This is a genomic window from Corynebacterium guaraldiae (genome assembly GCF_053480195.1).
Genome location: NZ_JBRBAU010000011.1, coordinates 1 through 55,509, shown reverse-complemented (window position 1 = coordinate 55,509; position 55,509 = coordinate 1). Strand labels below are relative to the sequence as shown.

55 protein-coding genes and 1 tRNA gene (1 of these 56 only partly in view) are annotated in these 55,509 nt (G+C 63.1%); 33 read left to right on the top strand and 23 right to left on the bottom strand.

Annotation, left to right across the window (positions count from 1 at the left end; all coding sequences use genetic code 11):
- The 3 genes from ACUY3D_RS09605 to ACUY3D_RS09595 form a co-directional block, all read right to left on the bottom strand.
- Positions 1–8: the start of a hypothetical protein gene (locus ACUY3D_RS09605; RefSeq protein WP_101736064.1), read on the bottom strand. Its footprint begins 1,999 nt before the window's first position; the window shows 8 of its 2,007 coding nt (coding positions 1–8); the start codon lies at positions 6–8; its stop codon lies beyond the left edge, outside the window.
- 132 nt (positions 9–140) lie between these two features.
- Positions 141–797 (bottom strand): LuxR C-terminal-related transcriptional regulator, encoded by a 657-nt coding sequence (locus ACUY3D_RS09600; protein ID WP_250224367.1) that lies wholly within the window; start codon positions 795–797, stop codon positions 141–143.
- 3 nt (positions 798–800) lie between these two features.
- Positions 801–1,493 carry a sensor histidine kinase gene (locus ACUY3D_RS09595; protein ID WP_448240982.1) on the bottom strand — a complete coding sequence of 231 codons (693 nt, stop codon included), beginning with the start codon at positions 1,491–1,493 and terminating at the stop codon, positions 801–803.
- A 109-nt stretch (positions 1,494–1,602) separates the two neighbouring features.
- On the opposite strand from ACUY3D_RS09595, the gene ACUY3D_RS09590 reads away from it, so the two are divergent.
- Genes ACUY3D_RS09590 through ACUY3D_RS09580 form a run of 3 tightly spaced genes read left to right on the top strand, consistent with a single transcriptional unit; the run spans position 1,603 to position 4,612 of the window.
- Complete coding sequence (locus tag ACUY3D_RS09590) at positions 1,603–2,289, top strand: ABC transporter ATP-binding protein (protein WP_101736062.1); 687 nt, start codon at positions 1,603–1,605, stop codon at positions 2,287–2,289.
- Positions 2,286–3,686, top strand: coding sequence for an FtsX-like permease family protein (locus ACUY3D_RS09585; RefSeq protein WP_101736061.1), 1,401 nt, complete (start codon positions 2,286–2,288; stop codon positions 3,684–3,686). Before ACUY3D_RS09590 ends, ACUY3D_RS09585 begins: the two co-directional genes overlap by 4 nt.
- A complete protein-coding gene (locus ACUY3D_RS09580; RefSeq protein ID WP_101736060.1) occupies positions 3,683–4,612 on the top strand; it encodes a S41 family peptidase in 930 nt (309 codons plus the stop codon). Before ACUY3D_RS09585 ends, ACUY3D_RS09580 begins: the two co-directional genes overlap by 4 nt.
- Before the next feature lie 78 nt (positions 4,613–4,690).
- On the opposite strand, the gene ACUY3D_RS09575 is transcribed toward ACUY3D_RS09580, so the two are convergent.
- A complete protein-coding gene (locus ACUY3D_RS09575) occupies positions 4,691–5,527 on the bottom strand; it encodes an endonuclease domain-containing protein (protein ID WP_101736059.1) in 837 nt (278 codons plus the stop codon).
- Between the two features lie 196 nt (positions 5,528–5,723).
- A complete protein-coding gene (locus ACUY3D_RS09570; protein WP_070522711.1) occupies positions 5,724–6,197 on the bottom strand; it encodes an inorganic diphosphatase in 474 nt (157 codons plus the stop codon).
- Between the two features lie 69 nt (positions 6,198–6,266).
- Between ACUY3D_RS09570 and dacB the strand changes: the two genes are divergently transcribed.
- The 13 genes from dacB to ACUY3D_RS09505 are packed head-to-tail and all read left to right on the top strand — an operon-like array spanning position 6,267 to position 18,098.
- Entirely contained in the window at positions 6,267–7,553 is a 1,287-nt protein-coding gene (gene dacB / locus ACUY3D_RS09565; protein WP_154762493.1) for a D-alanyl-D-alanine carboxypeptidase/D-alanyl-D-alanine endopeptidase, read from the top strand.
- The gene (gene tilS, locus ACUY3D_RS09560; RefSeq protein ID WP_154762494.1) at positions 7,543–8,502 is read left to right on the top strand and encodes a tRNA lysidine(34) synthetase TilS; all 960 of its coding nucleotides are present in this window, start codon (positions 7,543–7,545) and stop codon (positions 8,500–8,502) included. Before dacB ends, tilS begins: the two co-directional genes overlap by 11 nt.
- On the top strand, positions 8,486–9,073 hold the full coding sequence (hpt, locus tag ACUY3D_RS09555; protein ID WP_070532240.1) for a hypoxanthine phosphoribosyltransferase: 588 nt from the start codon (positions 8,486–8,488) through the stop codon (positions 9,071–9,073). The genes tilS and hpt overlap by 17 nt, the downstream gene beginning before the upstream one ends.
- Before the next feature lie 48 nt (positions 9,074–9,121).
- Entirely contained in the window at positions 9,122–11,647 is a 2,526-nt protein-coding gene (gene ftsH, locus ACUY3D_RS09550; protein WP_448240979.1) for an ATP-dependent zinc metalloprotease FtsH, read from the top strand.
- Positions 11,637–12,227, top strand: coding sequence for a GTP cyclohydrolase I FolE (gene folE / locus ACUY3D_RS09545; protein ID WP_070532246.1), 591 nt, complete (start codon positions 11,637–11,639; stop codon positions 12,225–12,227). The genes ftsH and folE overlap by 11 nt, the downstream gene beginning before the upstream one ends.
- A gap of 5 nt (positions 12,228–12,232) precedes the next feature.
- Complete coding sequence (gene folP, locus ACUY3D_RS09540; RefSeq protein ID WP_070564120.1) at positions 12,233–13,162, top strand: dihydropteroate synthase; 930 nt, start codon at positions 12,233–12,235, stop codon at positions 13,160–13,162.
- Between the two features lie 4 nt (positions 13,163–13,166).
- A complete protein-coding gene (gene folB, locus ACUY3D_RS09535; RefSeq protein WP_070564117.1) occupies positions 13,167–13,538 on the top strand; it encodes a dihydroneopterin aldolase in 372 nt (123 codons plus the stop codon).
- Positions 13,538–14,008 (top strand): 2-amino-4-hydroxy-6-hydroxymethyldihydropteridine diphosphokinase, encoded by a 471-nt coding sequence (gene folK, locus ACUY3D_RS09530; protein ID WP_070532253.1) that lies wholly within the window; start codon positions 13,538–13,540, stop codon positions 14,006–14,008. Before folB ends, folK begins: the two co-directional genes overlap by 1 nt.
- A 3-nt stretch (positions 14,009–14,011) precedes the next feature.
- Positions 14,012–14,485: a DUF3180 domain-containing protein gene (locus ACUY3D_RS09525; protein ID WP_070532256.1), complete on the top strand. Its 474-nt coding sequence runs from the start codon at positions 14,012–14,014 to the stop codon at positions 14,483–14,485.
- A 5-nt stretch (positions 14,486–14,490) separates the two neighbouring features.
- On the top strand, positions 14,491–15,678 hold the full coding sequence (locus ACUY3D_RS09520) for a DUF6779 domain-containing protein (protein WP_448240978.1): 1,188 nt from the start codon (positions 14,491–14,493) through the stop codon (positions 15,676–15,678).
- Positions 15,679–16,356 (top strand): Rossmann-fold NAD(P)-binding domain-containing protein, encoded by a 678-nt coding sequence (locus ACUY3D_RS09515; protein ID WP_101736052.1) that lies wholly within the window; start codon positions 15,679–15,681, stop codon positions 16,354–16,356.
- Positions 16,338–17,111, top strand: coding sequence for a pantoate--beta-alanine ligase (locus ACUY3D_RS09510; RefSeq protein WP_448240976.1), 774 nt, complete (start codon positions 16,338–16,340; stop codon positions 17,109–17,111). The genes ACUY3D_RS09515 and ACUY3D_RS09510 overlap by 19 nt, the downstream gene beginning before the upstream one ends.
- 39 nt (positions 17,112–17,150) lie before the next feature.
- Positions 17,151–18,098 (top strand): 2-dehydropantoate 2-reductase, encoded by a 948-nt coding sequence (locus tag ACUY3D_RS09505; protein WP_448240975.1) that lies wholly within the window; start codon positions 17,151–17,153, stop codon positions 18,096–18,098.
- A gap of 27 nt (positions 18,099–18,125) precedes the next feature.
- Here ACUY3D_RS09505 and ACUY3D_RS09500 read toward each other — a convergent pair whose 3' ends face one another.
- Positions 18,126–20,222 (bottom strand): PhoX family protein, encoded by a 2,097-nt coding sequence (locus ACUY3D_RS09500; protein ID WP_070532262.1) that lies wholly within the window; start codon positions 20,220–20,222, stop codon positions 18,126–18,128.
- 187 nt (positions 20,223–20,409) lie between these two features.
- Between ACUY3D_RS09500 and lysS the strand changes: the two genes are divergently transcribed.
- The 4 genes from lysS (at position 20,410) to ACUY3D_RS09480 (ending at position 25,649) form a co-directional block, all read left to right on the top strand.
- On the top strand, positions 20,410–21,984 hold the full coding sequence (gene lysS, locus ACUY3D_RS09495; protein WP_070532265.1) for a lysine--tRNA ligase: 1,575 nt from the start codon (positions 20,410–20,412) through the stop codon (positions 21,982–21,984).
- Between the two features lie 170 nt (positions 21,985–22,154).
- Complete coding sequence (locus tag ACUY3D_RS09490; RefSeq protein ID WP_070532267.1) at positions 22,155–23,114, top strand: hypothetical protein; 960 nt, start codon at positions 22,155–22,157, stop codon at positions 23,112–23,114.
- 31 nt (positions 23,115–23,145) lie between these two features.
- The gene (locus tag ACUY3D_RS09485) at positions 23,146–24,090 is read left to right on the top strand and encodes a hypothetical protein (protein ID WP_070532269.1); all 945 of its coding nucleotides are present in this window, start codon (positions 23,146–23,148) and stop codon (positions 24,088–24,090) included.
- Between the two features lie 158 nt (positions 24,091–24,248).
- A complete protein-coding gene (locus ACUY3D_RS09480; protein ID WP_070523012.1) occupies positions 24,249–25,649 on the top strand; it encodes an MDR family MFS transporter in 1,401 nt (466 codons plus the stop codon).
- Positions 25,650–25,656: 7 nt separating this feature from the next.
- Here ACUY3D_RS09480 and ACUY3D_RS09475 read toward each other — a convergent pair whose 3' ends face one another.
- The gene (locus tag ACUY3D_RS09475) at positions 25,657–26,916 is read right to left on the bottom strand and encodes a serine/threonine protein kinase (protein ID WP_448241012.1); all 1,260 of its coding nucleotides are present in this window, start codon (positions 26,914–26,916) and stop codon (positions 25,657–25,659) included.
- Between the two features lie 254 nt (positions 26,917–27,170).
- Here ACUY3D_RS09475 and ACUY3D_RS09470 point away from each other — a divergent pair, with 254 nt between their 5' ends.
- Positions 27,171–29,948 (top strand): ATP-dependent Clp protease ATP-binding subunit, encoded by a 2,778-nt coding sequence (locus tag ACUY3D_RS09470; protein ID WP_070522758.1) that lies wholly within the window; start codon positions 27,171–27,173, stop codon positions 29,946–29,948.
- A gap of 143 nt (positions 29,949–30,091) precedes the next feature.
- On the opposite strand, the gene ACUY3D_RS09465 is transcribed toward ACUY3D_RS09470, so the two are convergent.
- The 3 genes from ACUY3D_RS09465 to ACUY3D_RS09455 form a co-directional block, all read right to left on the bottom strand.
- Complete coding sequence (locus ACUY3D_RS09465) at positions 30,092–30,982, bottom strand: cation diffusion facilitator family transporter (protein ID WP_070522760.1); 891 nt, start codon at positions 30,980–30,982, stop codon at positions 30,092–30,094.
- Positions 30,983–31,062: 80 nt separating this feature from the next.
- On the bottom strand, positions 31,063–31,923 hold the full coding sequence (locus ACUY3D_RS09460; RefSeq protein ID WP_070522763.1) for a hypothetical protein: 861 nt from the start codon (positions 31,921–31,923) through the stop codon (positions 31,063–31,065).
- Positions 31,923–32,483, bottom strand: a complete 561-nt coding sequence (locus tag ACUY3D_RS09455) for a hypothetical protein (protein WP_070532271.1) — start codon at positions 32,481–32,483, stop codon at positions 31,923–31,925. The genes ACUY3D_RS09460 and ACUY3D_RS09455 overlap by 1 nt, the downstream gene beginning before the upstream one ends.
- Positions 32,484–32,567: 84 nt before the next feature.
- Between ACUY3D_RS09455 and ACUY3D_RS09450 the strand changes: the two genes are divergently transcribed.
- On the top strand, positions 32,568–33,449 hold the full coding sequence (locus tag ACUY3D_RS09450; RefSeq protein ID WP_448240973.1) for a DUF1266 domain-containing protein: 882 nt from the start codon (positions 32,568–32,570) through the stop codon (positions 33,447–33,449).
- Positions 33,450–33,452: 3 nt separating this feature from the next.
- Here the strand turns inward: ACUY3D_RS09450 and ACUY3D_RS09445 are convergent, their stop codons facing one another.
- A complete protein-coding gene (locus ACUY3D_RS09445) occupies positions 33,453–34,679 on the bottom strand; it encodes a lipase family protein (protein ID WP_070522772.1) in 1,227 nt (408 codons plus the stop codon).
- Between the two features lie 78 nt (positions 34,680–34,757).
- On the opposite strand from ACUY3D_RS09445, the gene ACUY3D_RS09440 reads away from it, so the two are divergent.
- Complete coding sequence (locus tag ACUY3D_RS09440; protein WP_083299135.1) at positions 34,758–34,928, top strand: DUF4236 domain-containing protein; 171 nt, start codon at positions 34,758–34,760, stop codon at positions 34,926–34,928.
- Complete coding sequence (locus ACUY3D_RS09435) at positions 34,928–36,244, top strand: threonine/serine exporter family protein (protein WP_448240972.1); 1,317 nt, start codon at positions 34,928–34,930, stop codon at positions 36,242–36,244. Before ACUY3D_RS09440 ends, ACUY3D_RS09435 begins: the two co-directional genes overlap by 1 nt.
- Here the strand turns inward: ACUY3D_RS09435 and ACUY3D_RS09430 are convergent.
- A complete protein-coding gene (locus tag ACUY3D_RS09430) occupies positions 36,210–37,070 on the bottom strand; it encodes an HhH-GPD family protein (RefSeq protein ID WP_448240970.1) in 861 nt (286 codons plus the stop codon). The genes ACUY3D_RS09435 and ACUY3D_RS09430 overlap by 35 nt on opposite strands.
- A 41-nt stretch (positions 37,071–37,111) precedes the next feature.
- Between ACUY3D_RS09430 and ACUY3D_RS09425 the strand changes: the two genes are divergently transcribed.
- Positions 37,112–37,735, top strand: coding sequence for a carbonic anhydrase (locus tag ACUY3D_RS09425; protein ID WP_070522781.1), 624 nt, complete (start codon positions 37,112–37,114; stop codon positions 37,733–37,735).
- A 102-nt stretch (positions 37,736–37,837) separates the two neighbouring features.
- Complete coding sequence (locus ACUY3D_RS09420; RefSeq protein WP_070522784.1) at positions 37,838–38,590, top strand: hypothetical protein; 753 nt, start codon at positions 37,838–37,840, stop codon at positions 38,588–38,590.
- Here the strand turns inward: ACUY3D_RS09420 and radA are convergent.
- The gene (gene radA, locus ACUY3D_RS09415) at positions 38,577–39,959 is read right to left on the bottom strand and encodes a DNA repair protein RadA (protein WP_448240969.1); all 1,383 of its coding nucleotides are present in this window, start codon (positions 39,957–39,959) and stop codon (positions 38,577–38,579) included. The two genes, ACUY3D_RS09420 and radA, sit on opposite strands and share 14 nt — an antisense overlap.
- A gap of 212 nt (positions 39,960–40,171) precedes the next feature.
- Positions 40,172–40,747, bottom strand: a complete 576-nt coding sequence (locus ACUY3D_RS09410) for a hypothetical protein (protein ID WP_070522795.1) — start codon at positions 40,745–40,747, stop codon at positions 40,172–40,174.
- 288 nt (positions 40,748–41,035) lie between these two features.
- On the opposite strand from ACUY3D_RS09410, the gene ACUY3D_RS09405 reads away from it, so the two are divergent.
- From ACUY3D_RS09405 to rlmB, 5 genes are read left to right on the top strand one after another with little or no spacing between them, the layout of a single operon-like run.
- The gene (locus ACUY3D_RS09405) at positions 41,036–41,620 is read left to right on the top strand and encodes a CarD family transcriptional regulator (protein ID WP_070522798.1); all 585 of its coding nucleotides are present in this window, start codon (positions 41,036–41,038) and stop codon (positions 41,618–41,620) included.
- Positions 41,592–42,353, top strand: coding sequence for a 2-C-methyl-D-erythritol 4-phosphate cytidylyltransferase (gene ispD, locus ACUY3D_RS09400; RefSeq protein WP_448241010.1), 762 nt, complete (start codon positions 41,592–41,594; stop codon positions 42,351–42,353). Before ACUY3D_RS09405 ends, ispD begins: the two co-directional genes overlap by 29 nt.
- Positions 42,346–42,828: a 2-C-methyl-D-erythritol 2,4-cyclodiphosphate synthase gene (ispF, locus tag ACUY3D_RS09395; RefSeq protein ID WP_448240968.1), complete on the top strand. Its 483-nt coding sequence runs from the start codon at positions 42,346–42,348 to the stop codon at positions 42,826–42,828. The genes ispD and ispF overlap by 8 nt, the downstream gene beginning before the upstream one ends.
- A gap of 46 nt (positions 42,829–42,874) precedes the next feature.
- Entirely contained in the window at positions 42,875–44,281 is a 1,407-nt protein-coding gene (gene cysS / locus ACUY3D_RS09390; RefSeq protein WP_448240966.1) for a cysteine--tRNA ligase, read from the top strand.
- 59 nt (positions 44,282–44,340) lie between these two features.
- Positions 44,341–45,291 carry a 23S rRNA (guanosine(2251)-2'-O)-methyltransferase RlmB gene (gene rlmB / locus ACUY3D_RS09385; RefSeq protein WP_448240965.1) on the top strand — a complete coding sequence of 317 codons (951 nt, stop codon included), beginning with the start codon at positions 44,341–44,343 and terminating at the stop codon, positions 45,289–45,291.
- 155 nt (positions 45,292–45,446) lie between these two features.
- On the opposite strand, the gene ACUY3D_RS09380 is transcribed toward rlmB, so the two are convergent.
- The 4 genes from ACUY3D_RS09380 to ACUY3D_RS09365 are packed head-to-tail and all read right to left on the bottom strand — an operon-like array spanning position 45,447 to position 49,004.
- On the bottom strand, positions 45,447–46,265 hold the full coding sequence (locus ACUY3D_RS09380; protein ID WP_448240963.1) for a CE1 family esterase: 819 nt from the start codon (positions 46,263–46,265) through the stop codon (positions 45,447–45,449).
- An 11-nt stretch (positions 46,266–46,276) separates the two neighbouring features.
- Positions 46,277–47,221 carry a metal ABC transporter permease gene (locus ACUY3D_RS09375; RefSeq protein ID WP_448240962.1) on the bottom strand — a complete coding sequence of 315 codons (945 nt, stop codon included), beginning with the start codon at positions 47,219–47,221 and terminating at the stop codon, positions 46,277–46,279.
- The gene (locus ACUY3D_RS09370) at positions 47,199–47,900 is read right to left on the bottom strand and encodes a metal ABC transporter ATP-binding protein (protein ID WP_448240961.1); all 702 of its coding nucleotides are present in this window, start codon (positions 47,898–47,900) and stop codon (positions 47,199–47,201) included. The genes ACUY3D_RS09375 and ACUY3D_RS09370 overlap by 23 nt, the downstream gene beginning before the upstream one ends.
- Entirely contained in the window at positions 47,901–49,004 is a 1,104-nt protein-coding gene (locus ACUY3D_RS09365; RefSeq protein WP_448240959.1) for a metal ABC transporter solute-binding protein, Zn/Mn family, read from the bottom strand.
- Between the two features lie 71 nt (positions 49,005–49,075).
- Here ACUY3D_RS09365 and ACUY3D_RS09360 point away from each other — a divergent pair, with 71 nt between their 5' ends.
- Positions 49,076–50,161 carry a LacI family DNA-binding transcriptional regulator gene (locus ACUY3D_RS09360; protein WP_448240958.1) on the top strand — a complete coding sequence of 362 codons (1,086 nt, stop codon included), beginning with the start codon at positions 49,076–49,078 and terminating at the stop codon, positions 50,159–50,161.
- Here ACUY3D_RS09360 and otsB read toward each other — a convergent pair.
- Genes otsB through thrE form a run of 5 tightly spaced genes read right to left on the bottom strand, consistent with a single transcriptional unit; the run spans position 50,158 to position 54,964 of the window.
- Positions 50,158–50,901 carry a trehalose-phosphatase gene (gene otsB / locus ACUY3D_RS09355; protein ID WP_448240956.1) on the bottom strand — a complete coding sequence of 248 codons (744 nt, stop codon included), beginning with the start codon at positions 50,899–50,901 and terminating at the stop codon, positions 50,158–50,160. The genes ACUY3D_RS09360 and otsB overlap by 4 nt on opposite strands.
- A gap of 31 nt (positions 50,902–50,932) precedes the next feature.
- Complete coding sequence (locus tag ACUY3D_RS09350) at positions 50,933–51,457, bottom strand: hypothetical protein (protein ID WP_070522838.1); 525 nt, start codon at positions 51,455–51,457, stop codon at positions 50,933–50,935.
- Positions 51,454–52,875: an alpha,alpha-trehalose-phosphate synthase (UDP-forming) gene (locus tag ACUY3D_RS09345; protein WP_144676657.1), complete on the bottom strand. Its 1,422-nt coding sequence runs from the start codon at positions 52,873–52,875 to the stop codon at positions 51,454–51,456. The genes ACUY3D_RS09350 and ACUY3D_RS09345 overlap by 4 nt, the downstream gene beginning before the upstream one ends.
- A 2-nt stretch (positions 52,876–52,877) precedes the next feature.
- Positions 52,878–53,237 carry a hypothetical protein gene (locus ACUY3D_RS09340; RefSeq protein WP_070522844.1) on the bottom strand — a complete coding sequence of 120 codons (360 nt, stop codon included), beginning with the start codon at positions 53,235–53,237 and terminating at the stop codon, positions 52,878–52,880.
- A gap of 50 nt (positions 53,238–53,287) precedes the next feature.
- Positions 53,288–54,964, bottom strand: a complete 1,677-nt coding sequence (thrE, locus tag ACUY3D_RS09335) for a threonine/serine exporter ThrE (protein ID WP_070562474.1) — start codon at positions 54,962–54,964, stop codon at positions 53,288–53,290.
- A 186-nt stretch (positions 54,965–55,150) separates the two neighbouring features.
- On the opposite strand from thrE, the gene ACUY3D_RS09330 reads away from it, so the two are divergent.
- A tRNA-Thr gene (locus ACUY3D_RS09330) sits at positions 55,151–55,223 on the top strand.
- Positions 55,224–55,509: the final 286 nt, after the last annotated feature.

Genomic DNA, 55,509 nt, shown 5'->3' with positions numbered 1-55,509 from the left:
ACGTCCATTAAGCGGGGTCCTTCCAGAGTGGGTTGGGTAAGGGCACGGACAAGCTTATGCGTCTTGCGTCACAGTTTCCTTGGGATCCTGTGGATGGTCTCTGTCAGGGTGCTCTTGTGGACGGTGGGCAGGCGCGGGCTTTAGCGGTGCGCTGAGAGGTACTCCAAGATGGCTTTCACGCGGCGGTTGTCCTCGCTGGGGTCCAGCCGCAACTTGGTGAAGATATTGGAAACGTGCTTGGCCACCGCGGCGGAAGAAAGGACGAGCTCGGCGGCGATGTCCTTGTTGGATTTGCCGCGGGACATCAATTCAAGCACCTCGCGCTCGCGCGGGGTGAGCTCGCCCAGGCCGCTGCGCCCGGAGCTCATTAACGCCTGTGCCACGGTGGGGTCGATGACGGTGCCGCCCTGGGCTACCACGTCCAAGCTGGAGAGGAAGTCCCGCACCTCGGAGACGCGGTCCTTCAAAAGATAGCCGGTGCCGGCATCGGGGGAGTCGAAGAGCTCCACCGCGTATGCCGGGGCCACATACTGGGAGAGCACCATGACGGGTAAGCCCGGGTATGCATTTCTCAAGTTCACGGCGGCCTTGAGCCCATCATCGCCCATGCCCGGCGGCATGCGCACGTCCGTGATGACGATGTCCGGAAGCTCATCGCGCAGCTTATCCATCACGGCCTCAAGCTCCGGGGCGGAATCCGCCTGGCCCACAATCTGATGCCCGCGGCGCTCCAGAAGGCCAGCTAAACCTTCGCGCAAAATGGCGGAGTCATCCGCCACGACGATTCTCAAACTCATTTCTTAAACTCCTGACTGTCCGCGATCGAGAAGAAGAGGAATCGAGCACGCCAGCCTCGTCGGCCCGCCCGGGGGAGAGGATAGCGTCATCTCCCCGCCGAAAGCCGCGAGGCGCTCGGCCATCCCCGCCAAGCCGTGGCCCGGCACCACCCGCGCGCCGCCTGGCCCCTCATCTACCACGGCGATTTTCAAGGAGGCATCCGCGGTCACTAAAACAGACACCGGCGCGCCGGGCGCGTGCTTGGCCGCATTGGTCAAAGCCTCCGTGCCGAAGAAGTAGCCGCAGGCCAGCACGGAGGCGGAGAGCTTGGGCAAAGGATGCGGGGCGAAGACGCTGACGTGGGGGCCGTGGGAGGAAGCAACGTCGGCAAGCGCGGTCACCAAACCGTGATCCTGCAGCACCTGCGGGTGGATGCCGTGCACCGTGGCGCGCAAGGATTTGAGGCCGCGGTCCACGTCCTGTTTGGCGGCGGTAAGCAGCTCGGTGAGGTCAGAGGGGGCGTCGAGAAGAGCCTCCCCCAACTTCATGCTCGCGGCCACGAGGTATTGCTGCGCGCCGTCGTGTAAGTCGCGCTCGATGCGGGCGCGCTCCACCTCATAGGCATCCGCGATGGCGCGGCGCGAGGCCGTGAGCTGCGCAATCTTCTCCGCTTGCTGCTGCTCATGGTTGGTGGGCTGGGGCTTTCTTCGGAACACAGGCCCAGCATAGTGGTCCGCCCCTGCGGCAGGGGTAGTGCTGGCACTACCTTAAAGAGCAACGCTAGGGCTGTTCTTTAAGCGGGCCTGAGACGGTGAAATGAGAGACATGGCACAGATACTTTCCCTGACAGACATCACCAAGGATTTCGGCGGCGGCCCGGTGCTCGCTGGAATCTCCCTCGACATTGAACCGGGCGAGCTCGTGGCCGTCATGGGGCCGTCCGGCTCCGGCAAGTCCACGCTGTTGCACTGCATGTCCGGCGTGCTCACCCCCACGCACGGCAGTGTGCGCTACGGGGATGAGGAGCTCTCCGCGCTTGGCGACGCCCCCCGCTCCCGCACCCGCCTGCGCAATTTCGGCTTCGTCTTCCAAGACGGCCAGCTGCTGCCGGAGCTGAGCAACGTGGACAACGTGGCGTTGCCCGCGATGCTTAACGGTATGGGGCGGGGTGCAGCCCGCAAGCGCGCGATGGAACTGCTGGACCAACTGGGCCTGGGCGGTTTGGCGGAGCGCCGCCCAGCGCAGGTTTCTGGCGGCCAGGCGCAGCGCGTGACTATTGCGCGTGCGCTGGTGGCTAACCCGGGCGTGGTCTTCGCCGACGAGCCGACCGGTGCGCTGGATCAGTCCACGGGCCACGAAGTCATGCAGATGCTCACCACCATCGTGCGCCAGTCGGGTGCCAGCCTGGTCATGGTCACGCACGACCCGAAGGTGGCCGACTGGATGCAGCGTCGCGTGGAGATTCGCGATGGCATCATCCACGACGACCGCCGCCTCGAGGTGATTCGATGAACACCGCGACTTTGGTCTTTGACCTGCAGCGCGAATCCATTCGCGCGCGATCCGGAACAGGAATTGTCTCGGTGCTGGCGATTGTGAGCCTGACCATTGGCTCCGCCATCGCCTTCCTGGTCGCGGGCGGCACCTGGATGTTTTGGGAGCGCGCCCAGCACGTCGAGGATGCCGCCCCGGCACTCAAGGAGGCCTTCGGCAATGAGATGGAGGCCTTCCTCTATCCCTGGTTTGCCCTAGCCCTTTTTGCTTGTGCGTTCATCCTTCCGGCGCTGTTTAACCTCACTGCCCAAGCCGCCGTCCTGGGGGCGTCCGGCAGGGAGCAGCGCCTGGCCACCCTGCGCCTGTTGGGATTGAGCTCCCGCCAGGTGGAGCGCATGGTCATCGTGGAGACGGGCCTGCAGGCGGTGATCGGCATCGTGCTCGGCGGGCTGATCAGCCTGCTCGTCGCGCCGGTCTTCACCCAGCTGGATTTCCAGATGCGTTTCATTGCTCTGTCCGAGCTTCTCCTCCCGTGGTGGGGCTACCTCGCCGTGGCGGGTGTGCTTTTCCTGCTGGCCATCGGCGCAGCACTCGTCGGCATGCGCCGGGTGCGGGTGAGCCCGCTGGGCGTGGCCAAGCGTCAGATGCCCGCGGCTTATCGCTGGTGGCGCGCCATCGTCTTCCTCATCATCGTGGCGGTCGGTGGGGTTTTCCTCTCCGGCAAGGCGGGCCCGCCGACCGCCATGGTCATCGTGGTCATGTTCGGCATGCTGATGAGCATCAACCTCATCGCTCCCTTCATCCTGCAGCTCGGCGCGCACATCTTGTCCCTCTTCCCGGGCACCGCGCACTTCGTGGCCTGCCAGCGAGTGGCAGGTAATGCGCGCCCCGCCTGGCGGCGGAGTGCGGCCATCGGCTTCTTCGGCTACTTGGCGGGATTCCTCGTTGCCGCACCCCTGGGCGCAGACGCTTTGGCCCTGGTGTTGAAGGAAGACCCGGGGATGAACGTGGTGTTCAAGGACATCTCCACCGGTGTTCTATTAACCCTCATTTTTGGCTTCACGCTGACCACCATGTCCATCATCCTGGGACAGGTCTCCGGCATCTTTGAGGATAAGGAGCTCATCCGCTCCCTGGATCTCATGGGCGTGCCGCGCGGCTTCCAGTTCCGCTCCGGTGCCTGGACCGTCATGGGGCCGGTCGTGGGCTTGAGCTTCTTCGGCTTCCTCTTCGGCGGTGGCATCGCCTCGCTGATGTTCTTCTCCAGTGTCGATTCAAGCGACGTCGATGTTCTCGGCCGCATGCTCATGGCCTTCGGATTCCTGGCCATAGGTTGGTTGGTCACGCTGCTAGCCATTGTCATTGTTGAACCCCTGCGCGGCTACGTGCTGCGCACGGGAGGAAGGAAAGAATGAAAACTGTACTGAAAATCTTCGGCGGACTGTTCCTTGTTGCCCTCATCGCCGTGGTCGCGGCCGTGTACTTCTTCGGCCCCTCCTATGGTGGGGCGCTGTTGGGCAAGCCCTACTTCCTCTTCAACGCCAGCGAGAAGCGCATCAATACAGCGATGGTGGATACTGCAGCGATCTCCGGAATCTATGGCGAGAGCGAGGAATTCCAGCGCGCCCGCGAGGCTTTCAAAGAGGACCCCACGAACGCTGAGCTCCTCGATGCTGCCATCGATGCCGCCGGCGGCAAGCACTCCAACATCTTTAGCGCCGAGAAGGAAAAGGCCATCGAAAACACTGAACCCTCGGTTTCCTTCGAGGACGGCGTTCTGCGCGCCACCGTCCCGTCCATCGGCCGCCACGATGATGGCCAGGCCTACGCCGACACGCTCGCTCAAGGTCTGACCGCCCATCCGGAGGCCTGCGCTGCCGTGGTGGATCTGCGCGGCAATGGCGGCGGCGACATGGGCCCGATGTACGCGGGACTCAGTCCGTTGCTGCCGGATGGCACCGTGCTCTCCTTCGTCAGCCGGATGGGGACTACTGACGTCACCATCGACGGCAACTCCGTCACCGGCGGTGGCACGCCCACCACCACGTCGGGCGGCAAGCTTGAGGTCCCCGTCGCCGTGCTCACCGACGACGAAACCGCGTCCTCCGGCGAGGCCACCCTCCTGGCCTTCCGCGGCCTGGATAACGTGCGCACCTTCGGCGAGCCGACCGCCGGCTACGCCTCTGCGAACGTGGTTCTGGATTATCCGGACGGCCGCTCGCTCATGCTCACCACGGCCAAGGACAAGGCGCGCACGGGCGAGGAGTTCGCCGAGGATCCCATTGCCCCCGATGCCCCGGAATCGGAGCTCGATGGCTGGCTCGCGTCCCACTGCAGTTAGTTAGCTGCAGTGTTAGTAAGCCGCAGCGTTAGTCAGCCCAGTTCGTTGTCGGCACGTTGCGGCTGAACAGCTGCAACGCTAGCCTGCCCAACGCTCGCCTTCCCACCGCCAGTAATGATGCCACTTCCACGGCGGAGGAACGAGCTCGCCTCGCCCTTTGATGACCGCGAGAACCTGGTGAACCGCGACGTCAAGGTGATGCTCAATTGTGGCGGCGGTGAAGTGGAGGGGCCGGTAGCCGCGCTGGATGGCGTCGTTAAGCTTCTGGCGGTCGATCTCGAAACGCTGCCGGTTCTCGCCTTTGTGGTAGGCGTATCCGTCCACCTCGATGGCCACCTTGTGTTCCTCTAGGAGCAAGTCCCAGCGGTAGGGGCCAATCCGCACGTTGTTGCGGACTTTGACGTGGGGATCGAGACCCCGGGTGAGGTCGCGCTCCGGCTTGCTATCCGCCCCGACGATGGCCTTTTCCAACACCTCACGCGTGTGCTTGGGCAGGCGGCGAAAGTCCAGCTGTTCCGTCTCGATGCGCGAGCGCCCATGCGGCCCGGCGAAGAAGGCCTCGATGAAGGCCACGGCATCCTCGTGCTCCATCGCCTCAACGCATTGCAGCGGGCTACACACGTTTACCCCATTCATGCTGCCCAGCGCTTTGGGCCGCGCCCGTCGGCTCCGGAAGTACGTGCTCGGTGCCATCGTTCCTGCGCGCAGGAAGTGAAGCGGAAAAGTTAGTTCTTGGCCAAGATACTGCTGGGCGGCGGAATAGCCATCCAAGGCTGAGTCTGGCCAGCGTCTTGAGACGATTTCAGCGAGCTCGCGCGGCGTTGGCACCGCAGATAAATACAGACCGCGACAAATCTTGATTGCCTGGCCGTTAGCCGCGCGGCGAGTGCCCGCGCGTCCCTCGAAAATTTCCATGTGCCCCCGATGAGTACGTTTCTAACAAATAAGCCCCCAGAAACCGCTGTTTTCGGCCCCCTATTTGATCGAATCGTACGTCACGAACGAGGAGTTGTCGCGGTGACAAAGAAAAAGGACGTTTCGATCAAATAAGGCCTCTCAAACCCCCGGGTCTGGGGCCCTATTTGATCGAAACGTCCCTTAGAAGTGCGAATTATTTGAAGCGAGCCTTAGCCTCTTCGAGGATCTTCTCTGCCTCAGCCTTGTCGCCCCAGCCGGAGCCGGTAACTTCCTTGTTCGGCTCCAGGTCCTTGTAGTGGACGAAGAAGTGCTCGATCTCGTCCTTGATGTGCTGCTCCACATCGTTGATGTCCTGGTAGCGCTCCCAGCGCGGGTCATCGATGACGGCGAGCAGCTTGTCGTCGCCGCCGGCCTCGTCGGTCATCTTGAATACGCCGAGAATGCGGGCCTCCACGACAACGCCCGGGAAGACCGGCTCCGGGAGGATCACTAGTGCGTCGAGCGGGTCGCCGTCCTCACCCAGGGTGTGGTCGATGAAGCCGTAGTCAGCCGGGTAGGCCATCGGGGTGAACAGGTAACGGTCGAGGTGGACCTTGCCGGTCTCGTGGTCGATCTCGTACTTGTTGCGGGAGCCCTTAGGGATCTCGATGGTTACTTCAACGCTCACGGCTGAATCCTCCATAACTAATAGGTTGGCATGTGCTCCGCATAGTCTACCGCGCTAGTCTAAAGGGCGATGAAAGCTAAGCATGTCTGGTGGAGTACTGCGGCCCTCGTCACGGCCGGCGTCGTGGCGGCGACGGCCGCAGTGGGCGTAGAAGTCCAGCGCACCTACGATCAACTGGACCACGGCCAACCCTATAAGCAGGCAGAACCCGAAACGCTGCTCCAACCCGTCGAGCCTGGTGAGATAGACACCGCCGCGCTTAAAGCGAAGTTGGATGAGCTGGGCAAAGACAAGGCTCTCGCCACTTTCGGCGGTCAGGTCATCGACACCACCACCCACGAGGTGCTGTGGGAGCGCGAACCCGCAAAGCCGCTCACGCCTGCCTCCTCGACCAAGGTCCTCACCCTCGCCGCAGCAACGCTCGCGCTCGATGAAGAAGAACGCCTCACCACGGAAGTGGTCAAAGGCGATAACGATGGCGACGTGGTCATCAAAGCCTCCGGCGATGTGTGGCTGACGGACGAGCGCCTCGATGAGCTCGCGGAGCAGATCAAGAAGCACATGAGCACCGTCAACCGAGTATCCATTGATACCTCCGTCTGGGCCGGCCCCGACCAGGCTCCCGGCTGGGACGATGACAATATCGACGGTGGCTATGTCGCACCCATCCAGCCAGCCATGCTCTACGGCGGGCGCATCGGGGAGAAGACCGGGGACGTCCCGCGCTCCCATGAGCCGGCACTCGACGTCGCCCGCGCGCTCGCCAAACGCCTGGGTACCGATAAAGTCGACATGGCCCCCGCACCCGACAACGCGGAGGCCATCGCCTCCAGCGAGTCCGAGCCGCTGGCCTTGCGCGCGCAGCAAGCGGCGAAGGACTCCGACAACGTCATGGCAGAGGCCATCGCCCGCGAGCTGGCCATCAGCCAAGACGCGGAGGCAAGCTTCGACGGCGCCGCGCAGGCCACCCTCGACGTGCTCAGCGGCGCCGGCATCGACGTCAACGGCGTCACCTTAAAGGACGGTTCCGGTCTCTCCCGCGATAATCGCATCCCGGCAAGCCTCCTCGCCCACATCGCGGATCAAGCCGTAGCCGCCGAAGAGCTACGCCCACTGTTGGGCTACCTCCCCCTCGCCGGCGGCGAAGGAACCCTCTATGAGCGCTATTCCGATTCTCCCGCCCGCGGCTTCGTGCGCGCCAAGACCGGCACACTCACCGGAACCTCCGCGCTGACCGGCACCGCCCAAGGCCAGTCGGGCCGGGTTTATGCCTTCGCCTTCCTGGTCAACGACGGCGAAGTCACCTCCGCCCGCCAGGCCCAAGACGCCCTCGCCGCCGCACTCCATGACTTCTAAGAAACCTTTTTGGCCACGTAAAAGCCCCAACTTCTTGGCCTGCCGGGTGGCCGCCCGCGCCGTGGTGGGGCAGCACCCCCGCGCCATCGCGGTGGGTTTGTCCGGCGGGGCCGACTCGCTGGCGCTGACCGCGGCCCTCGTCGCAGAAGGTCATGAGGTCACAGCGCTCTGCGTCGACCACGGCCTACAGGAAGGCTCGGCCGCACAGGCGCGCCGGGCTGCCGACCAGGCTCGTGGATTGGGAGCCGGGGCGGAGGTGTTGCCGGTGGACGTCGCCAAGCACGGCTCCGTTGAGGCCGAAGCCCGCGCCGCCCGATACCGTGCCTTCGCACCCTGGGGCGAGGTGGCGGTGGCTCATACCGCCGATGACCAGGCCGAAACCCTGCTGCTGAGCGCCCTGCGGGGGAAGGTGGCGGGCATGTGCGAGCGCTCCGAGGTGGAGGGCGTGCGCGTGCTGCGCCCCCTTTTGCGCGTGCGCCGTGCGCAGACCGAGGGCGCCTGCGCGGAGCTGGGACTGGAGGTCTGGCAGGACCCGCAGAACCAGGACCCGGCCTTCCGCCGCGTGGCGCTGCGCCGCGAGATCCTCCCGCGCCTGCAGGAGATCCTAGGCGGTGACCCCGTGCCGGCTTTGGCCCAGGCAGCCTATGACGCCGCGCTTGACGACGCCTTCCTCACCACCCACCCCACCCCCGACTGCGCCGAGCTGGCCGCCCTTCCCGAGCCGAAGCGCCGCCGGGCGATTGCCGCGTGGCTGCGCGAGGAAGGGGTAGAGGTTACGCGCGAGGCGGTGCGCGGCATCGATGCCCTGTGCGTGCAGTGGCATGGGCAGGGGCCAGTCGCCGTCCGTGGTGAAAAGAGAGGTACAAGGTTGGAAGTCGCACGCGTTGGTGGCAAACTGTCACTATTGCCTCGGTCAGCAAAGGAGCGCTCACGTGCACGACACCCATGATTCAGCCGTCCCCGCCAATCCTTATGGAGAGGACATTAGAAACGTACTCGTCGCCGAAGACGATCTTCAGGCGCGCATCCAAGAGATGGCGGACCGCGTTTCCGAGAAATACAGCAACGCCGATGATGACCTCATCCTGGTGTGCGTGCTCAAGGGTGCGGTCTTCTTCTTGACGGACTTTGCCCGCAAGCTCACCATTCCGTCCCAACTGGAGTTCATGGCGGTGTCCTCCTATGGCAACTCGGCCTCCTCCTCGGGCGTGGTGCGTATTTTGAAGGACCTGGACCGCGATATCGAGGGCCGTGATGTGGTCATCGTGGAAGATATCATCGACTCCGGCCTGACCTTGTCCTGGCTCATCCGCAACCTGCAGGGCCGCCACCCCCGTTCACTGGAAGTGGTCACGCTGCTGCGCAAGCCTGAGGTAGTCAAGGCGGAGCTGGATCTCTTCGACGTGGGCTTTGATATCCCCAACGAGTTTGTCGTGGGCTATGGTCTGGATTTTGCGGAGCGCTACCGTGACCTGCCCTATGTGGGCACGCTGGAGCCTGCGGTATACAGCAACGACTAGTTTTTCTTGCCCTCTGTTGCATGAGGCCTCGAATTCGCAAGGTAATTAATGAAAAATAAGAACATCATCCGCTATGGCTCGATCGCGGGCCTAGTTCTCATCCTGCTGTACGCTTTCACGTTCTTTAGCAATGATGCCCGCAGCTTCAAGCAGGTGGACACCTCCGTGGCCATGCAGCAGCTGACGGATAAGAACGTCGAGGAAGCACAGATCGATGACCGCGAGCAGCAGCTGCGCCTCAAGCTCAAGAAGCCGGTGACGGTGGAGGAGCAGGAAGGCGTCGAAGAGGTCATTGCCAAGTACCCGGCCCGCGCCTCCGAGCAGGTCTTTAACGCGGTGAAGGGCTCTGGTGCGGAGAAGTACCAGACCAAGGTGACGCAGGATTCCTTCATCGGTTCCATGATCAGCTTCCTGCTGCCGATGCTGATCCTCTTCGCGCTGCTGTTCTGGCTTATGACCCGCATGCAGCAGGGCGCGGGCGGCATGTTCGGCATTGGTGGCTCCAAGGCCAAGGAGCTGACCAAGGACATGCCCACCAACACCTTTGCGGATGTTGCCGGTGCGGATGAAGCGGTGGATGAACTCCAGGAGATCAAGGACTTCCTGGATGATCCGGAGCGTTACCATGCGCTGGGCGCGAAAATCCCGCGCGGCGTGCTGTTGTACGGCCCTCCCGGCACGGGTAAGACCCTTCTGGCCCGCGCCGTTGCGGGTGAGGCCGGCGTGCCTTTCTATTCCATTTCCGGTTCCGACTTCGTGGAGATGTTCGTCGGCGTCGGTGCTTCCCGCGTGCGCGACCTGTTCAAGCAGGCCAAGCAGAATAGCCCGTGCATCATCTTCGTCGATGAGATTGACGCCGTGGGCCGCCAGCGTGGTTCCGGTACCGGCGGCGGCCACGATGAGCGCGAGCAGACGCTGAACCAGTTGCTCGTGGAGATGGATGGCTTCGGTGACCGTGAGGGCGTCATCCTCATCGCCGCCACCAACCGTCCCGACATCTTGGACCCGGCGCTTCTGCGCCCGGGCCGCTTCGACCGCCAGATCCCGGTGACCAATCCGGACCTGGCCGGCCGCGAGCAGATTCTGCGCGTGCACGCTAAGGACAAGCCGCTGGCCAAGGAAGTGGACGTGGCGCAGCTGGCCAAGCGCACCGCCGGCATGTCCGGTGCGGACCTGGCCAACGTTCTCAACGAGGCTGCCCTGCTCACCGCGCGCATTGGCGGCAACGTCATTACCTACGACGCGCTGGAGGAGGCCACCGACCGCGTCGTCGGCGGCCCGCGCCGCCAGAGCAAGATCATCTCTGAGCATGAGAAGAAGGTCACCGCCTACCACGAGGGCGGCCATACCTTGTCGGCGTGGGCGCTCAAGGACATTGAGCGCGTCTACAAGGTGACCATCCTGGCCCGCGGCCGCACCGGCGGCCACGCCATGACCGCGCAGGAAGACGACAAGGGCATGTACACCCGCGACGAGCTTTTCGCTCGCCTCGTCTTCGCCATGGGCGGGCGTGCCGCGGAAGAGCTCGTGTTCGGCGCACCGACCACCGGTGCCTCCTCCGATATCGAGCACGCCACCAAGATCGCGCGTTCTATGCTGACCGAATACGGCTTCAGCCCGGACCTGGGCACCGTCAAGTACGGCCAGGAACAGGGCGATCCCTTCAGCTATGCCGGCGGCGGTGGAACCATTGACTACTCGGATTCCGTGGCCACCAAGATCGATGAGCAGATGGCGTACCTCTTGGACCGCGCGCACCAGCAGGCCTATGACATCCTGTCCGAGCACCGCGACTACCTGGATAAGCTCGCCGAGATGCTGCTGGAGAAGGAAACCCTGCGCCGCCCGGACCTCGAGGGCATCTTCGAGGGCATCGAGCCGCGCGAGGCCTTCGACGTCTTCCCGAACGAGGACGCCCGCTTCCCGCGCCAGGCTGGCCGCGAGCCGGTGAAGACCCCGGTGGAGCTGGCCCAGGAGCGTGGTGAGGAACTGCCGAAACGCATGACGCTTCTCGACGCCTCCCGTGCCGCCCGCGAGCGCCGCCATGCGGAGCTGGAGCGCGCAAAGGAGAACGGCGGCGAGCCCGCTGACGCCGCCGGGACGGCGGCGCCGGTCAAGGAGATCGGCTTCAGCTTTGGCCAGCACGCAGGTGACTACGTGGATCCAGAGAAGGGCAACACCTTCTTCGGGGAATCCGAGATCACCGAACCTACCGGCCGCGAGCTCAGCGAGGACCGTGCCGAAAGCGATGGGGCACGCGATGAGACCGTGGCTCCTGAGCAGGCCCAGCCGGCGGCGGAGCAACCGGCTGAAGAGCAGAAGGGGCCCAGCAACGAGGTCACCCAGGAGATTCCGCGCGTGCCGGAGTCCGCTGCACCGCAGCCAGAATCACAGTCGGAATCGCAGGCGCAACCGCCAGCACAGGCACAGCCTCAAGCACAGCCACGCGAACGCGAGCAAGAGCGCCGCGGCCGCCACGCCAAGCCGGAGGAACACGCCTGGGGCGCGCCCGGCTGGGGAGACAACGAATACCGCAACAACCCGTACAAGGATGGCGAGACCAATGAGCGATAACATCCCGGCGCAGCGCGAGTTCGATCACGAGCGCGCCGAAGCAGCCGTCCGCGAACTTCTCATCGCCGTGGGCGAGGACCCCGACCGCGAGGGCCTGCGCGAAACCCCGGCCCGCGTGGCCCGCGCCTATGCGGAGGTCTTTGCCGGCTTGCACCAAGATCCGACCGAGGTCCTCCACAAGACCTTCGCGGAGGAGCACCAGGAACTCGTCCTCGTGCGCGATATCCCCATCTACTCCACGTGCGAGCACCACCTTGTGCCCTTCTACGGCAAGGCGCACATCGGCTACATCCCGGGCCCCGACGGCCACGTCACCGGACTGTCTAAGCTGGCCCGCCTGGCGGATATGTACGCCAAGCGCCCGCAGGTCCAGGAACGCCTCACCAGCCAGATCGCCAACGCCCTCGTGGACGTCCTCCACGCACAGTCCGTCATCGTGGTCATCGAGTGCGAGCACCTGTGCATGGCCATGCGCGGCATCCGCAAGCCGGGGGCTACCACGACGACCTCCGCGGTCCGCGGCGGTTTCAAGAAGAATGCGGCCTCCCGTGCGGAGGTCATGAGCCTCATTAGGAGCTAGTTTCCATGGCAGTCAGCAACCTCACCGTCCCCGGCCGCACGCTGGTCATGGGCATCGTCAACGTCACGGAAGATTCCTTCTCTGACGGCGGACGCTGGATTAATGTCGACGACGCCATCGCGCACGCCCGGCACTTGGTGGCCTCCGGCGCGGACATGATCGATGTGGGCGGCGAGTCCACCCGCCCGGGTGCAGTGCGTGTCGCGGCCGAAGAAGAGGAGCACCGCGTCGTGCCCGTCATCAAGGCGCTGCACGAGGAGGGGATCAAGACCTCCGTGGATACGATGCGAGCCTCGGTTGCTCAAGCTGCCGCCGAAGCTGGTGCCGACATGATCAATGACGTCTCCGGTGGTGCCGCCGACCCGGAGATGTACCGCACTATGGCGGCTACCGGTCTGCCGGTGTGCCTCATGCACTGGCGCACCGTCCAATTCGGTTCGGCCGCCGGTGTGGCCGACCACGGCGGGGACGTGGTGCGCGATGTCCACGAGTCCCTGGCGAAGCTCGCCGATAACGCCCTCCAGGCAGGTGTTAGCCACGACAATATCGTGGTGGATCCGGGCCTGGGATTTGCCAAGTCCCCGCAGGATAACTGGGCTTTGCTCAAGGCGTTGCCGGAATTCCTGGAGGGCGAGTTCCCGCTGCTTGTGGGCGCTTCCCGCAAGCGCTTCCTCGCCGCCATCCGGGAGGATCGCGGTGTCGAGTCCAGCCCGCTTCTCGCGGATCCGGCCACCGCGGCCGTGACCGCCATTTCCGCACAGATGGGAGCGTGGGGCGTGCGCGTGCACGAGGTTGATGTCTCCCGCGATGCCGTGGATGTCGCCGCGGCCTGGAATGCGGGCGCGGCGTATACCGGCGGCGAGCATGCCTCCGGTAGCTACGCCAACGGCGCCGATGGAGGCACCGTGGTCTCGACTTCGCTGGGGAGGGCTTAAACCCATGGCGGATCGCATCGAGCTCACCGGCCTGGAATGCTTTGGCTACCACGGCGTCTTCGAGGAAGAGAAGAAGACGGGGCAGCCCTTCATCGTGGACGTCACATGTTGGTTGGACACCGCGGGCATCGAGGATGACCTGTCACGGACGGTCAACTACGCCGAGCTTGCCGACGTCGCAGCAAACATCGTCGAAGGCCCCTCCCGCGATCTCATCGAAACGGTGGCCGCTGAAGTCGCCGAGACCGCGATGCAGCGCTTCGAGATCCTCCACGCCATCGAGGTGACGATCCACAAGCCGAAGGCACCCATCCCGCGCACCTTTGCCGACGTCGCGGTCGTAGCGCGCCGCTCCCGGAAGCGGATGGCAGGCTAATGCGCGCTGTCTTGTCCATCGGGTCCAACATGGAGGATCGCCGCGCGCTCCTGCAGACCGTTTTCGATGAATTCGCCGCCGAGACCGTTGCGGCCTCCCCGGTCTATGCCACCCCGCCGTGGGGTGTGACTGACCAAGATGAATTCCTCAACGCAGTGCTTATCGTGGACGTGGACTGCACTCCGCTGGAGCTGCTGCGCCGTGGCCAGAAGTTGGAAGAAGCCGCCGAGCGCGTACGCGTGCGGCACTGGGGTCCGCGCACCTTAGACGTGGACATCGTGCAGATAGACGGCGTTACCTCCGATGATCCGGAGCTCACCCTCCCGCACCCCTATGCACACGAGCGCGCTTTCGTGCTCGTGCCGTGGTTGGCTGCGGATGAGCACGCGGAGCTCAACGGCACCCCGGTGCGCGAGCTCATCGCGGGCCTCGATGAGGACGAGGTCGCAGCGGTGAAGGAAGTGGGGTAGGCGATGAAGAGGACGTCGATCAGCGCGCTCGTCGGCGTGGCCCTCTTCGTGGCCGCAGCGGCCGCCATCCTCACCACCCGCTTTTATGGCTCAATGCTGGCCATTCCGGCAACGGTGTCGATTTCCCTGTGGGCCATGGCGCTGGTCTGTGTGCTGTTGACCCTCAAGGTGCGCGGCGCCAAGGACGATGAGCATGGCATCGGCCTGGATAACTCGCAGCTGAATCCCATGACTATCGCGCAATTCCTGCTCGTCGGTAAAGCCTCCGCGTGGACCGGCGCCATCGTGGGTGGGGCCTATGCGGGAATGGCGGTCTATGTCGTGCCGCGCGCCGGCGAGCTCGTTGCTGCGTCCGGTGACCTGACCGGGGTGGTGACCTCGGCGCTGGGTGGTGCCGCGATGTGCGTTGCCGGAGTGGTGCTGGAGCGACACTGCGAGGTGCCACCTCCATCTGATGGTGCACAAGCGGTAAGTTAGTGGGCATGACGAGTCCGAACCACGCCCCTGAGCCCCAGCACGAGTCGGCCCCGGATGATCGCCCGACGACCCAGTTTTCTGTACAGCCGGACTCACAGCCGCCAACGTCGGTGGAGTCTTCCCAGTCCGGTTCGAAGACGGACGCCGGTTCCATCGGGCTCATCGTCTTGGTCATTCTCGCTGTCATTGCCAGCCTGGTTATGTTGGTTTCGGGCTCAGCGAATGCGCTGAAGATCGCTTTGCTCGCCTCCCTGTGGGCCGCGGTTCTGGGCTTCTTCCTGGTGGTGCGCTACCGCCGTCAGGCCCATGAGGCCAACGAGCTTCTGGCGGTGGAGCGCGCCCATGCCGCTTCCTCACTGACCGCCTCCGGATCTTCCACAGCAGACAATAGCGAGGTTCTGGCGGAGATCCGTTCTGAACTAGAAGCCATCCGCGCCCAGATCGAGGAGATCTCCGGGCGCGAGTGGGTCTACGAACCTGCCGCCCTGTACGCGGAGGCCCGCCGTATCCAGGAGCTGGAGCGCAAGGCCGGCGGCGCGAGCGTGGATGAGCGTGGCGATGCCACCAACGTGAACTTCACTCAGAAGTCCGGTGGCGCGCCTTCTGCCGACGCCGTGGCAGGCCGCCTCGGCTCGCAGCCGACCCACCCGGTGAGCAACCCGCTGGATAATCTGCTGGCGGATAATGCCCGTGCCAACACTCAGCAGCCGGCGGCGAAGCCAGCCGAGCAACGTGCCGCGAAACCCGCGGATCAGCAGGGCACCCGCCCGGCTTCTGCTCCATCTCCCTTCGGCGCGCCGCAGCCCTCTGAGAACCGTCCGCCGGCGTTTCGCCCCATGGGTGAACCGCAGCAGAAGCCACAGCCCAAGGCAGAACAGCCACAGGCACGTGCTGAGCAGAAGCTGCAGCAGTCCCAGCCAAAGACACAGCCGAAGGCGCCGGAGTTTAAGACCGATAGCTTCCAGGCCGTGCAGTGGAACCAGGGTGCCGCAGGCGCGCAGCACGTCAAGGAAGATGCTGGCCCCGCACAGCCGCACCACCGCCATCGCAAGCCGGAAGCAGATACCGCACAGCCCGACACACGTGGCCGCCGTCGTAGCGATGAACACCGCGAGGGCGCGGTCTCCGTGGCTGAACTCATGGCGCGTAGCAAGCGCCGGAAAGAACAGCAGAACAAGGACGTGAAGAAGTAGATGTCTGCTCCGCGCATGCGTGTGGCAGTGTGGGGTGATTCCCGAGCCGGCATTAACTTCGCCCTCCGTCTGGAGATGGCTGGCCACACCATTGAGAAGCTTGAGGACCCCGCCCAGCTGGACCGCTTCGATGCGCTGATTCTCGCCGCGACGGCGAGGGAGCTCGAGGGGGCGGTGGGGGACGTCGAAAAGCACGTGCGCCCCAAGCAAATCGTCATCCACACCTCATTGCTGGCTGGGGTGGAAGCCCTGGATGAGCTGGAAACACGCGGGTGCCTGACGATTGCCGCAGCGCCCCTGGGAGACTCCTACGCGGTGGGCACCCTCGATGAGGTGGCGGAGACCGTCATTGGGTTGCTGCTCTCGGAGATTCACCAAACTGCAGAAACGGTGCCGGCGGCACAGCGCGCTGAACGAGCGGCGCGGCTGTACTACGCGGAAATGCTTGGCGTGTTGAGTGCCTGGGCCTCTGTAGAGGCGAAGATCATCGAAGACTTCATGGGCAGCGATTTTGAGCTTGACGCTGATGACATCATCGCGGCCTATCCCGCCGCGGTGGAGCTCGGCATGGCGCGCAACTACCGCGATGTCGCCCGCATGGTGGGTGAGAAGAAGAACATGGAAGAACTGGAACTGTGGGCACTAAGAAAGGAAGCGCCGTGGCGGAACAACTCCTAGTGGAGGATATCGAGCGCATCCGCATGGTCGGCAGCGCCTACCGCAAGACGGGCAAGCGCGTGGTTCTCGTGCCGCTGGGCCGCGATATTCACGCCGGGCACCTGGCACTCGTGCAGGCAGCACAACGCGTGCGCGGTGGCATCGTGGTCGTGGCTGTGGATCCCGAGACGGACATCTCTGCCCTCGACGGTGTTGATGTGGTGTGGCGCTATGGCGAGCAGAGCCAGCGCACGCGGGTTCTCGCGCCCGATCACGGCATGGAGGACGTGAGCGCGGAGCTGACCCGCGTTGTGGCGCTGACCTGTGCTTTGGGGCCCAGTGATGTTTTCATGGGGGAGAAGGATTACGAGCTGCTCGTGGCCACTCAGCAGGCCTTTACTGACCTTCACATCGGGGCGCGTGTGCAGGGAGTTCCTTCGGTGCGCATGCCGGACGGAGTGGTGATGAGCCTGCGCAATGCTGACGTCGCACCCGAAGCCCGCGAGCAAGCCAGCGCGCTGTCGGCGGCACTCACCGCCGGTGCGTACGCGGCGGAGTCCGGGGCCGAGGAAGTCGTGCGCGTGACACGTGAGGTGTTGGCCGCCGCGGGCGTGGAACCGGAGTACGTGGAGCTGCGCGGGCGCGACCTGGGTGAGGCCCCCGCAGAGGGCGATGCCCGCCTCTTTATCGCCGCTACCGTGGGTGGGGTGCGGCTCATCGATAACGCGGGCGTGCCGTTGGGCATTGGCTTCCGTAACTTAGAACAGCGCGGATAAAAGTCTGTGGCGCAGGTCTCCACCAGTTAGGTTGGAGGCATGAAGATTGGAATTCTGGGAGCCGGCGCCATCGGCGGATACTTTGGCGGAAAACTGAAAGCAGCGGGCCACGACGTCGCCTTCGTCGCTCGCGGTGAGACCTTACGGGTGTTGGGGGAGACGGGCGTGACGCTGATCGACGCCCACGCGGAACCCACAACCACCGAAGTTATAAAGGTCCCGGCTGCGCACACCTTTGCTGAGGTCAAAGAACTCTTGGGTGGGCTGGACGTGGCAATTATTGCCTCGAAGGCGCTGCCGGGCAACGAGACCTTTGGCAGCGCGGAGGACCGCGAGGCCCTGCAGGGAATCCCGGTGGTGACCACGCACAACTCGGTCGAGATTCCGTACCTGGCGGCCGAGGAATTCGGGGAAGAAAACATCCTCGCCGGTGTCGCTCGCGTCTATGCCACTCGCCTGGAGCCGGCGCAGATCAAGCGCAACCCAGGGCCCTTGGCTTTGGCCTTTGGTCCGCTGAGTGCTGAGGCGCCGGAGTCCCTGCGCCGCACGGGCGAGGAGCTGGCGGCCGCGCTGAAGGAGGCGGGGGCTTCCAGCAAATTCCACGACGCCGCGCTTGTCGACGTCTGGTCGAAAGCCATGTTCGTCACCCCGACAGGCACTCTAGGCGCCTTGGTGGACAAACCGATTGGGTACCTCTGCCAGGAAATCCCCGGCCAGCTCGAGGTATTCATGCGGGAAGTCGAGGCCGTCGGGCGCGCACTCGGCGTGGAGCTGCCGGAGAACGTGGTGGAACAGACCATGGAGTTTGCCCGCCAGCAGCACCCGGACAGCACGTCCTCAATGCAGCGCGATATCAAGGAAGGATTGCCCAACGAATTAGACGCCCAGGTCGGAGCGATCCGACGCATGGGCGTCAAAGCTGGGGTTGCAACCCCGTTGTGGGACTTCGCACAGGAGGTGCTGGAGGCGCAGCTGCGCACCGCCTAAGAGTGTGCACTGCGCAGCGTCGGTGCCTTATTCGGTACCGATCTTGCCGCCCTTCTTCCACACCACAACCACGGCCGGGCGCGGGGTGGACTTACCGCCATCAGGCCAGTGGGAGGTGGCCTTGTCGAAGGTGGCGTCATCAGACTCGCCCGGGTGCTGAACGTTGACCATGACGCGGTCATCGTCGACGATCGGGCCACAGGTCTCCGCGCCCGCCGGGACGGTGAGGAAGCACTTGAGCTCGCCGCGGGTCTCGCCCTCGGTGGTCACGGCGTAGAGGCCGTCGTTAGAGTCCAGCGCGTTGCCGTCAGTGGAGATCCACAGGTTGCCGTGGTTGTCGAAGGCCAGGTTATCCGGGCAGGAAATCGGGGAGACCTTCTCCTTGTCGAAGCCGCCGAAGTAGGTGCTGGCCTCACGCGGGTCACCGCAGACCAGGAAGAGGTTCCAGGTGAACTTCTCACCGGCGTGGTCATCCTCGAGCTCCATGACGAGGCCGTTCTTGTTCTCCTTGACCGGAGCCCATTCCTTGGCGTCTTCCTTGTTCTTCTTAGCGTTCTCGCCGGTGGCGCCGCGGTACTTATTGTTGGTCAGCGCGATGTAGACCTTCTCGGTCTCCGGGTGAACCTGGACGTCTTCCGGGCGGTCCATCTTGGTGGCGCCCACCTTGTCGGCGGCCTCACGGGTAAAGACGGCGACCTCTTCGGCGGACATGCCGTCCACGTGGGACTCGAACTTGTTGTTCTCAGTATCGGAGGTCAGCAGCTTGACCCACTCGCCGCTGCCATCGAAAGCGCCGTCCTCCGGCAGGACACCAGAGCCGTCGATTTCCTTCTCCGGGGAGTTGCCCTCCATCTTGGCCACGTACAAGGTGCCGTGGTCCAGGATGGTCATGTTGTGCTCGAGATCGCCTTCCTTGTACTTCTTGGTGGAGACGAACTTGTAGACGTACTCGAAGCGGGAGTCATCGCCGGAGTAGCACACCACGGTGCCATCCTTGGTGATGTGGATGTTGCCGGCCTCGTGCTTGAAGCGGCCCACTGCGGTGTGCTTGATCGGGGTGGACTTCGGGTCCAGCGGGTTGATCTCCACGAGCCAGCCAAAGCGGTTCGGCTCGTTCGGCTCCTTGGTCACATCAAAGCGGTCATCGTACTTTTCCCACTTGCGGTCGGACGGGCCTTCCTCGATGCCGAAGCGCTTGAGGGATTCAGCAGCCTTCTTATCCTTGATGTCGCCGCCGGCGAAGTATTGGTCGAAGTTCTCTTCGCCGGAGAGCATGGTGTTCCACGGGGTCACGCCGCCGGAGCAGTTGTTGAGGGTACCCAGGACCTTCTCACCCTTCGGGTCGGCGGAGGTCTTCACCAGGTCAGTGCCCTTAGCTGGGCCCACCAGGGTGAACGGGGTGGTGGCGGTGATGCGGCGGTTGAGCGGGCCGAACTCACGCTTGAGCTCGCCGGAGCCCTTGACCTTGGACACCTCGAGGATAGTGTGGCCGTGACCGGCCCAGCCGATCTTCACCTGTTCCTCGGTGGGGTTCTCCGGATCGTAGTCCGGGAACATCATCGGCTCGGTGGTGTACTCGTGCGAGCACATGTAGATCATGCGGTTCTTGTCATCCGGGTGCTCGATGAGGCCGGCGAAGTCATTGTTGAAGCCGAACTGCTTCTCCGCCGCTTCGGCGGTCTGGTTGTTGACGTCGAATTCCGGAGCGCCCTCGATGACTGGGTCACCCCAGGCAATCAGAACGGACTGCTCATAGCCCTTCGGGATGACGACCTCATCCTTGGTATTGGCCTCAACGGCTTCAAAGTGCATGCCTTCGGCGGAGGTGAGCTCGATGTCGGAGCCCTTAACTTCGCTGGTCTTGTTGGAGGAGCCGCCCGCCGCAGACCCGTTGTCATCCGGAGCAGCGCATGCAGCCAGCGCAGAGGAACCACCAACGGCGACGACAGCCAAGCCACCGGCGCGCAGGGCGGTACGGCGGGAGAACTGGTCGCCGAAGTAAGGGTTGTCGGAGGTGTTCTCGCATTCGCCGAAACAGGCATTACCGCACTTGTAGGTGCAGGTAAGAGAAGAACGAGACGAGGTGAACATGTTAGCCAAGAGATTACGGCCGTTGAGTGCCATGAAAGTTATGCTCCAAAAATCGAAAATCGTTGGTTGCGCAAGGGGATGTCGCAACGAAGTGTCGCAACGGACGTCATGAGTTAATACGGTTGAGATGACCGCGCGGTTGATCCTGTCTAACCGCTAGATGAACACTCTGTGAACCGGGATCGCGCCAGCGTATAGGGATCGACTACCCTAGACAACCGTGAGCGAGAAGAAGAATACTGAAGTTACTGACGTCCCCGAGCAGCTGCGCATTCGCCGCGAGAAGCGTGCCCGACTGTTGGAGTCCGGCACCGAGCCCTATCCGGTGACCGTAGACCGCACGATCTCTCTGCGGGATCTTCGCCAGCAGTTCCAGGTAGTGGCCGAAGGCGAGGAACCGGCCGCGGAAGAGGGCGTTACCTACCTCAGCGCTGGTGAGGAGACTGACGTTGAGGTGGCCATCGCCGGCCGCCTCATCTTCATGCGCAATACCGGCAAGCTGTGCTTCGCCACCCTGCAGGATGGCGACGGTACCCAGGTGCAGGCCATGCTGTCCCTTGCAGAGGTAGGGGAGGAGCGCCTAGCCGCGTGGAAGTCCGACGTTGACTTGGGTGATTTCATCTCCGTGCACGGCCGAGTAATTGCCTCGCGCCGCGGCGAGCTCTCCGTCATGGCTAGCGAATGGACCATGGCGGCGAAGTCCTTGCGCCCGCTTCCGGTGTCCTTCGCTGACATGAATGAGGAAACCCGCGTGCGCCAGCGCTACAACGACCTCATCGTGCGCGAGGAAGCCCGCAAGAATGCCATGACCCGCGTCAAGGTCATGCGTGCACTGCGCAACTACCTGGAGGATGAGGGCTTCGTAGAGATCGAAACCCCGATGCTGCAGACCCTCCACGGCGGTGCAGCAGCCCGCCCGTTCGTAACGCACTCCAATGCTTTGGACATTGACCTGTACCTGCGCATCGCGCCGGAGCTCTTCCTTAAGCGCGCCGTCGTCGGCGGCATCGATCGCGTCTTTGAGATCAACCGCAACTTCCGCAACGAGGGCGTCGACCGCTCCCACTCCCCGGAATTCGCCATGCTGGAGACCTACGCCGCGTGGGGCGACTACAACGATTGCGCCCGTACCACCCGTGAGTCCATCCAGTCGGTGGCACGTGCGGTCTTCGGTTCCACCACCGTCACCTTGGCGGATGGCACTGAGTATGACTTCGGTGGTGAAGAGTGGCCGGAGATTGAAATGTACCCCTCACTCAACGAGGCTCTGCAACGCAAGTTCCCGGGCCAGCCGGAGGTCACCATCGACTCCACCGTCGAGGAGCTGAAGGCGCTTGCCGACGTCATCGGGCTCGACGTCCCGAAGGACGGCGGCTGGGGCCACGGCAAGCTGGTGGAAGAGATCTGGGAGGTGCTCTGCGAGGACCAGCTCGAGGGCCCGATCTTTGTGAAGAACTTCCCGGTCGAGACCTCTCCGCTGACCCGCCAGCACCGCTCCCTGCCGGGTGTGACCGAGAAGTGGGATCTCTACGTGCGCGGCTTCGAGCTGGCTACCGGATACTCGGAGCTGGTGGATCCCGTTATCCAGCGCGAGCGCTTTGAGGATCAGGCGCGCTTGGCCGCCGGCGGTGATGAGGAAGCCATGGTCTTGGACGAGGACTTCCTCGCCGCCATGGAGCAGGGAATGCCTCCGACAGCCGGCACGGGCATGGGCATCGACCGCCTGCTCATGGCCCTGACTGGCCTGGGTATCCGTGAGACCGTGCTCTTCCCGATTGTGAAGCCGGAGAAGTAGGCCCGAGGCCAACTCGCACAGAGCTCACCCCGCGGCACATTCCGCGCGCAACGCACAAGCCACCAGCCCCACAGCTGAAGGCTTGTGCGTTGTTGTTTTGCAGCCTCCAGTTTGTTGCCACAGCGCACATCACTCAGCGAGAAGCCTGCCTGCGTGGAAAAATACAAAGCATGAAAAAGCTACTCTCTCTTCTCACACTGCCGCTTGTAACGGCTGGCTTGGTTGCGTGTTCTTCTGATGAAGGAACCGAGGAAACCCATCGATTCGAAGTTGTGGAGTCCTCCGGTTCTCAAAGCAGTGCGCAAAGCTCTGAAAGCGCCGAAGAAAGCGATTCCACAGATCGCGAGCCGGAGTTTGGCTCTCAATCTTCCGGACTCAAAGAGCGCGATGCCGAGGACTTCCGCGCCACTGGGTTCAGGTATGAGACCACGGTTGCTTGGGGAGTGAGGAGCCCAGACGGCAGGGTGTCGTGTTCTCTGACTGAGGGCTCTAAAGGGCCTTGGTGCAGCGTTGGCTTTGAGAACCCGCCTATCCTGCCTGACCCCGAGAACCCGCAATGGGAAGCGAACATGGTTTCCTTCAAAGATGGCGCAGGCTTCTTCCCCAACGGCGTGGTGGATGCCGGCGACCAGGTTCCATCGCAGCAGCTGGGGGAAGGCGAGAAGGTCGAAATAGACGGTGTGGTTTTTGAAGCCCCCAGCGCAGATGAATTCACCGTTCAGGCCCAAGGGCACCAGTTCACCGTGAAATACGGCGGCCAGTTTTCGGCGGATACCTATCCTTTTAAACCGGACTCCAATGGCTATGCGCCCGTGGGTACCGTCTGCGGCGAGGCTGACACCAATTTTGGCCGTCAGAAAGTCTTTGTGCAGACAGACGGGACGAATTGCACGACTGCAATGGACATCGTGGACAAGTACTTCAACTACGAGTGGGACATCAAAGAAATGAACTCTCGCGGAATTTTGGAGCTTGACGGCTGGAAGTGTTCCTACCGAGAACCGGAGTACATTGACATGCCGGATCCGGATGCACGCCGTCTGCACTGCGGTGATTTGTCCGGTAATGGTCGGGTCATTCTTCTCGACGCTGTACACCCAGATGTTCCGAAATACACATATAACTACTAGCGCAGCACTAATTCGTGGGACGATGATTGTTATGAAGAAGCTTCTCTCTATCCTTTCTGCCTCCCTCATGGCCTGCGCCGTGGCTTCGTGTTCTTCCACGAGCGAACCGGCGGGCGATGAGCCACAGTTTCAACAGAACTCAGCCAGCTCCACTAGCTCTGAGTCTGCCTCCAGTAGCTCTACTGAGGCCGCGGCGTCGAGCAGCGCCAAGCCCGATAAAGACAAACCCGGCGGATTGAAGGAACGCGATCCGAAGGACTTTATGGCCGGCGGTGATCGGGCGAGTATTCCGAACCCCATCCCGGCCGTCAAGAGCCCTGATGGGCGCGTCCTCTGCCTCATTCACGAAGAGACTGACGGCCCAAACTGCAAGGTGGAGTTTGCTGATCCGCCAATCTATCCGGGGCCAGTCATGCAAAGCTGGAGGTCAAACGCGGTGAGCTACCGCAGTGACCGTGGCTTCTTCCCTGTGTGGGCCATCGAGTTCTATAGGCCCACCGAGGTTGAAACGCTCAACGAGGGCGAGACCGTGAGCTTTGACGGTGGAACCTTTGAGGCGCACAGCGGCAATGAGTTCGTGGTCAAGTCGAACGGGCACCACTTCACCGTCAAGGATGATGGACAGTACTACTCCGATACCTTCCCGGCGAAACCGGACGCGGATGGCATTGCCAACACCGGTGCGGTGTGTGGTGAGAGCGGCACGCGTGGTGAAGACACCGGTTTGGTCTACGTGCAAGAGGACGGCACGAATTGCAATGACGCCATGGAATTGTTGGATGAATACGCCAACCATGATTGGCAGGCTGGCGAGGGCGGAAGCCGTGGCCACCTCGAGACTGACCTAGGACACTGTGCATACGGTGCGCCGAAACTGTGGGAGGATACCCCAGAAAACCGGCTGCTGGGCTGCAGCCTGGATAGCGGTGGCAGCGTCGTGGTCATCACGTCCCGCAACATGGAAACGATTCCTTAAAACCCCACCACCTGCCGGGGAGCGAGGAAACCTCGCTGCCCCGGCTCATGTGGCATCCCCGGCTACCTTGCGAGTACTCTAAACTCCTTGCGCGCTGGCATCGGAAGCGTTGGCGCGAGTATCCCCAGAGCAGAGAAAAGAAAGGTGTGGCTGGCCGCATGTCCGCTGAGATTCCCTCCAAGGTAGTCATCAACCTCAGCATCCTGGTGCTGGGAGCGATGGTCATGATTCTCAACGAGACCTCGCTGTCCGTCGCACTACCAGCCATCATGGCGGACTATGGCATCCCCGCCACGAGCGCACAGTGGTTGTTGACGGGATTCATGCTCACCATGGCCGTCGTCATTCCGACCACCGGTTACCTGCTGGAGAGGCTCACCACGCGCCAGATTTTCTTCGCCTCTGCCGGGTTCTTCCTGGCAGGCACCGTGGTGGCGGCCCTTGCGCCGAGCTTCGTCGCTCTGCTCCTCGGGCGCGTCCTGCAAGCAGGCGGGACTGCGTTGATGATCCCCACTCTCATGACCGTGGCCATGACTCTGGTCCCACCGCAGCGCCGCGGCACGGTGATGGGCATTATTTCTGTGGTTATTTCCGTCGCCCCGGCGCTGGGCCCCACGGTCGGCGGGGCAATCCTCAACCGCTTCACCTGGCACGTCATTTTTTGGGCCATGGTGCCGCTCATCGCTCTCATCCTGGTGGCTGGTCTCTGGCGCCTGAGTGATGTGGGTGAGAACCGCGATACCCCACTCGACGGTCCCTCCGTACTTCTTTCTGCTTGTGCATTTGGCGGTCTGATCTATGGTTTGTCTTCGATTGAAAAGATGCTGCAGGGTGGCGCCTGGGTAGACATCGCCGTCACCGTGGTGGGCGTCATCGCGCTCATCGTCTTCATCCGCCGGCAGCGGCGTCTGGCGCTCGAGGATCGTGCACTAATGGATATGCGCCCCTTCCGCGTTCGCAACTTCACGCTCGCGGTGCTCATCCTGGTATTGTCCTTCGGCCTGATGCTGGGAATGGTTACGGTCTTGCCCATCTACCTGCAGACCACCCTGGGCGTCACCGCCTTTGCCACGGGTTTGGCGGTGATGCCGGGTGGAATTCTCCAAGCATTTCTTTCCCCGATTGTGGGCCGACTCTTCGATTCCTATGGCCCGCGCCCGCTCATGATTCCGGGCTCGCTGTTTATGGTGGCCAGCCTGTGGCTCTTGGCCACCTTGGGCGAGAACTCAGCCGTGTGGATGGTTGTGGGCATGCACGTTCTCTTCTCCTTCGGCATGTGCCTGATGATGACGCCGTTGATGACAACAGCGCTGTCCTCGCTTCCGGAGAAGCTGTATTCGCACGGGTCGGCCATCATGAACACCTTCCAGCAACTGGCGGGTGCGATGGGAACGGCCTTCCTCGTTGTCTTCCTCACGCGCGGCACCCAGGCCGGTGTCGCGGCGGGGATGGGACCAGCCGCAGCGACGGCACAGGGAACGCACTGGGCTTTCCTTTTTGCCGGCGTGGCCGGCACCGCCATTGCGGTGATTGCGCCGCTGCTCAAGCGCGTGAATTAGCCGTGAATCAGCACAGCGGCATGTTCAGCCGAAGCTCCTCTGCGTCCTCACCCCACACGAGGACGGCGTCGGCGGAGTCCTCGGCGCCCATGTAGAACACCGGCTCGGTGTCGGAAACGTCGTAGCTGCGCACGGTGCACTGTCCGTTGGACAGTTCCTGTGCATCCTGCGTCGGGGCGGCTGCATCGCGCTTGGCGACGTCCCCGTACCGCGCCACGGAGTAGCCCACACCGTCACCAACGCAGGTGATCTTCGCGTTCTGACCATCTTCCGGTTCGCGGGCATCACAGGTGGCACCGCTGAAGCCTTCCCCGCCGGGACGGGAGCTGATGAGTCCTGGGTGATCGTCGACAAGCGCCTGCTCCGCCTCGGACCACGCCGGCCGTCCCAAGAAGAACCACAGTAGGCCGCCGATCAGGGCTAAGAGGAGAAGCCCCACGCCGAGCCCGGTGAAGACCTTCTTCTTCGAGGTCGACTTGCGCTTGGTGGAGTCTTTCGCGGGAGCGGATGCTGCGACCTGCGGTTGGGGCTGCGTTCCCCACCCCTCCTGTGGGGCGGGGGCGTAAGGCTGTTCTGGTTGCCACTGCGGCGTGCCCGTTGCGGCGGTGTTCGCGCCAGCGGTATTCGCGCTAGCCGTGTTGGTGCTGGTCGCGCCCGCGCTACGCAGCGAGTCAACGACGGCAGCAGCCGAGGGATAAGCGGCAGCTGCGCGGAAGGAAGGGCAGGCAGCGGCGACGATGCGCGCGAGGCGGTCGATTGCTTCTTTCGCTGTTGCGTTGGGAGCTTCGTTACTTGAGGCTGGTCCGACCGCAGCGAAGAAGGCATTCGAGCGGTTATCGGTCAGGATGATGCGACGCGGATTGAGCGCGCGGATGGCGTAGTTGGCGCGGCCCTTGTTGAGCAGAAAGTCAGTAGCGTCTGCCAATGGAGCAAAGACGGCGAGGGCTTCCTCCCGGGACAGGTGGTGCGCGCCAACGCCGGAGGAGGTGAAGTTAGAAAGCTGCTCGCCCGGCAGGCTGCGGCGCACAAAGAATTCCTGACCGCTGTTCATCGTGCCTGTGCCCACGATGGGTGCGATGGCGCTGTGCTGTAGCTGTCCTACAATGCCGGACTGGCGGAGCACGCCGCGGTGCTCTGGGGCGTAGATTTCCACGAGCATCTCATCGTGTGAGGGATCTTCCACGAGGAAGAGCGCGGAGTCAGCTCCTTGGTCCAAGACTGCCTTTTGGCGCAGCTGGTGCTGGGTGGTGAAAAATTCTGGGAGCATAGACACGGTGAGGGGAAATCCTTCGCGGAGAGTCGACGATGAGATTTATAGAATCCTCTTCATTCTAAGGGGATGAAGCCTCCATGGCAGGCTGGTGCGTGATGCGGGCTTTCTACTGCCTGTTCGCTACCGGCGTACAGTGCCGTTGCCTGCGGAAACGGGGATTTAGGGGAAGTGGGGAGAAAAATCGTGAATGGAGTGTCCGCCCCGCGCGTTAGAGTGGATGACACATTTAAAGCGAAAGGTAAGAGGTAATGTTCGAGAGGTTTACTGACCGTGCTCGCCGCGTCATCGTTTTGGCGCAGGAGGAAGCACGCATGCTCAACCACAATTACATCGGCACCGAGCACATCCTCCTGGGGCTTATCCATGAAGGTGAAGGTGTAGCAGCCAAGGCCTTGGAGTCCATGGGCATCTCGCTGGAGGATGTCCGCCGTGAGGTGGAAGAGATCATTGGTCAAGGTTCTCAGCCGCACACAGGCCACATCCCATTTACCCCGCGCGCCAAGAAGGTCCTCGAGCTCTCGCTGCGTGAGGGCCTCCAGATGGGGCACAAATACATTGGCACCGAGTTCCTGCTCCTCGGCCTCATCCGTGAGGGTGATGGTGTGGCTGCGCAGGTGCTGACCAAGTTGGGTGCTGACTTGCCGCGCGTTCGCCAGCAGGTTATCCAGCTGCTCTCCGGATATGAGGGCAACGAGGGCGAAGGCAACCAGTCCCAGGGCGGTGCCGGCCCGGTTGGCGCTGGTGCTGGCGCTGGCCAGGGCGGCCGTGGCGGCTCGGGCGGCTCCGGTGAGCGTTCCAACTCTCTGGTGCTGGACCAGTTCGGCCGCAACCTCACCCAGGCTGCGCGCGATGGCAAGCTGGACCCAGTGGTGGGCCGCGATTCCGAGATCGAGCGCATTATGCAGGTGCTGTCCCGCCGCACGAAGAATAACCCGGTGCTCATCGGTGAGCCCGGCGTGGGTAAAACCGCCGTGGTCGAAGGCTTGGCTCTCGATATCGTCAACGGCAAGGTCCCGGAGACCCTCAAGGATAAGCAGCTCTACTCGCTGGACCTGGGCTCCCTGGTGGCCGGTTCGCGCTACCGCGGTGACTTTGAGGAACGCCTGAAGAAGGTGCTCAAGGAGATTAACCAGCGCGGTGACATCATCCTCTTCATCGATGAGATCCACACCTTGGTCGGCGCCGGTGCCGCCGAGGGCGCTATCGACGCCGCGTCGCTGCTGAAGCCGAAGCTGGCCCGTGGCGAGCTGCAGACCATCGGTGCCACCACGCTGGATGAGTACCGCAAGCACATTGAGAAGGACGCCGCTCTCGAGCGCCGCTTCCAGCCGGTCAAGGTGGAAGAGCCTTCTCTCGATGACACCATCCTCATCCTCAAAGGCCTGCGCGATAAGTACGAGGCACACCACCGTGTCTCCTATACCGACGAGGCACTGAAGGCGGCGGCCTCCCTGTCTGACCGCTACATCAACGACCGCTTCCTGCCGGATAAGGCCGTGGACCTCCTCGATGAGGCCGGTGCCCGCATGCGTATCAAGCGCATGACCGCTCCGGAGGGCCTGCGCGAGGTCGATGACCGCATCGCTGAGGTCCGCAAGGAGAAGGAAGCTGCGATCGACGCCCAGGACTTTGAGAAGGCCGCTGGCTTGCGCGATAAGGAGCGCAAGCTGGGTGAAGAGCGCGCGGAGAAGGAAAAGCAGTGGCGTTCCGGTGACCTAGAGGAGATCGCTGAGGTCGGTGAGGAACAGATCGCAGAGGTCCTGGCTCACTGGACTGGCATTCCGGTTCTCAAGCTCACGGAGAAGGAATCCAACCGCCTCCTCAACATGGAGGAGGAGCTGCACAAGCGCATCATTGGCCAGGACGAAGCCGTCAAGGCTGTGTCCCGCGCCATTCGCCGCACCCGTGCTGGTCTGAAGGATCCGCGCCGTCCTTCCGGTTCCTTCATCTTCGCCGGCCCGTCCGGTGTGGGTAAGACGGAGTTGTCGAAGTCCTTGGCTAACTTCCTCTTCGGTTCGGATGATGACCTTATCCAGATCGATATGGGTGAGTTCCACGACCGCTTCACCGCCTCCCGTCTCTTCGGTGCTCCTCCGGGATACGTCGGCTACGAGGAAGGCGGCCAGCTGACGGAGAAGGTCCGCCGTAAGCCGTTCTCCGTGGTCCTCTTCGACGAGATCGAGAAGGCCCACAAGGAGATCTACAACACCTTGCTGCAGGTGCTGGAGGACGGCCGCCTGACCGATGGCCAGGGCCGCATCGTGGACTTCAAGAATACGGTGCTCATCTTCACCTCCAACCTGGGCACCCAGGACATCTCGAAGGCCGTGGGCTTGGGCTTCACCGGCTCCTCGGAGAATGATTCGGATGCGCAGTATGAGCGCATGAAGAACAAGGTCAACGACGAGCTGAAGAAGCACTTCCGCCCTGAGTTCCTCAACCGTATCGATGAGATTGTGGTCTTCCACCAGCTCACCCAGGAGCAGATCGTCGAGATGGTGGAGCTGCTCATCGGACGCGTCGAGAAGCAGCTTTCCGAGCGTGACATGGGCATCGAGCTCACCCAGAAGGCCAAGGATCTTCTTGCCAAGCGTGGCTTCGATCCGGTCTTGGGCGCTCGCCCGTTGCGCCGCACCATCCAGCGCGAGATTGAGGACCAGCTCTCCGAGAAGATCCTCTTCGGTGAAATTGGCGCCGGTGAGATCATCACCGTGGATGTTGAAGGCTGGGATGGTGAGTCCAAGGACAACTCTTCCGCAACCTTTACCTTCACCCCGCGTCCGCGCCCGCTGCCGGAGGACACCTTCGACAAGGAGCTCGAGGAAACCGCCGTGCGCGAGGCCGATGAGGAACTAGCCACCGAGATCGATGAGGGATCCCACGGTCCGAATTCCGATGGTCCTGACACCGTCACCCCGGATGTCCTCGATGAGTCTGGTAGCGACTCCGCCGAGGAATCCCACAACAACGATGGTGATGACGGCAATCCGCCGCCGGCTGGTGCCGGTGCTGGCCAGCCGCTCTAAGCGCTGACTTGGGCCCCGCGCTGGGCCTATAAGGATTAGCCCCGAACCGCATGCGAGTGACACTCCGTGCGGTTCGGGGCTTTCTTTGCGTGACCGGTGGGCGGGACGGCCCGGTGGGCGGCGTGCCCACAACTAGAACAGAATCAGCACACTGTCTCGTGGGATTCGTGTTCTGGGGGCTCGATTTGGATGGTGGAGTGCTCGATGCCATGTTCGCGCAGAACGTGCTGGGCGGCATCTAACAGCGGACCGGTGTCGACGGTGCCGTCGCGCACGATGTGCACGGTCGTGAGAACGTTGACTCCGTCCAGGCTCCACAGGTGCAGGTCATGGATGTCGGCAACGCCTTCGACCCGACGCAGCACGGGTTCGATCACGCTGGCGTCGAAGCCCGCCGGAACCTGCTCGAGCAGAACGCTTGCCGACAACCGCATGAGCTGCCACGCGCGTGGGAGCACCATCGCCGCGATGACTAAAGAGGCGATCACGTCCGCCGCCACAAATCCCGTGGTCAGCACCACGATGCCCGCTACGATCACCGCGACCGAGCCGAGCAAGTCCACCAGTACGTGTAAGAACGCGCCTTCCACGTTGATCGAGGACTCGCGGTGCCGGTGCAGCACCCACGCCGAGAGCGCATTGGCTACCAGGCCGATCACCGCGATGATCAGCATCGCCTTGCCCTGTACCTCGGCCGGGCTCTGCAGGCGGCGCACCGCCTCGACGACAATCCACACTGAGATTGCCAGCACCATTACTGCGTTGGCTAGCGCCGCAAGTACCTCTACTCGCCGGTAGCCGTAGGTGGCCTGGGCTGATGCTTGGCGCCGCCCAACCAACACTGCGATCACCGCAATGATGAGTCCCGCGGCGTCGGAAAGCATGTGCATCGCATCCGCCATCAGTGCCATCGAGCCCGCCAACCATCCGCCGATTAGCTCCGCGAAGAAGACAATGCCGGTAATACTGAGCGCAATCAGGAGCGCGCGCAGCGGCGTGCTGGAGTGATCATGGTCGTGGTGCTCGTGTGCCATGCACTCAGCCTATCACCACCAACGCTTATTGACAATAAAATGAAAACGTATGGCGGCGGGCAAAAGTGTGCGTTCTAGCTCTACTTGGCCACGCCGAGGTCTACCAGAGCTTTCTTTGCTACTTCAGGGTCATCACTCTTGATCATGTACTCAACGATTCCCTTATCATCCGCGAGGATCTCCTGAACAGTGAAGATGGCCTCCAATCGCTGTGCCTTGAATGTGGAACCGCGCGTTGATTCTGCCGGAATCTCAGCGGCGTCCAAGACGGGCTTGCCGTCACGAACGGCGGCGGTGGCAGCAGGATCATCGGTGAAGACTACATAACCAACCTCAGGCGCCTTCGTAGTATCCACGGAACAGTTGGTGCCCTTCGCTTCTGGGGCAGGGGAGTTATCCGCGCCGTAGTAGCTGAACATCACTTCATAATCTGTGCACACTTCCACGAAGTCAGCAATCGGCTCGGGCGCATGGTCGGTAGGAGTGAGGCCGCTTTGAGCGTCGCCAGCAGTATCGCCACCGGTCTCGCCGGCGGTGTCACCGTTGGAAGCCCCGGAATCGGCAGGTGCTTCAGCGGCGGGCTGCGCAGGCGCGGCGGAATCCTCAGACTTGTCACCAAAGAGGGCATCTTTAGCTGCGACGTAACCAATCGCTACCACCACGATGACCGCGATTACTAGCGGAAGGAGCAACAGCTGCTTCTTTACACTGAGGCCTTGCTTCGGGGCATCGGTATGGGAACCTGTCGTGCCTGCGGTGGGGTTCGACGTGGAGGCGGTGCCTGATGCATTCTTCGAAGCTGCGCCTGGGTCTAGTAGTTCGCCATGCTTGATGAAATGGCGGTAGCCATTATCCGCAACTGTCTGGCCTTCTTTGATGTGTGATGTGTCTTCCGCCCCGTTAAGGTGATCGGGCGAACCCGGGTATGCAAGTCGGCTCATTATTCAGTCCACCACCGTGAATCAATATCGGAATACAGGGAGCGCATCGACTCAACGTGCTCTTCAAAGCTATTGCGATTGAGACGGTGCTTGTTTTCTTTCCACCGCTTAAAAAGCTCCTCCGAAGACACCGCGCGCGAGGCCTCCGTTCGTGCCTCCCGGCCTGCGGTCAGGGCCCACTGGGCGGCAAACTGCACGCGACGCGCGGCCTTTTCCGTGAACCCGCTCCACACTTTGTATGTGTTGTAGAGTTGAGCCACGACGGCCCAGCCATCCTGGTAGGGCAGAACTGTGACGTTGCCCAGGTTGTCAAGTTCAAGGAACTCAAAATGAGATGGATCCTTCTTATCGGCGGTCACGAGGATCCTTCGGTTGGTGACAAACGCGGCACCATCCACCCCGCTAGCTTTCGTAGCGGCGGCTTCCAGCACAATTTCGTCGACACCAAGGCCTTCTACAACGGCTGCGGCGGCAGCGTGCACAATCTCAGAATCACCAGCACGTTTAAGCGCAGCACCGAGATCTGGCCGGTCTGTCATTGCAATTTGGGGTCCTGTCATGCACACGAGACTAACAACACATCAAAAACTGTGACTGGGTGCGCTGAATTATGGCGTAGATCACCCCCAGCATAGGGGTGATGGATGGGGCACCACGGAACCGCGCCAGAAACCTCGGTACGTTGTGTGGGTATGAGCTCAACGTTCACGCCAGCAAAGTTTGATGACACTTGGATCTACCGCCTTACAAAGTTCCCATGGCCGGAACCGGCGCCGAGCAACGATGAGGTGCGCCGACACTCTTGGGGAATGACGTACAAGAGCAATAAGGCGTTTGCGACCCCGCTAGGGGTTGAGGCCATCAACGCAAGGGCGGCCAAATACTACAAAACATCTCTCGAGCAAAACTGGGGGGTCACTGGTGCACAGGAAGCGTATCAGGTTATTGATGCTCTGCTCGAAGGTGGCCAGCACGTGGAAAATGACCTGGTTTTACCCCTCGCATACGCCGTGAAGAACGTCCCCGAGCGCGAGCTAGATGCGGAAGTGGAGGAAAAGGTCGAGTTCCTCAAAGACTTCTTTATTGCCCAAGGCGCGGATCCGCGCCTTGGAGAACATAAGTTCCGCTACCTCGTGAGGATGTTGCGCTCGGAGGGCTTTGCCAAAGCAGCAGCCCCGGCACTGCCCACCACTACGCGCGCATGGGACATAATCCGTGTTCACGCTGTTGGTGGCCCGGCAACGGAGCTGGGGTGGATCTCTCCAGAAGAGTTCCTTCAGATTTCGGACAAGGCCGTGGCGACCCTGCAGCGCTACTTCGTGTCGTGGGCTGACGTAGCCGCAAGTTTCTGGTGGGGCCGAATGATCTGGGCGAGTGATGGTGAGCCCGACGTCACCGCTGCGATGAAGGATCAATCGCAACGGCTCACCGAGCTGCTCGCACACAGTGATTCGCCTTGGGTGCGCGTGCCCTTGCACGACATCCAGGCCGAGGAGCCATTCTCATCCTTGGGTGGTTTGCACTAAGTCTTAGGAAGCCTGGCAGTTAGAGGGTGCGGGGACATCCTTGAAGCGATCGATCAGATAGTCCACGCCGCGCGGAACCGAGTTGATGATGCCAACGGCGTGGTTGGCCCCGGAGTGGGGAAGAACGTCGACGGGGTCGGCGGCGTCAAACTGGACGGTGCCGCCGAGTGAGCAGTAGCTACCGGCCATCGCGCGAGCTTGCTCGTAGGGGATGAGGTCATCGGTGGGGGAGTTCATGACCAGCATCGGGGCGTTGAGGGCACGCTGGCCCAGTCGTTGCTCCGCAAGCATCTGGGCGGCAGCCGGTTTGCGGCGCACAAGTTCGCCGAAGGACTCGCCCGTCTTGGTCAGCTGGCTGGTGCGGGTAAAGCCCCACGTCGCAATCGAATCACCAATGCAGGCGTGGGCGGCGCTGGCAAGGAAGTGCATGCCGCGCGGGTTCATCTCGGTGACGACCTCGTTATAAAACTCAGGGCTGCGCTCCGCATAGCCGTTGATGGCATAGCCCAACACGTGAACGATGGAGGAGCCATCGACCGCGTTCATGACCTCGAAAAGATCGGCCGGCGGGGCACCGGCGTAGGTGCCCTTGACGTTGAGCTCCGGTGCATAGGTTTCCGCGTACTCGGCTGCGGCCGCGGCCGCACCGCCTCCTTGGGAATAGCCAGCAAAACCCACGGGGGCATCGGCCGGCGCGTTCGCGTGGCGGAGGGCGGCGCGGGCGGCGTCGAGAACCGCGTGTGCTTCCTCGATGTGGTTGACATAGGTGTGGTGACCTGGTGTGCCGAGTCCAACCAGGTCGGTCGTGACCACGCGCACGCCCTGTTGCGCGGCGTATTGGTACAGCGCGTACTCGTAGTTCATATTGAGCGTGACCTGATTGGCCGGACCCAGCGCGACGTTGCCCACCGACTGCGTGGCATTGGACGGAGCGCACTGGTCGCCCGCGCCGCGGGTGCCGGGTGCGAAGATGATGGTGGGGCGCTCACCCGGGCCGCTCCAGGCAGCGGAAGGCTCGTAGATGACGCCGGTGACGGTGGTGGGGGAGCCGTCCATGAGCGTGGACTCATAGGAGATCTTCTCCGCAGTGACGCCGGAGACGCCTGCGAGGTGGTCAATCGGATGGGCGGAGGTCGGCGTGCCGGGTGTAGCCGATGCTGTGACGGGCAGCAGCGCAGAAGCCGCCAGCGTAAGGGCCGCCACGAGTGCGCGAGGAGAGATTAGATTCATGCCGTAAGGGTAATCGCTCTGTCGCCGGTGCGCAGCGACTTCGCTGCGCTGAGACGTCGCTGCGCTAAGCTAGCGCGCATGGGCATTTATTTTCGCAAGCGCAAGAAGACCGGAAAAAATAGCTGGATCAATCTCTCCGGCTCCGGTGCCTCGATGTCAACAAAGGTCGGTCCCGTGACCTTTAACTCCCGCGGCGGCATGTGGGTCAATCTTCCAGGTGGACTGAACTTCCGGGGGCGCTGGCGCTAATGACTTCTCACCCCAGCAGCGACTATGTCCGTATGGGGTACGAGGCCGACGTCGTCCTGCGCCTAGGCATGATGCTCATGGGTGCGGGAACGTCCGGCTACCGCGTGCTGCGCGGCATGAAACGTGCCGCCCGCGCGCTCGGCTTTGATCGGCTCGACGCCAACGTTGGCGTCACACAGATCACCTGTACGTTCCACCGTGGCCGCGACTTCCGCACGGTGGTGGCGCAACAGCATTCGCCGGCTGTCGACGCTTCCCGGATAGAAGCCCTAGAGGACCTGACCCACCACCGGCTGTACGCGGGCATCACGGCGGAAGAACTCACAAAGATGCTCGACGTCATCGAGGCCAACGTGGTCAAGCGGTGGAACCGCTGGCTCCTAGCTGCGGCGGCGTCCATTGCGTGCGCCTCTTTCGCGGTCCTGAACTTCTTTACGCCGCTGGCGATTCTGCTGGTAGCCCTCGCCGCCTTTTGTGGTCAGCTCACCCGCGCGGTTTTGCACGGCAAGCACGTCCACCAACTGGGGTGCATCGTGGCAGCCGGAACGGTGGCCAGCCTCGTGTACTTCTTCACCACCGAGGCCGTGGCCGCCGCCGGAGTGGCGGACCCGTCAGAGTTTTCCTCGGGCTACGTGGCCGCGGTGCTCTTCCTCGTTCCCGGATTTCCCCTGTTCTCCGCGCTCATTGACCTCGCTCGCTTCGACTTCGAGGCCGGGCTTTCCCGCCTGACCTACGCGCTGACGGTGATCACCGCAGCCACCTTTACCGTGGCCCTGGTCAGCTGGACCACGGAGCTTACTCCGGAACCGGGTACCCCCGTCTATGCGCCGGTGTGGTACCTCGCCGCCGCAGCAGCCAGCTTCCTGGGCATTTCCGGATTCGCGTTCCTCTTTAATTCCTCGCGCCGGATGGTGCTCGTGGCGGCCGCGGTGGGAACGGTGGCCAACCTCGTACGCCTAATCCTCATCGGGGTCGGAGCCACAAGTTACGTCGGTGCTTTCGCCGGCGGTCTCATCGTCGGACTCTTGGGCGCGGTTGCCTCCAAACGCGCACACCTACCGCGCATCACCACGACGGTGCCCGCGTCCGTCATCATGATCCCGGGAACCTCCATGTTCCGCACCGTTTATCACCTCAACGTGGGGAACATGGACCAAGCCTTGAGCAACTTCGCTACCGCCTCGATGGCCGTGGCGGCCATTGGCTGCGGGCTTATCCTCGCCCGCCTGCTAACTGACCGCGATTGGACCTTCGGCCACCTCATCGACTTCTCACACGTGCCTAGTGCGGCAGGTGGAACAGACCCTCGTCGTTGACATCCATCAACCCGTCCTCGAGTAGTGAGGCCTGCGCCCGCGAGCGCTGCGTCGCGTCCGGCCACACCGCATCCAGGTCGGCTTGGGGAACTGGGTGGGGTGAGCCTCGGAGGACGTCGAGAAGCAGCCCGCGCACCTGGCGGTCCGTGCCGGTGAACTTCTGCACGCGCTTCTTTGCCCGCGCTGCTTCCTCCTCGCTGGGTTCCGGACAGCCCGCGAGCTGCCACGCGCACGAGGCCTTGATGGGGCAGGCGGCGCAGTCGGGGTTCTTGGCCGTGCACACCAAGGCACCAAGTTCCATGAGCGCGGCGGAAAAACGTGGCCCATTTTCTTCCGGAAGCAATGCTTCCACCTGTGCCAGCTCGCGTTTTGCGGGAGGTGGCGCGAGGAAGCGGCCCTCCTCAGCGCGGGCGTAGACGCGGCGCACGTTGGTATCCACCACCGGAACGTTGTGGCCAAAATGGAAACACGCCACGGCGCGCGCGGTGTACTCACCGATCCCGGGCAACGCCAAGAGCTTGTCGACGTCCCCCGGAACCGCCCCCTCACCAATCTCCTTCGCGCACTCCCACAAGCGCAGCGCGCGGCGCGGGTAGCCCAGCTTTCCCCAAGCGCGCAGTACGTCCGCTTTGGACGCCGCCGCGAGGTCGTGTGGGGTGGGCCAGCGGCGCATCCACTCCTCCCACTGTGGGGCCACGCGTGCGACGGGGGTCTGTTGGCTCATGACCTCGCTTAAGAGCACACCCCACGCTGAGGTACCCGGTCGGCGCCACGGCAGGGGGCGCTCATGGGCATCGAACCATTCCACGACAGCTTGGGTATCCATAGGCACCTCAGTGTAGGGCGCTGAGGTCTAAGCTAAGAAACATGCCTTTAGCAAAAGTTCCTCAAAATCCACAGAAAGTGTGGGAAGCCCTCCAGCAAGGTAATCAACGCCTCGTTACGGGCAACCTCATCGCCGTTAACCAGGACGCGAAGCTGCGCGCTGGCCTGACCCAGGGCCAGGATCCGCGCGTCATCGTATTGGCCTGCTCGGACTCCCGCGCGCCGATCGAGCACGTGTTCAACATTGGTTTCGGCGATGCCTTCGTCATCCGTACCGCGGGCCACATTTTGGACAGCGCGGTGATGGCCTCGCTGGATTATGCCTTAGAAAACCTCCACGCCAACCTGCTCGTTGTCATGGGACATCAGTCCTGCGGCGCAGTGGGCGCGGCCAAGGACTTCCTGGATGGTGGCGAATTGCCCACGGGCCTGCAGCGCCCGATCATCGAGCAAGTTGCCGCGGCCTCGATGGTGGCCAAGCGTGATGGCCGCGAAGAGCGCGCTGACTTCGAGCGCGAAAACACCGCGCAGGTGGTTTCCCAGATCATCTCCGATATTCCGGCTGCACGCCGGCTTCTCGACGCCGGAACGCTCGGCATCGTCGGCCTGCGCTACCTCCTTGAGGATTCCAGCGTGGAAACCGTCGTCCTGCACGGAGTTCATTAGCCCTGGGCGCTGGGCGGGCCCCAAGCGCGTAGAAGCCGCTGCTCAAGACACGCGGCTTGGGGCTGGCCCGGGTTGGGCTCGAGTCCCCTTAAACTAAGACCTGTGACTGAGCCATCCCGTACCCCGAAGCAGCTGCCGCGAGAGATCTACGTGCGTCGTCGCGTCGCCGCACTCGTGGCGATCTTGGTACTCGTGGTTGTTCTTATCTTCGCTGCTACCGCGCTCTTTGGCGGTTCGAAGGAGGACTCGGCGGCCGAGTCGCAGCAGGCAGCGGTTTCGGATACCTTGGCACCTTCGGAAAAAACAACCTCCGCAGCGGAAACGACGGAGCCCACCTCAGCCAAGGAATCCGCCGAAGCGACGGGTTCGACGGAACCGGCGAAATCCGAGGCGGGCGAGTCCGGCAAGGAAGAACCAACGTCAGAGGCGAAGCCGGATGAGCTGACCGTGGACCCGTCCAAGACGACGTGCTCCCTCCAGGACCTCAAGGTGCTGGCTAAGACCAATGAGGACAGCGTCCCGGCCGGTAAGATGCCGACCTTCTACCTGGAGGTTTTTAACCCGACGACAAAGGATTGCTCCATCGACCTCGATGAAGAGCAGCTGCGCTTTGAGGTTTACAAGATGGGCTCTAACGAGCGCGTGTGGGCCGATACTGACTGCTATGCCTCTGTAGAAACCGGCAAGCAGACCTTCAAGTCCGGTGAGACCCGCTACTTCCAGGCGGATTGGTCCCGTAAGCGCTCCGAACCGGGCAAGTGTACCGAGCGTGAGGAAGCCGAGCCGGGTGCTTACTTCCTGCATACCGTCATCGGGGAAAACTACTCCCCAGCGTTGCCGTTTAACTTGCTTTAAGCGCTGCAATCGCCTCGCTCAGCGTTGCGGCTTGGCGCACCTGCATGCCGCCGCCGATCTCTACCTTTCCGGGCGGGACGATGGCGTAGCGGTAACCCAAACGGGACGCTTCTGCCAAGCGGCGGTCTAGGTTCGGCACACGGCGCACCTCGCCGGCGAGGCCGACTTCCCCGATGACAACGGTCTTCGGCGGAAGTGGTTGCTCATGCAAGGAGGACCACGTGGCGAGTGCTACGGCAAGATCCGTGGCTGGTTCCTGAATCTTCATTCCTCCCACCGTGGCCACGTAGGCGTCCTTATCGTTGGTGCGCTCGCCCGCGCGGGCCTGCAGCACCGCGAGCACCATGGGGACGCGGTTGGCGTCGAGCCCCGTCACCACGCGCCGCGGGTTCTTGGCCACGGGATCGACAGTCAACGCTTGTACCTCGGCCAAGATGGGACGCACACCATCCATGGCGACGGTCACCGCGGAGCCATCCGGGGTGCTGCCGCGGTGGGAAAGAAAGAGCCCGGAAGGATCCGCGACCTCCCTGATTCCGGCCGCTGTCTGTTCGAAGCAACCCATCTCATCGGTAGCGCCAAAGCGGTTCTTCAGGCCGCGAAGCAGCCGCAGTGAGGATTGGCGGTCACCTTCAAAGTTCAAGACAACGTCCACGAGGTGCTCGAGCACGCGTGGTCCGGCGACGTTGCCGTCCTTGGTCACGTGCCCGACGAGGAGGATGGGGATGCCGGTGGTTTTGGCTAGCGTGGTCAGCGCTGCGGTCACAGCGCGTGACTGTGCTACGCCGCCAGCGACGCCTTCGACCCCGGCGGCGTGCATGGTTTGGACGGAGTCCACGATGAGCAGGCTGGGCTTAAGCTGCTCTACATGGCCAAAGACGACGTCCAGGTTTGACTCGGCCGCAAGGTAGAGCGTCTCATGCAGCGCCCCGGTGCGCTCCGCGCGGGCGCGAACCTGCCCGGCGGATTCCTCCGCGGTGGCGTACAGGGCAGTGCGGCCCAACTGTGCCCAGCGGGAGGCTACCTCCAGCAGCAGAGTGGATTTGCCGACTCCCGGCTCTCCCGCCATGAGCACGACCGAACCAGGGACGATGCCGCGGCCGAGAACGCGGTCAAGCTCCCCGATGCCGGTATTGATGGCCTTCGTCGCTGACGCGCCGACCGTCGTTATCGGCACCGCCGGGCTCGTCGGCGTCAAGCCTGTGGGGCGCCGCCCAGATACTGCAGCCTGAGCAGCGGTACTGCTTTGGGCTGCCGCGGTTTCCTGCAGCGTCCCCCACGAGCCGCACTCAGGGCAGCGGCCAAGCCACTTGGGGGAGACGAAGCCACACTCAGAACACGTGTGGACGGGACGAACCTTTTTTGCCATGTCTCACACTCTAGTAAGCCGCGCGGACATTGATGTCAGTCTGCAGGACGGCGCAGGTTATGCGGGACGGGCTGCGTTTTCTTCCATCCCTTAGCGCGATAGAAAAACGAACAAAGTAACCGCCCCAACTGACGAAGTTGCAGCCCGTGATTCGGCCTCGATGATCCGGGGAAACTTTGGCAGCTGGGGCGGTTGCGTTATGAGGAAAAGGCTTACTTGTTCTCAGCGTAGCCCTCGGTGGACTGCGGGTCGCGGTCGAAGTCGCCGGACTGCAGCGGGGAGGCGGACACGGTGGCGTCAACCTCAATGGTGCCGGTGTTGAAGGTGAAGGTCACCGGGCGGGAGCCGCCGAAGGCGTAGTCCTCGTTCTCCAGGGAGGTGGTCACATAAGTGATGTTCTCATCCTTGCCGTCCTTGGGGAGGCGGTCCAGGTTCGTCTGGGAATCAGCAAAGAGGGAATGATCGCGGGGGAGCGGCTCGACGCCCTCCAGAGGAACATCCTGGCCGTCGACGCTGACGGACTCGAGAACGACGTCGTTGACCTTGTAGCCCTGGTTGACGGCGACGAACTTGAGGGAGGTCTCACCGGTGTCCGGCTCAACCTGAATGGTGACGTCACGCACGGCCACCTTTCCATCTTCGGAGCTTGCGGATGCGCCGTCGACAGCAATCACCTTTTCCGCGGTCTGAGCAACATGACCGGCCGAGCAGGACGCCAAGGCCAGCGCGGAGAGGGCGGTAACTGACATGATGGCACCGCAGCGAGCGGCGGACTTCAGGGACTGCACTGTGAGTGTCCTCCATTGAATTGCGATCACAAAGCTTATCAACGCTTTAGCCTAGTACCTCTGGGAAGAAAGCACACAGTTTCCAGCAAACCCCTTGGGTAGACCGGGGGTAGCCGAGCTTTCTATAGGGCGTCACCGTGGTGTAAAGCGGCGGGCAGGCGGTACCCGGGCGGGGGAGCGGGGCACGATGGCTGCGTGCTAGAATAGATTCCCTGTATATGCGGCCCACCGAGAGTACGCCGAGAGCACACGATGGGCACCGTCTCAAAGGCTTCACAAGGAGTGGCAATGGAATTTAAGGTCGGAGAGGTCGTCGTCTACCCCCACCACGGCGCCGCCAAAATTACGGCGATTGAAACCCGGGAGATGGGCGGCGAGGAGCTCGAATACCTCGTTCTCCAAATCAACCAGTCCGACCTCGTGGTCCGTGTGCCTTCCAAGAACGTTGAGATGGTCGGCGTGCGTGATGTCGTGGGCAAGGAAGGCCTCGAGAAGGTCTTCTCCGTTCTGCGCGAAGTAGACGTTGAGGAAGCCGGCAACTGGTCCCGCCGCTACAAGGCCAACCAGGAGCGCCTCGCCTCCGGCGACATCAACAAGGTGGCCGAGGTTGTGCGTGACCTGTGGCGCCGCGACCAGGACCGTGGCCTGTCCGCTGGTGAGAAGCGCATGCTGGCCAAGGCCCGCCAGATTCTGGTCGGTGAGCTCTCCCTGGCCAAGCCGGTTGATGAGAAGAAGGCTGACACCATGATGGAGGAAATCAACGCCACCATCGAGCGTCACCGCGCCGCTGGCCTGGTGGATGACAAGTCCATTACCACCGACATTGACAATGACGTCGATCTCGATGACCTCTCCTTCGACGACGAAGACTAAGGACCAGCCCACCCCCCGCGTCATTGCTCTCGTCGCGGCTGCTGGTCAGGGAACGCGCCTCGGCGCAGACGTTCCCAAGGCCTACGTAGAGCTGCGCGGGCGCACCCTCCTGGAGCGCTCCGTCCGGGCGATGATCACCTCGGAATTCGTCGATGAGATCATCGTGCTGGTCAGCCCGGCCATGGAGGGTTATGCCTCCAGCATCCTTAACCGCATCGATTCTGACGTGCCCATTCGCATCGTCCACGGCGCGGGCGAGCGCGCCGATTCCGTCTGGGCGGGATTGCAAGCAATCCCGGAGGAGGACGCCGTGGTGCTCATCCACGACGCAGCCCGGGCATTGACGCCGCCGGGGATGATCGCGCGCGTCGCCAAGCGCGTGCTCGACGGTGCCACCGCAGTCATCCCGGTCCTTCCCGTGGCAGACACCATCAAAGAGGTGGAGGGGACCACGGTCCTGTCCACCCCGGACCGTTCCCGTCTGCGCGCCGTGCAGACGCCGCAGGGTTTTAACTTGGCCGCGCTGCGCCGCGCCAACCTAGACTATTGGGCGCAGGACCCTGACTTCGTCGCCACCGATGACGCCAGCCTCATGGAATGGCACGGCGAGCGCGTGGAGACCGTGCAGGGAGATACCTTCGCCTTCAAGATCACCACCCCCATCGACCTCGTCCTGGCCAAGGCCGTGACGGATGAGGCCGAACCGACCATCTTCGAGGTGCCTAGTGACTAACCCGATTATCCCGCGCGTGGGAATCGCCACCGACGCCCACCAGATCGAGCCCGGAAAGCCCTGCTGGATTGCAGGCCTACTCTTCGACGACGTGGATGGCTGCGAGGGCCATTCCGATGGTGACGTGGTGAGCCACGCGCTTGTCGACGCCTTGCTCTCCGCCTCCAACCTCGGCGACCTCGGCTCCTTCGTCGGCGTGGGCCGGCCAGAGTACGACGGGGTCTCAGGTGCCCAGCTGCTGCGTGAGTGCCGCGAGTTGTTGGAGAAGGAAGGTTTCATTATCGGCAACGCCGCGGCACAACTGGTTGGCCAGAGCCCTAAGATGGGCCCGCGGCGCAAAGAAGCCGAGTCCGTGCTGAGCGAAATCCTTGGTGCCCCTGTGTCCGTTTCGGCCACGACGACGGATCACCTTGGCTTCACCGGCCGCAAGGAGGGCCGAGCAGCCGTGGCGACTGCCGTAGTCTGGCGCGCCTAAGGCGTCCTGAACTTGCCGGCTGGATGAGTCAATTAGACTAGGCCAGGTGAGTACTTTGCGCATTTTTGATACCGCCACCCGCAGCCAACGTGAGTTCGAGCCGGTTCGTCCCGGCCATGCGTCGATCTACCTGTGTGGTGCCACCCCGCAGTCCCAGCCGCACATTGGGCACCTGCGCTCCGGCGTTGCCTTCGATATCCTGCGCCGCTGGCTGCTTGCGCAGGGCTATGACGTGGCCTTGGTGCGCAACGTCACCGATATCGATGACAAGATCCTCACCAAGGCAGCCGAGAATAACCGCCCTTGGTGGGAGTGGGTATCCACCTATGAGCGCGAGTTCACCAAGGCCTATAACACCCTGGGCGTTCTGCCGCCCTCTGTGGAGCCGCGCGCGACGGGTTTTGTGACGCAGATGGTGGAATACATGCAGCGGCTTATCGACGCCGGCTTCGCGTATTCCGTGCCTGGCGAAGATGGTGCAGGCTCCGTCTACTTCGATGTCGCCGCGTGGAATGCCACGGAAGGCTCGGACTATGGCGCGTTGTCTGGCAACCGCGTCGAGGATATGGAGCAGGGCGAGTCGGATGCCGCGGGCAAGCGCAGCCCGCAGGACTTCGCGCTGTGGAAGGCGGCTAAGCCGGGCGAACCGTCCTGGCCCACACCGTGGGGCAAGGGCCGCCCGGGCTGGCACCTTGAGTGCTCGGCCATGTCGACCTACTACCTAGGCGGCGAGTTCGATATCCACTGCGGTGGCTTGGACCTGCAGTTCCCGCACCACGAGAACGAGATTGCGCAGTCCCACGCGGCGGGTGACAAGTTCGCCAACTACTGGATGCACAACCACTGGGTCACCATGGCCGGTGAGAAGATGTCGAAGTCCCTGGGTAACGTGCTCTCCATTGCCAACATGCTGGAGATCGTCCGCCCGGTGGAGCTGCGCTACTACCTGGGTTCCGCGCACTACCGTTCGGTCCTCGAATACTCTGAGGCAGCGCTGACCGAGGCCGCGGCGGGCTACCGTCGTATTGAGGACTTTGTGGGCAAGTTCGAGGGCGTCGAGAAGGGCCAGTGGACCGCGGCCTTCGAGGACGCAATGAACGATGACATTGCTGTCCCGAAGGCGCTGGCGGAAATCCACACCACGGTGCGCGCGGGCAATAAGGCGCTGGGAGAAGGCAACCGTGAGGAAGCCGAGCGCCTTGCCGGGGCGGTGCGCGTCATGGCTGCGGTTCTTGGCTTTGATCCACTCGATGAACAGTGGAAAGATAGTGGCGAAGAAAGCGGCGCTGATGCGGCATTGGACGTCCTCGTCCGAGCCGAGTTGGAGCGTCGCACTACCGCCCGCGCAGAAAAGGATTGGGCTACTGCGGACGCTGTGCGCGACCGCCTTGCAGCCGCGGGTATTACCATCACCGACACCGCCGACGGCCCCACCTGGTCCTTGGCGGATTAACGTCCTTGGCAAAGGCCTAGGACAGCACAGAAGCCGAGGACAACATAAGGAGAAGAATTATGGCACGTACCCATGGCCGCGGCGGCGCAGGTATCCGCAAGACGAATAAGAAGGGCGCTACGAAGGGCTCTGGCGGTCAGCGCCGCAAGGGCCTAGCCGGCAAGGGGCCCACGCCGAAGGCGGAGGACCGCGTCTACCACGCCAAGCACAAGGCGAAGCTGGAGCGCGAACGCCGCAACTCGGGCCGCCACCACAAGGAGACCGCGGAGATGGTCGTCGGCCGCAACCCGGTCATCGAGTGCCTCCACGCTAAGGTTCCGGCAACGTCGCTCTACATTGTGCAGGGAACGCGCAACGACGCCCGCCTGTCTGAGGCCGTAGCCATGTGCAATACCCGCAACATCCCGATTCTTGAGGTCCAGCGCCACGAGATGGACCGCATGACCGGCAACGGCATGCATCAGGGCATTGGCCTGCAGATCCCGCCATATAAGTATGCCGACGTCCATGACCTGATGGATCGCGCACGCGATGCCCAGGAACCGGGCATGTTCGTCATCCTCGATAACATCACCGACCCCCGCAACCTCGGCGCGGTCATCCGCTCCGTTGCCGCTTTTGGCGGCCATGGCGTCATCATTCCGGAGCGTCGCTCGGCCTCCGTTACCGCGGTGACCTGGCGTACCTCGGCAGGCACTGCCGCGCGCCTGCCAGTAGCTCGCGTGACCAACGTGACCCGCACGGTTCAGGAGTTCCAGAAGGCTGGCTACCAGGTCGTCGGCCTCGATGCGGGAGGCGAGCACACGCTCGACACCTACAACGGCGGCACTGACCCCGTCGTCATCGTCATCGGCTCTGAGGGCAAGGGCATCTCGCGCCTCGTCCGCGAGAACTGCGATGCCATCATGTCCATCCCCATGACCGACTGGGTTGAATCCCTCAACGCCTCCGTGGCGGCAGGTGCGGTCCTTTCGGAGTTCGCCCGCCAGCGTCGCGCGCGGCATGAATGATGCTTTAGGCGCCGCGCAATCTAAGGACGCCGCGCGGGCCCCATGCCCCGCGCAAGAAAGATAGTGCCCGTTCTGCCAAAGTTATGGCCGCTGATTCAAGATCTGGCCGGAACTTTGGCAACAAGGGCAGTTGTGGCCGTGTTTGGACTCTACGGCTAAGAAACGCGGGCGAAGAAGCCCTCCACCACATCGGCTGCCAGGAAGGCATCCGTATTGGGGCCCAGGCGCGCATCAAGTTGGTTGCCGGATGGTATGACGTGTCCGGTGCCTTCCATCGTCCACAGCTCCACGGGGTTGTCGCCAGCCCAGGTTTGCGTGGTCACTGACTCGTAGGGGCGGGCCAGCTGTGGCTCTCCGGATAGCCCGTTGAGCTGTGCCAGGCGCGCGGCCGTCCATGGCGCCGAAGTCACTTTTCCACGCGTGCGAGTCGCATCGAGCCCAGCCACGCCGCCCTCATAGGGCGCAAGCGGATCAGCGGTTCCGTGCATGAGCAGCACCGGGGTGGGCAGGTAGGCCGAGTCCGGGTTGCTCGGCGCGTGGTTGGAACCGGAACCGAGGGTGGAGGCGAAGATGCAGGCGGCGTCGAGAAGCCCGGGGGCGTCGAAAAGCAAGCGCAGCACCATCTGCCCACCGTTGGAGTAGCCGCAGGCAAACGTGCGCTGTGTGCCGTAGCGCTGCTGGGCCCGCTCCACGAGGGCGCGGGCAAAGGCGACGTCATCGACGCCGAGTTCGCGGGCCTTCACGGGTAATGTGCCGCGAGCATCGTTGAAGTGGCGGTCCACGCCCTCCGGGTAGATGATGACGCGGCCGGTGCGCTCGGCCATCTCATCGAAAGTATTGGCCGTAAACCTCCGCATGACGCTGCCCGATTGCAGCGAGCCGTGGAAGAAAAGGATCAGATCCCCGCCTGGCTCAGGGGGCTCCACGGTAATAAACGTGCGGGTGCGGCCATCGAGTTCCAGGGATTCTTTCACGGGCAGCCAGTTTAGTCGGTGTGCGCGCAGTGCTCGTCGTGGGTGCTGGTGTGATGTTCTTCGCCGGACGCTTTATTCGCGCGGTGGAAGCGTGCGGCGGCGATGTCATCGCGCACCGCGGTGCGCCCGCGCAGCCAGCCGATGAGCCGGCATGCCAGGTAGATGATGAAGGAAATCGTGGTCACGAACACCGACACCGGCAGGCCCGGTGCCAGGGAGAGCAGGAAGCCGCCCACGGCGGAGACTTCCGCGAAGATGGTGGACCACACCACCGCGCGCAACGGGGAGGAGGTAATCTGTACCGCCGCTGCGCCCGGGGTGATGAGCAACGCCATGACGAGTAGGGAACCGACGATCTGCACGGACTGCGCGGCCGTCAGGCCCACGAGGATGGCGAAGCAGACCGCCAGGGACTTCACCGGCACGCCGGCGGCTTGGGCCATGACGGGATCCGCAGAGGCGAAAAGCAGCGGGCGCCAGAACAACGCCACCACGGCAACGATGATGGCGGTCGTGGCGGCGAGCAGCCACACCGAAGCGGAGGAGACGCCAACGATCTGTCCCGTCAGGAGCGTCATCGCGGTTTTGGCGTTGCCGGGGTAGAGGTGCAAAAAGAGCACCGAGAGGCCCAGGCCGAAGCTCATGACCACGCCGATGGCACTGTCTTGTTGGCCTTTCAATCCCAGCACCGCCAGGATGATGGCGGCGACGATGGCGCCGGCGATCGCGCCGAAGCCGATGTTGAGGCCGAACAGCAAAGCCGCGGCCGCGCCCATAAGAGCGAGCTCAGAGGTGGCGTGCACGGAGAAGGACATCTGGCGCAGGACGATGAGTGAGGTCATCACCCCGGAGAGGATTCCGAGCAGCGCGCAGGCGATGAGCGAGGATTGCACGAAATCAACACCCAGCAGGTACTGGGTGTCCTCGATGAACTTAGACAACGATGAGCCTCCCATCGACGTTGAGGACGGTCACGGATGAGCCATAGAGTTCCGAGAGCACCTCCGAGCGCATGACCTCATCCACCGTGCCGAACATGTGCCCGTTGGGCGCGAGGTAGAGCACCTTGTCCACCACACCCAGCACGGGATTGATGCCGTGGGTGACGAAGAGGATGGAGGTGCCGCGCTCGTGGCGCCAGGCGTCGAGCTTCTCGACGGTCGCCTGCTGCCTTCCCGGGTCCAGCGACAGCAGCGGCTCATCGGCAAGGATGAGTTCTGGGTCGTTGGCGAGGGCTTGCGCCTGGCGGATGAGCTGCTGCTGGCCGCCGGAGAGCTGGCCCACGCGGCGGTTGGCAATTCCGGTGGCGCCGACCTCGGCGAGGAGTTCATCGACGCGTCCCCGGGCAGGGCGCCGGTTGCGCAGCGTGCCGTGGGCGAGGGACAGCGACACCAGATCCCGGGCGCGCAGGGGCAGGTCCTGGGGGAACATTCTTTGTTGGGGGATAAAGCCCACGCGGCACGCGACGTCCACGCTGCCCGCGGTGAGCTGGCGGGTGCCCAGGATAGTTCCCAGCAGCGTGGATTTGCCCACGCCGTTGGGGCCTAAAACGGCGATGAACTCGCCGCGGTCTACGGCGAGGTTCATGTTCGACCACAGTGGTTCTACTGCGGCATTTTTAAAGGAAATGAGCACTTATGCAGCCTCGAGTGCGTTTACGACTTCTTCATAGTATTCGAGGAAGTTGGTCTTCTCCGGCGGGGTTTCACCGATTTCGACGACCGGGATGTTCTTGTCCTCGGCGGCGGTGCGAATGCGCTTGGTCATGTCGGTTTCGGTCTGCGGGTTAAAGATGAGCAGGTCGATCTTGTCCTGCTTGATGTCCTCGAGGAAGTGCGCCAGGTCAGCGGCGGTGGGCTCGCCTTCAGCAACGGTGGCCTTGCGGTAGCCCTCCGGGGTGGCGTCGGTGCTCTCGGTGTATTTGAAGATGTAGTCCGCGATGGGCTCGGTCTGCGCGTAGTTGTGCTGAGGCAGCTTCTCGATGCGTGCCTTCAGGCCCTCCACGCGCTCGACCAGAGGATCGGCGGTGGCCTTGGCCTCCGGGTTGGCCTCGTTAACGAGATTGGCTACGTCGGTCGCTACCTTTTCGATGGCCGCGGCGTCGTACCACACGTGCTCGTTGCCATCGATGTTGGTGATCTGCTCGGGGTGCTCGGCGGCGATCTTCTTGGCCTCATCCATGGTCACGGTTTCGCCTTCGTGAGCGTGGTCATGATCATGACCTTCTCCATGGTCATGCTCGTCATGACCATGTTCGTCGTGGTCATGCGCGTGTTCCTCGTGCGCATGGTCGTGTTCTTCTCCATGATCATGATCGCCATGGTCATGCGCGGTCAGCGGCAGGGCGTGAATGATCTCGTCCTGGTTCTTGACCGCCTGGTAGAGCCATGCGTCGTAGCCGCCGCCACCGGCGATGATGACGTCGGCGTCGTTAGCGCGCGCGATGTCGGCCGCGGTGGGCTCGAAGTGATGGGGGTCCACACCGTTGCCACTCACGATGGGGTGGACGTCGATGTTGACGTCGGTCTGTGCGGTATCGACGACGGCCTGGGCAACGTCGGCCCAGATGGAGGTCGAGGCCACAACGTGGATGGTCTCCTTGTCGGATCCGGCATCCGAGCCGCCGGCGGCGTTGTCATCACCGGAGGAGCAGGCGCTCAGCGCTGCGGCACCCAGGGTGGCGGCGAAGAGGAGAGCGGTGGGACGTCGGAAAGCACGGCGTGAGTGGGAAGTGGTCATGTCCCTATTTCTACGTTTAGTGAAAATTGTTGTCAAATGATAATGGATTGAAAACGGGTAGTGTTACCGTCATGTCCAAACGCAGCACGACGCTGGCCTCCCTGGCCGCCGAACTCGGGGTTTCGCCCACCACGGTGTCCAACGCGTATAACCGCCCGGACCAGCTGGCGCCTGCCACCCGCGAGCGCATCCTCGCTGCCGCGGCGGAGCGTGGCTACACCGGCCCGGATCCCACCGCGCGTAGCCTGCGCACGCGCCGCCAGGGCTCACTGGGGGTGTTGCTGACTGAGCACCTGTCCTATGCCTTCGAGGACATGGCTTCCGTGGATTTCCTGGCCGGCATGGCGGAGGCTTCAGCCGGGGCGAGCACGACCCTTACCTTGATCCCCGCCGGCCCGGATACCGTAGGCGCCCCCAACGATACGCAGGCGGCGCAGCTCGTGGGCTCGGCCGCGGTCGATGGCTTCGTGGTCTATTCCGTGGCGGCGGGTGATGCTTATCTGGAGGCCGTGCGCCGCCGCGGCTTGCCGGTGGTGGTGTGCGACCAGCCCACGGATTCGGGCCTGCCCTTCGTGGGCATCGACGACCGCGCCGCGATCGCCCCGGCGGCGCAGGCGCTTGTCGACGCCTCCCATACCCGCATCGGCATCCTCACCATCCGCCTGCACCGTGAGCGCCTCGACGGCGAAGTGACGGCCGAACAGCTCGCCGCGGCGGACATGCACGTCCAGCGCTCGCGCGTGCTGGGGGCGCTGGACGTCTTCGCGCAGGCGGGCCTCGATCCTTCAGATATCCCCGTGGTGACGCGCCACATCAACGACCCGCGCACCGCCTATGCGGCAGCCGAAGAGTTGCTGAGCGCCCACCCCGAACTCACCGCGGTGCTGTGCACGACGGACTCGATGGCGCTCGGCGTGATAGCTTATGCCCGCGATCATGGAACCGCTGTTCCCCAGCAGCTTTCCGTCACCGGATTCGACGGCATTGCGCCAGCCCTAGCGCTGGGGCTGAGCACCGTCGTCCAGCCGAATAAGGAGAAGGGAGCGGCGGCCGGGCGCATGCTGGCAGGCCTCATTGAAGGCGACGGTGGTGCGCCGCGCACTCTGCTTCCGACGACGTTCCACCCCGGGCGCACGGTGGCCTCGGCTGGGGCTTAAGAGCTGTGCTGCGCGCGGGCGGACGCGAGTTCTTCGAGGAACTCCGTCACCGCCGCGATATCGGGCACGCGTAGCGCCGCTTGCGTTGCGCCCTCACCGACCTTGACGCCGAGGTCCGGCGGTTGGTTGAGCATGGCGAAGCCGTCTTCGTCGGTGGTGTCATCCCCTAAAAAGACCACCGCTGTGGCGCCGACGCGCTGGCGAAGCTTCTCAAGCCACGTGCCTTTCGTGGCCTGCGTAGCGGAAAATTCGACGACGCACTTGCCCGCAGTCTTAGGGAAGCCATCGGCGCTGAGAGCCTCGCCTTCTGCATAGGCCGCGGCCGCCGCGTCAGGATCCTGCAACTCTAGCGTCCGCAGGTGCAGCACGCGCTGGAAGGGTTTGACCTCCAGTTCCGCGCCGGGGTGGCGCGCGATGATTTCTTTGAGTTCTGCTTCTTTCTTCGCCAGGTGAGCTTCCATCTCCGGAGTGAGGGCGGAATCCTCCCAAGAGGACTCTGCGCCATGCGAGCCGCCCAAAAGTACCGGTTCACGCAGCGGGCAAACCCGCTTTAAGCCTTCGAGATGCCGACCGGAGAGTACCGCGGCGGTGGTGTTCGGGAGCTCCGCTAGGGTGGCCAGGGCGTCGAGTGAGCGCTGCTCCGGCTTTACGTCATACGCGTTGCGCGCGAAGCCCGCTAAGGTGCCATCAAAATCGGACACAACCGCGAGGTGTTCAGTGGAGGCGAGAGCATCAATCATGCTCCCCACCCTAGCGCTGAAAACTTCAGGGCTACAGCGAAGCCATCCGGATGATCGGTGAATCCACTTTGTCGGTGCGCAGCGTCAATACGAGTTGGTTGTTGGGGTTAAGCGCAAAGTCGAATTCATGGCCTTCGGCGATGAGGTTGCGCATGAGCGAATCGGCCCACCTGACCGAGCCCTCGCAGTCTTCACCGTTCGGTGGGCTCTCGTAGGTGGCTTTTTCTACCCTCATCACGTCACCCTCCCAGATCGTGGAGGCCTTGTTCCCTTTGTGGAAGGAGACCTCGGCGGTGAAGGGGACGCAGCCGGTCGAGCCCACGGCAGTGTGCTCACCGAAACTCATGTGCGGCACTTGCGCGGTATCGGCTGGGAGGGAGGATGGCGCGTCCGGGGAGGTATAAAGGTTGATGACCTGCCAATCCTTGCCCACGATGCGATCATCGCCGCGCGGCGTGGGCTCCTCATCCGCGGAGCCGCACCCGGTGAGGCCACTTGCGAGCAGCGCCGAGGTGAGCACAGCGGTGAGCGCTGCGGCGGGGCGGCGCCGCATCATGCTTCCTCCTGATCCAACGCGCCGAGGAAGGACTGCGACCACAAAGCGATATCATGCTTGCGCACCTGCTCGTTCATGGCAGTCATGCGCTCGCGCATGGTCTCAGGAGATTCCTCCAGTGCCTTAACCGCGGAGAGCAGGGCGCGCTTGATGGATTCGATGTCGAAGGGGTTGCACAGGTTAGCTTGAGTAAGCTCTGCCGCCGCACCTGCGAACTCGGAGAGTACGAGCGCGCCGGAGCCATCGCCGTGGGAGGCCACGTATTCCTTGGCTACGAGGTTCATTCCATCCTTGAAGGGCGTGACCAGCATGATGTCCGCGAGCCTGTAGTAGCGGCGCAGGACCTCCTTCGGGACGGAGCTGTGCTGGTAGTGCACCACCGGCGCACCGAGGCGCCCGAAGCGCCCATTGATGCGGCCTACGGCTTCCTCCACCTTCGAGCGCGTGGCGCGGTAGTGGTCGATGCGCTCGCGTGAGGGCGTGGCCAGCTGCACGAAGGTCACCTCGTCTGGGTCCAGCGCCCCGGTTTCGAGGAGCTCCTCGAAGGCAGTAAGACGCTGCAGGATGCCCTTTGTGTAGTCGAGGCGGTCGACTCCCAAAATGACGTGCGTGGGGTTACCCAACTCCGCACGTAGCTGGGCGATGTCCCCCGCATCACCGCCTTCAGCGAACTCACCCGCCGCAATGGAGATGGGAAAGGCACCGATTCCGACGGAATGCCCACTACTGGTCACGATGCGCGCGGTGACCGCGCGGGTGCTCACTTCACCTTCGACCTTCAGGCCCTGGGTGCGGGCGAGCTCTAGGAAATTGCGGGCGTTGGATTCGAGGTGGAAGCCGATCAGGTTGGCGTCGAGAAGCCCCCGCACCAACTCCTCACGCCACGGCAGCTGGCGGAAGAGATCCGGGGAGGGGAAAGGGATGTGGAGGAAGAAGCCGATGGTGAGATCGGGGCGCAGCTGGCGCAGGATGCCGGGCACGAGCTGCAGCTGATAGTCCTGAACCCACACCGTGGCATTCTCCGCGGCGACAGCCGCTACCTCGTTGGCAAAACGCAGGTTGACCTCGCGGTAAGCATCCCACCAATCGCGGTTGTAGACGGGGGTGACGATGAGGTCGTGGTAGAGCGGCCACAGGGTGGCATTGGAAAAGCCCTCGTAGAAGGCTTCATAATCCTCTTGCGTGAGGCGTACCGGGTGAAGCAGGACGCCGTTGTCGGTGGTGAAAGGCTCAGGGGCCTCGTCGGCCACGCCCGGCCAACCCACCCAACAGCCCTGGTGTTCTTCCAAGACAGGGGAAAGCGCGGTGACGAGACCGCCGGGGGAGGCCTTCCATTCACGGGTGCCGTCGGCGGAGGTCTCGAGGTCCACCGGCAGGCGGTTGGCCACGACTAAGAAGCTATTGCTGCGCCCGGACATAGCTAGGCCTTCTTCGCGGACTTTTTAGACGCCTTCTTCGTCGACTTCTTGGTGCTCTTCTTAGTCGCCTTCTTTGAGGCTTTCTTCGTAGCCTTCTTGGTCGCCTTCTTGCTGGACTTCTTGGAGGCCTTCTTCGTTGACTTCTTGCTGGACTTCTTTGGAGCAGCATCGGCTTGCTCGGCCAAGACCTTGCGGTGCACCAAGCCTTCCGGTTCGACGCCCAGCATCGACATAAGAGTCACGCCGTCAAGGAAATCCTCCGCATAGGTGGCAACGACGCGGCGCGCGGAGCGGGCGGTCTCTTCCTCTACTGCATGAGTCTGGTCAGCCGCTGGCTGAGTATCTGTGACCTTTGGTGGCACGGAGTCCTCCTGGGATGAAGTGTGAAAGCTTTCAGACCGGCTATTCTACGCTATTGCGACGCCGATGGGGCGCTCGGGTCATCTTTGCCGGGCACCGTGTAGGTGGGGCGCTGCGCTGGAAACTCCGTGGTGACGGGCCACATGTCCGTGACGGCATCACCCTGCTGGAAGCGCGCCTGCTGCGCGGGCGTCGGTGGCTTGGGGCCATACTGCGGCGGCGGGGCCGGCAGGTTGTGGCGCGGTGCGAAGGGGGACATGGGGACGCGGGGGATGCGTGCTCGCTGCGCCAAACGGGTGGCCCGTGAAAAGGAAAAGGTTCCCAGGCGCTTGAAGGCGGTATAAGGCCGGAAGTACTGCGGGCGGCGCAGGCGGCGGGCGACGCGCTCACCAAAGACCACGCCGGCGGCGAGCGCGCCGGAAATGGCAAGGGCGCTGGCCAGGTTGGTCAGGCCGGTGATGAGCTGTTCATTGAGCATGGCATACATGCCGCGGTACAAGGTCAGGCCCGGCAGCATGGGGGTATAGCCCACGATCATGGTGATGAGCGGTGGCATCATGTAGCGGCGGGAAAGGAGACCACCCGCGAGGCCCACCGCCACGGCCGAGAATCCGGAGGCGACGACAGCGCCAACGCCGAAAAAGACGACGAGGAAGTAGTAGAAAACCATACCGGCGGCCGCCGTGAGCCCGGAGATGGTGACCTCCGACCACGATGCCCCCAAGGCCAACGCGAAGGCGGCGGAGCCGATTCCGCCGCACAGCACCAGAAGCGGGATCTGGTGATAGACGGGTGGCGCGAGCGTCGCCAGCGGCGGCAGGCTAAAGCCCACCCATGAGGCAACCTGGATACCCAGGCCCACGCCGGCGATGATGGCGCCGGTGGACATGAGGGCCTCGAAGAACTTGGCGGAGGAAGTCACGGGCGCGCGCGTGATGCCGTCCACCAGGCACTGCACCAAGGTCAGTCCCGCCACCAGCACGATGATGCCCGAACCGATGATCTGGGAAGGCAGAATGTGGATACCAAAACCCGCGAAGACGTTGTAGAGAATGGCCGCGGGGACAACGGCAAGCAGGCCGCCGACGAGGTTCTGATAGAAGGGCGGCAAGCGGTACCCGGCCAGGAACATGTTCGTGCCCATGATGAGAGCCGAAATGAGGAACGTGATGAGGCCGACGAGGAGATCACCACCGAGCATGACGGCGATAAACCCACCCATGGCGCCCCAGGCGCTGACGATGGTGGTCGTGGAATAAGGGTTCTTCATCGCGTCGATATCATCCAGGACCTTCTCCGCCATGGCCGGCGGCGTGGCACCGGAGTGGATGGAGCGGATGAGGCGGTCGACGGCGGACAGCTTGGTGAAGTCCACAGCGATGCTCGGCGCCACGCGGAAGACGTGGAGGTTTCGCCGGTCCGGGCCCGTGCCGATAGCCGTGTGGATAGTGATCGTGTTCATCAGGATGGACACGTGACAGTAGTGCAGACCATAAGAGGATGCGACGAGGTGAATCTGCGCCTGGACGTCGGTATTGGCGGAGCCAGCCGCAATCAGGATTTCCCCGACGCGCGCGGCGATCTCCATGACGCCCGTGACCTGGGCCGGGTCGGTGAGATCGACCGGGGCAAGAGGGGAGGGCGGTGGTGCGGCCTTCGCGGCGTCAATGGTGGCGACGGGGGCCGAACGGTACAGCAGGCGCTGGCGCAAGGAAGAAAGAACAGACACGGAAAAGAAAGACCTCATCAACACTTCTGGGTTCGGTAAGTCAGCACTTTAGTAACTGCCGCCGATTTATGCACCTGCCAGTGCTTTTCGGGGTCCTCGCACCCGCTTTTTCGCAGCGCAAGCCCCCTGGCTTTCCTTCCGAGGGGTGGTCTCAGGTACGATGCCCTCTAGCGGATTAGCCGCGGTGCTGGAGTGGCGCAATTGGTAGCGCAACGCACTTGTAATGCGTAGGTTGCGAGTTCAAGTCTCGTCTCCAGCTCAAAGAGGGCCTTTTTAAAGCCCATTTTTCTTAGTCGGCGAGGTGGCCTAGGGCGACGTCGATAAGCGCCCGGCGTCGCTGCGGTGGCAGGGGGCGTTCGGTGAGGTGATCATGGACCCACAGGCCGTTCGCTATCACCATCGCGAGCGCCACGGATTCGGCCTAAACGACAAAACGTGTTGTTTTCCGGCGTGTCGAGTTAAACGACAGATTGTGTTGGTGGGGGTTGGGGTTTAGCGTATGTGACCTTTGCGTATTCCCATAGAGTGGTTGTAGGCAGTGTCGA

What these genes read in the sequence shown, in the direction of transcription:
- ACUY3D_RS09375 (WP_448240962.1), bottom strand. Translation starts at nt 47,221, where the DNA reads ATGGGAGGCTCATCGTTGTCTAAGTTCATCGAGGACACCCAGTACCTG.
- ACUY3D_RS09350 (WP_070522838.1), bottom strand. Translation starts at nt 51,457, where the DNA reads ATGATGCGGCGCCGCCCCGCCGCAGCGCTCACCGCTGTGCTCACCTCG.
- ACUY3D_RS09445 (WP_070522772.1), bottom strand. Translation starts at nt 34,679, where the DNA reads ATGAATCTAATCTCTCCTCGCGCACTCGTGGCGGCCCTTACGCTGGCG.
- ACUY3D_RS09465 (WP_070522760.1), bottom strand. Translation starts at nt 30,982, where the DNA reads ATGGCACACGAGCACCACGACCATGATCACTCCAGCACGCCGCTGCGC.
- ACUY3D_RS09425 (WP_070522781.1), top strand. Translation starts at nt 37,112, where the DNA reads ATGCCTTTAGCAAAAGTTCCTCAAAATCCACAGAAAGTGTGGGAAGCC.
- ACUY3D_RS09600 (WP_250224367.1), bottom strand. Translation starts at nt 797, where the DNA reads ATGAGTTTGAGAATCGTCGTGGCGGATGACTCCGCCATTTTGCGCGAA.
- ACUY3D_RS09575 (WP_101736059.1), bottom strand. Translation starts at nt 5,527, where the DNA reads ATGGAAATTTTCGAGGGACGCGCGGGCACTCGCCGCGCGGCTAACGGC.
- folK (WP_070532253.1), top strand. Translation starts at nt 13,538, where the DNA reads ATGCGCGCTGTCTTGTCCATCGGGTCCAACATGGAGGATCGCCGCGCG.
- ACUY3D_RS09345 (WP_144676657.1), bottom strand. Translation starts at nt 52,875, where the DNA reads ATGTCCGGGCGCAGCAATAGCTTCTTAGTCGTGGCCAACCGCCTGCCG.
- radA (WP_448240969.1), bottom strand. Translation starts at nt 39,959, where the DNA reads ATGGCAAAAAAGGTTCGTCCCGTCCACACGTGTTCTGAGTGTGGCTTC.
- ACUY3D_RS09485 (WP_070532269.1), top strand. Translation starts at nt 23,146, where the DNA reads ATGAAGAAGCTTCTCTCTATCCTTTCTGCCTCCCTCATGGCCTGCGCC.
- ACUY3D_RS09435 (WP_448240972.1), top strand. Translation starts at nt 34,928, where the DNA reads ATGACTTCTCACCCCAGCAGCGACTATGTCCGTATGGGGTACGAGGCC.
- ACUY3D_RS09515 (WP_101736052.1), top strand. Translation starts at nt 15,679, where the DNA reads ATGTCTGCTCCGCGCATGCGTGTGGCAGTGTGGGGTGATTCCCGAGCC.
- folB (WP_070564117.1), top strand. Translation starts at nt 13,167, where the DNA reads ATGGCGGATCGCATCGAGCTCACCGGCCTGGAATGCTTTGGCTACCAC.
- tilS (WP_154762494.1), top strand. Translation starts at nt 7,543, where the DNA reads ATGACTTCTAAGAAACCTTTTTGGCCACGTAAAAGCCCCAACTTCTTG.
- ispD (WP_448241010.1), top strand. Translation starts at nt 41,592, where the DNA reads ATGACCTCTCCTTCGACGACGAAGACTAAGGACCAGCCCACCCCCCGC.
- ACUY3D_RS09360 (WP_448240958.1), top strand. Translation starts at nt 49,076, where the DNA reads ATGTCCAAACGCAGCACGACGCTGGCCTCCCTGGCCGCCGAACTCGGG.
- ACUY3D_RS09405 (WP_070522798.1), top strand. Translation starts at nt 41,036, where the DNA reads ATGGAATTTAAGGTCGGAGAGGTCGTCGTCTACCCCCACCACGGCGCC.
- ACUY3D_RS09440 (WP_083299135.1), top strand. Translation starts at nt 34,758, where the DNA reads ATGGGCATTTATTTTCGCAAGCGCAAGAAGACCGGAAAAAATAGCTGG.
- ACUY3D_RS09505 (WP_448240975.1), top strand. Translation starts at nt 17,151, where the DNA reads ATGAAGATTGGAATTCTGGGAGCCGGCGCCATCGGCGGATACTTTGGC.
- dacB (WP_154762493.1), top strand. Translation starts at nt 6,267, where the DNA reads ATGAAAGCTAAGCATGTCTGGTGGAGTACTGCGGCCCTCGTCACGGCC.
- ACUY3D_RS09455 (WP_070532271.1), bottom strand. Translation starts at nt 32,483, where the DNA reads ATGACAGGACCCCAAATTGCAATGACAGACCGGCCAGATCTCGGTGCT.
- ACUY3D_RS09430 (WP_448240970.1), bottom strand. Translation starts at nt 37,070, where the DNA reads ATGGATACCCAAGCTGTCGTGGAATGGTTCGATGCCCATGAGCGCCCC.
- ACUY3D_RS09480 (WP_070523012.1), top strand. Translation starts at nt 24,249, where the DNA reads ATGTCCGCTGAGATTCCCTCCAAGGTAGTCATCAACCTCAGCATCCTG.
- folE (WP_070532246.1), top strand. Translation starts at nt 11,637, where the DNA reads ATGAGCGATAACATCCCGGCGCAGCGCGAGTTCGATCACGAGCGCGCC.
- otsB (WP_448240956.1), bottom strand. Translation starts at nt 50,901, where the DNA reads ATGATTGATGCTCTCGCCTCCACTGAACACCTCGCGGTTGTGTCCGAT.
- ACUY3D_RS09580 (WP_101736060.1), top strand. Translation starts at nt 3,683, where the DNA reads ATGAAAACTGTACTGAAAATCTTCGGCGGACTGTTCCTTGTTGCCCTC.
- ACUY3D_RS09500 (WP_070532262.1), bottom strand. Translation starts at nt 20,222, where the DNA reads ATGGCACTCAACGGCCGTAATCTCTTGGCTAACATGTTCACCTCGTCT.
- ACUY3D_RS09460 (WP_070522763.1), bottom strand. Translation starts at nt 31,923, where the DNA reads ATGAGCCGACTTGCATACCCGGGTTCGCCCGATCACCTTAACGGGGCG.
- ACUY3D_RS09475 (WP_448241012.1), bottom strand. Translation starts at nt 26,916, where the DNA reads ATGCTCCCAGAATTTTTCACCACCCAGCACCAGCTGCGCCAAAAGGCA.
- rlmB (WP_448240965.1), top strand. Translation starts at nt 44,341, where the DNA reads ATGGCACGTACCCATGGCCGCGGCGGCGCAGGTATCCGCAAGACGAAT.
- ACUY3D_RS09365 (WP_448240959.1), bottom strand. Translation starts at nt 49,004, where the DNA reads ATGACCACTTCCCACTCACGCCGTGCTTTCCGACGTCCCACCGCTCTC.
- ACUY3D_RS09585 (WP_101736061.1), top strand. Translation starts at nt 2,286, where the DNA reads ATGAACACCGCGACTTTGGTCTTTGACCTGCAGCGCGAATCCATTCGC.
- ACUY3D_RS09450 (WP_448240973.1), top strand. Translation starts at nt 32,568, where the DNA reads ATGGGGCACCACGGAACCGCGCCAGAAACCTCGGTACGTTGTGTGGGT.
- ACUY3D_RS09470 (WP_070522758.1), top strand. Translation starts at nt 27,171, where the DNA reads ATGTTCGAGAGGTTTACTGACCGTGCTCGCCGCGTCATCGTTTTGGCG.
- folP (WP_070564120.1), top strand. Translation starts at nt 12,233, where the DNA reads ATGGCAGTCAGCAACCTCACCGTCCCCGGCCGCACGCTGGTCATGGGC.
- ftsH (WP_448240979.1), top strand. Translation starts at nt 9,122, where the DNA reads ATGAAAAATAAGAACATCATCCGCTATGGCTCGATCGCGGGCCTAGTT.
- ACUY3D_RS09490 (WP_070532267.1), top strand. Translation starts at nt 22,155, where the DNA reads ATGAAAAAGCTACTCTCTCTTCTCACACTGCCGCTTGTAACGGCTGGC.
- ACUY3D_RS09525 (WP_070532256.1), top strand. Translation starts at nt 14,012, where the DNA reads ATGAAGAGGACGTCGATCAGCGCGCTCGTCGGCGTGGCCCTCTTCGTG.
- ACUY3D_RS09520 (WP_448240978.1), top strand. Translation starts at nt 14,491, where the DNA reads ATGACGAGTCCGAACCACGCCCCTGAGCCCCAGCACGAGTCGGCCCCG.
- ACUY3D_RS09590 (WP_101736062.1), top strand. Translation starts at nt 1,603, where the DNA reads ATGGCACAGATACTTTCCCTGACAGACATCACCAAGGATTTCGGCGGC.